The sequence below is a fragment of the Pirellulales bacterium genome, from assembly GCA_019636335.1.
Classification (GTDB): Bacteria; Planctomycetota; Planctomycetia; order Pirellulales; family JAEUIK01; genus JAHBXR01.
Map to the genome: position 1 here is coordinate 1 of JAHBXR010000025.1, position 57671 is coordinate 57671.

The 57671-nt window shown below is 64.3% G+C and carries 50 protein-coding genes (1 of these 50 running past the window's edge); 22 read left to right on the top strand and 28 right to left on the bottom strand.

Annotated elements, in window-relative coordinates:
• Nucleotides 1-203: 203 nt before the first annotated feature.
• From KF708_20355 to KF708_20370, 4 genes are all read left to right on the top strand, one after another.
• Nucleotides 204-2210 (top strand): YgiQ family radical SAM protein, encoded by a 2007-nt coding sequence (locus KF708_20355; GenBank protein ID MBX3415047.1) that lies wholly within the window; start codon nt 204-206, stop codon nt 2208-2210.
• Between the two features lie 138 nt (nt 2211-2348).
• A complete protein-coding gene (locus KF708_20360) occupies nt 2349-3308 on the top strand; it encodes a class I SAM-dependent methyltransferase (GenBank protein MBX3415048.1) in 960 nt (319 codons plus the stop codon).
• 9 nt (nt 3309-3317) lie between these two features.
• Entirely contained in the window at nt 3318-4145 is an 828-nt protein-coding gene (locus KF708_20365; GenBank protein MBX3415049.1) for a hypothetical protein, read from the top strand.
• A 253-nt stretch (nt 4146-4398) separates the two neighbouring features.
• The gene (locus KF708_20370; protein ID MBX3415050.1) at nt 4399-5166 is read left to right on the top strand and encodes an alpha/beta hydrolase; all 768 of its coding nucleotides are present in this window, start codon (nt 4399-4401) and stop codon (nt 5164-5166) included.
• A gap of 72 nt (nt 5167-5238) precedes the next feature.
• On the opposite strand, the gene KF708_20375 is transcribed toward KF708_20370, so the two are convergent.
• The 3 genes from KF708_20375 to KF708_20385 are packed head-to-tail and all read right to left on the bottom strand — an operon-like array spanning nt 5239 to nt 9853.
• Complete coding sequence (locus KF708_20375) at nt 5239-6030, bottom strand: phosphoribosylformylglycinamidine synthase subunit PurQ (GenBank protein MBX3415051.1); 792 nt, start codon at nt 6028-6030, stop codon at nt 5239-5241.
• A 54-nt stretch (nt 6031-6084) separates the two neighbouring features.
• On the bottom strand, nt 6085-9024 hold the full coding sequence (gene purL, locus KF708_20380; protein MBX3415052.1) for a phosphoribosylformylglycinamidine synthase subunit PurL: 2940 nt from the start codon (nt 9022-9024) through the stop codon (nt 6085-6087).
• Nucleotides 9008-9853 carry a prephenate dehydrogenase/arogenate dehydrogenase family protein gene (locus tag KF708_20385; protein MBX3415053.1) on the bottom strand — a complete coding sequence of 282 codons (846 nt, stop codon included), beginning with the start codon at nt 9851-9853 and terminating at the stop codon, nt 9008-9010. Before KF708_20385 ends, purL begins: the two co-directional genes overlap by 17 nt.
• 240 nt (nt 9854-10093) lie before the next feature.
• On the opposite strand from KF708_20385, the gene KF708_20390 reads away from it, so the two are divergent.
• The gene (locus tag KF708_20390) at nt 10094-11134 is read left to right on the top strand and encodes a type II secretion system F family protein (GenBank protein ID MBX3415054.1); all 1041 of its coding nucleotides are present in this window, start codon (nt 10094-10096) and stop codon (nt 11132-11134) included.
• A 93-nt stretch (nt 11135-11227) separates the two neighbouring features.
• On the opposite strand, the gene KF708_20395 is transcribed toward KF708_20390, so the two are convergent.
• The 5 genes from KF708_20395 to bshB1 form a co-directional block, all read right to left on the bottom strand.
• Complete coding sequence (locus tag KF708_20395; protein MBX3415055.1) at nt 11228-11491, bottom strand: MoaD/ThiS family protein; 264 nt, start codon at nt 11489-11491, stop codon at nt 11228-11230.
• A 107-nt stretch (nt 11492-11598) separates the two neighbouring features.
• On the bottom strand, nt 11599-12501 hold the full coding sequence (gene xerC / locus KF708_20400; GenBank protein ID MBX3415056.1) for a tyrosine recombinase XerC: 903 nt from the start codon (nt 12499-12501) through the stop codon (nt 11599-11601).
• A 30-nt stretch (nt 12502-12531) separates the two neighbouring features.
• Nucleotides 12532-12786, bottom strand: coding sequence for a hypothetical protein (locus KF708_20405; protein ID MBX3415057.1), 255 nt, complete (start codon nt 12784-12786; stop codon nt 12532-12534).
• Nucleotides 12787-12881: 95 nt separating this feature from the next.
• Nucleotides 12882-13850: a hypothetical protein gene (locus KF708_20410; GenBank protein ID MBX3415058.1), complete on the bottom strand. Its 969-nt coding sequence runs from the start codon at nt 13848-13850 to the stop codon at nt 12882-12884.
• Nucleotides 13851-14141: 291 nt separating this feature from the next.
• Complete coding sequence (bshB1, locus tag KF708_20415; protein ID MBX3415059.1) at nt 14142-14891, bottom strand: bacillithiol biosynthesis deacetylase BshB1; 750 nt, start codon at nt 14889-14891, stop codon at nt 14142-14144.
• A gap of 148 nt (nt 14892-15039) precedes the next feature.
• Here bshB1 and KF708_20420 point away from each other — a divergent pair, with 148 nt between their 5' ends.
• From KF708_20420 to holB, 7 genes are all read left to right on the top strand, one after another.
• Nucleotides 15040-15273: a hypothetical protein gene (locus KF708_20420; protein MBX3415060.1), complete on the top strand. Its 234-nt coding sequence runs from the start codon at nt 15040-15042 to the stop codon at nt 15271-15273.
• Between the two features lie 154 nt (nt 15274-15427).
• On the top strand, nt 15428-16954 hold the full coding sequence (locus KF708_20425) for a carboxypeptidase M32 (protein ID MBX3415061.1): 1527 nt from the start codon (nt 15428-15430) through the stop codon (nt 16952-16954).
• 9 nt (nt 16955-16963) lie between these two features.
• Nucleotides 16964-18007 (top strand): hypothetical protein, encoded by a 1044-nt coding sequence (locus KF708_20430; protein ID MBX3415062.1) that lies wholly within the window; start codon nt 16964-16966, stop codon nt 18005-18007.
• Between the two features lie 335 nt (nt 18008-18342).
• On the top strand, nt 18343-20766 hold the full coding sequence (locus KF708_20435) for a TolC family protein (protein MBX3415063.1): 2424 nt from the start codon (nt 18343-18345) through the stop codon (nt 20764-20766).
• Complete coding sequence (locus KF708_20440) at nt 20720-21790, top strand: transcriptional regulator (protein MBX3415064.1); 1071 nt, start codon at nt 20720-20722, stop codon at nt 21788-21790. The genes KF708_20435 and KF708_20440 overlap by 47 nt, the downstream gene beginning before the upstream one ends.
• Nucleotides 21791-22011: 221 nt before the next feature.
• Nucleotides 22012-22887 carry a hypothetical protein gene (locus tag KF708_20445; GenBank protein MBX3415065.1) on the top strand — a complete coding sequence of 292 codons (876 nt, stop codon included), beginning with the start codon at nt 22012-22014 and terminating at the stop codon, nt 22885-22887.
• Nucleotides 22888-22912: 25 nt separating this feature from the next.
• Entirely contained in the window at nt 22913-23962 is a 1050-nt protein-coding gene (holB, locus tag KF708_20450) for a DNA polymerase III subunit delta' (protein MBX3415066.1), read from the top strand.
• 25 nt (nt 23963-23987) lie between these two features.
• Here holB and KF708_20455 read toward each other — a convergent pair whose 3' ends face one another.
• Entirely contained in the window at nt 23988-24416 is a 429-nt protein-coding gene (locus tag KF708_20455; protein MBX3415067.1) for a secondary thiamine-phosphate synthase enzyme YjbQ, read from the bottom strand.
• A gap of 232 nt (nt 24417-24648) precedes the next feature.
• Here KF708_20455 and KF708_20460 point away from each other — a divergent pair, with 232 nt between their 5' ends.
• Nucleotides 24649-25665, top strand: coding sequence for an NAD-dependent epimerase/dehydratase family protein (locus KF708_20460; GenBank protein MBX3415068.1), 1017 nt, complete (start codon nt 24649-24651; stop codon nt 25663-25665).
• A gap of 5 nt (nt 25666-25670) precedes the next feature.
• Here KF708_20460 and KF708_20465 read toward each other — a convergent pair whose 3' ends face one another.
• A complete protein-coding gene (locus KF708_20465; GenBank protein ID MBX3415069.1) occupies nt 25671-27008 on the bottom strand; it encodes a DUF1501 domain-containing protein in 1338 nt (445 codons plus the stop codon).
• A gap of 187 nt (nt 27009-27195) precedes the next feature.
• Between KF708_20465 and KF708_20470 the strand changes: the two genes are divergently transcribed.
• Nucleotides 27196-27777 (top strand): DNA-3-methyladenine glycosylase I, encoded by a 582-nt coding sequence (locus KF708_20470; GenBank protein MBX3415070.1) that lies wholly within the window; start codon nt 27196-27198, stop codon nt 27775-27777.
• A gap of 94 nt (nt 27778-27871) precedes the next feature.
• Here KF708_20470 and KF708_20475 read toward each other — a convergent pair whose 3' ends face one another.
• From KF708_20475 to KF708_20505, 7 genes are all read right to left on the bottom strand, one after another.
• Entirely contained in the window at nt 27872-28792 is a 921-nt protein-coding gene (locus KF708_20475; GenBank protein ID MBX3415071.1) for an NAD(P)-dependent oxidoreductase, read from the bottom strand.
• Between the two features lie 88 nt (nt 28793-28880).
• Nucleotides 28881-29570, bottom strand: coding sequence for a hypothetical protein (locus KF708_20480; GenBank protein ID MBX3415072.1), 690 nt, complete (start codon nt 29568-29570; stop codon nt 28881-28883).
• A 4-nt stretch (nt 29571-29574) separates the two neighbouring features.
• A complete protein-coding gene (gene floA, locus KF708_20485) occupies nt 29575-30627 on the bottom strand; it encodes a flotillin-like protein FloA (protein MBX3415073.1) in 1053 nt (350 codons plus the stop codon).
• A 106-nt stretch (nt 30628-30733) separates the two neighbouring features.
• Complete coding sequence (locus KF708_20490) at nt 30734-31309, bottom strand: hypothetical protein (GenBank protein MBX3415074.1); 576 nt, start codon at nt 31307-31309, stop codon at nt 30734-30736.
• Nucleotides 31310-31348: 39 nt separating this feature from the next.
• The gene (locus tag KF708_20495) at nt 31349-33670 is read right to left on the bottom strand and encodes a hypothetical protein (protein ID MBX3415075.1); all 2322 of its coding nucleotides are present in this window, start codon (nt 33668-33670) and stop codon (nt 31349-31351) included.
• Between the two features lie 209 nt (nt 33671-33879).
• Complete coding sequence (locus KF708_20500; GenBank protein MBX3415076.1) at nt 33880-34914, bottom strand: hypothetical protein; 1035 nt, start codon at nt 34912-34914, stop codon at nt 33880-33882.
• 295 nt (nt 34915-35209) lie between these two features.
• On the bottom strand, nt 35210-36604 hold the full coding sequence (locus tag KF708_20505) for a c-type cytochrome (protein MBX3415077.1): 1395 nt from the start codon (nt 36602-36604) through the stop codon (nt 35210-35212).
• A 364-nt stretch (nt 36605-36968) separates the two neighbouring features.
• Here KF708_20505 and KF708_20510 point away from each other — a divergent pair, with 364 nt between their 5' ends.
• From KF708_20510 to KF708_20525, 4 genes are all read left to right on the top strand, one after another.
• Entirely contained in the window at nt 36969-37367 is a 399-nt protein-coding gene (locus KF708_20510) for a VOC family protein (protein MBX3415078.1), read from the top strand.
• Nucleotides 37368-37731: 364 nt separating this feature from the next.
• Nucleotides 37732-37926, top strand: coding sequence for a hypothetical protein (locus KF708_20515; protein MBX3415079.1), 195 nt, complete (start codon nt 37732-37734; stop codon nt 37924-37926).
• 36 nt (nt 37927-37962) lie between these two features.
• Nucleotides 37963-38556 (top strand): hypothetical protein, encoded by a 594-nt coding sequence (locus KF708_20520; GenBank protein MBX3415080.1) that lies wholly within the window; start codon nt 37963-37965, stop codon nt 38554-38556.
• Nucleotides 38557-38647: 91 nt separating this feature from the next.
• On the top strand, nt 38648-39682 hold the full coding sequence (locus KF708_20525) for an NADP-dependent oxidoreductase (protein ID MBX3415081.1): 1035 nt from the start codon (nt 38648-38650) through the stop codon (nt 39680-39682).
• A gap of 355 nt (nt 39683-40037) precedes the next feature.
• Here KF708_20525 and KF708_20530 read toward each other — a convergent pair whose 3' ends face one another.
• Nucleotides 40038-40235 (bottom strand): cold shock domain-containing protein, encoded by a 198-nt coding sequence (locus KF708_20530; GenBank protein ID MBX3415082.1) that lies wholly within the window; start codon nt 40233-40235, stop codon nt 40038-40040.
• Between the two features lie 589 nt (nt 40236-40824).
• On the opposite strand from KF708_20530, the gene KF708_20535 reads away from it, so the two are divergent.
• Together KF708_20535 and KF708_20540 are read left to right on the top strand one after the other, a co-directional pair.
• Nucleotides 40825-41667, top strand: a complete 843-nt coding sequence (locus tag KF708_20535; protein ID MBX3415083.1) for a tetratricopeptide repeat protein — start codon at nt 40825-40827, stop codon at nt 41665-41667.
• Nucleotides 41668-41687: 20 nt separating this feature from the next.
• A complete protein-coding gene (locus tag KF708_20540) occupies nt 41688-42680 on the top strand; it encodes an RluA family pseudouridine synthase (GenBank protein ID MBX3415084.1) in 993 nt (330 codons plus the stop codon).
• Between the two features lie 170 nt (nt 42681-42850).
• Here KF708_20540 and KF708_20545 read toward each other — a convergent pair whose 3' ends face one another.
• The 10 genes from KF708_20545 to KF708_20590 all read right to left on the bottom strand — a co-directional run bounded on the left by KF708_20545 (nt 42851) and on the right by KF708_20590 (nt 55928).
• Nucleotides 42851-44002 (bottom strand): SGNH/GDSL hydrolase family protein, encoded by a 1152-nt coding sequence (locus KF708_20545; GenBank protein MBX3415085.1) that lies wholly within the window; start codon nt 44000-44002, stop codon nt 42851-42853.
• A gap of 620 nt (nt 44003-44622) precedes the next feature.
• The gene (locus KF708_20550; protein ID MBX3415086.1) at nt 44623-46074 is read right to left on the bottom strand and encodes an SGNH/GDSL hydrolase family protein; all 1452 of its coding nucleotides are present in this window, start codon (nt 46072-46074) and stop codon (nt 44623-44625) included.
• A 297-nt stretch (nt 46075-46371) separates the two neighbouring features.
• Nucleotides 46372-47142: a thioesterase gene (locus KF708_20555; GenBank protein ID MBX3415087.1), complete on the bottom strand. Its 771-nt coding sequence runs from the start codon at nt 47140-47142 to the stop codon at nt 46372-46374.
• 97 nt (nt 47143-47239) lie between these two features.
• Nucleotides 47240-48814, bottom strand: coding sequence for a hypothetical protein (locus tag KF708_20560; protein MBX3415088.1), 1575 nt, complete (start codon nt 48812-48814; stop codon nt 47240-47242).
• Nucleotides 48815-48871: 57 nt separating this feature from the next.
• Nucleotides 48872-49978 (bottom strand): glycosyltransferase family 2 protein, encoded by a 1107-nt coding sequence (locus KF708_20565; GenBank protein MBX3415089.1) that lies wholly within the window; start codon nt 49976-49978, stop codon nt 48872-48874.
• A 36-nt stretch (nt 49979-50014) separates the two neighbouring features.
• Nucleotides 50015-51016 (bottom strand): NAD-dependent epimerase/dehydratase family protein, encoded by a 1002-nt coding sequence (locus tag KF708_20570; protein ID MBX3415090.1) that lies wholly within the window; start codon nt 51014-51016, stop codon nt 50015-50017.
• Nucleotides 51013-52236: a DegT/DnrJ/EryC1/StrS family aminotransferase gene (locus KF708_20575; GenBank protein ID MBX3415091.1), complete on the bottom strand. Its 1224-nt coding sequence runs from the start codon at nt 52234-52236 to the stop codon at nt 51013-51015. The genes KF708_20570 and KF708_20575 overlap by 4 nt, the downstream gene beginning before the upstream one ends.
• On the bottom strand, nt 52226-53479 hold the full coding sequence (locus KF708_20580) for a glycosyltransferase family 9 protein (GenBank protein MBX3415092.1): 1254 nt from the start codon (nt 53477-53479) through the stop codon (nt 52226-52228). The genes KF708_20575 and KF708_20580 overlap by 11 nt, the downstream gene beginning before the upstream one ends.
• Nucleotides 53476-54975 carry a bifunctional heptose 7-phosphate kinase/heptose 1-phosphate adenyltransferase gene (locus KF708_20585; GenBank protein MBX3415093.1) on the bottom strand — a complete coding sequence of 500 codons (1500 nt, stop codon included), beginning with the start codon at nt 54973-54975 and terminating at the stop codon, nt 53476-53478. The genes KF708_20580 and KF708_20585 overlap by 4 nt, the downstream gene beginning before the upstream one ends.
• Nucleotides 54976-55181: 206 nt before the next feature.
• Nucleotides 55182-55928 (bottom strand): hypothetical protein, encoded by a 747-nt coding sequence (locus KF708_20590; protein ID MBX3415094.1) that lies wholly within the window; start codon nt 55926-55928, stop codon nt 55182-55184.
• A 450-nt stretch (nt 55929-56378) separates the two neighbouring features.
• Between KF708_20590 and KF708_20595 the strand changes: the two genes are divergently transcribed.
• Both KF708_20595 and KF708_20600 read left to right on the top strand, forming a co-directional pair.
• Complete coding sequence (locus KF708_20595; GenBank protein ID MBX3415095.1) at nt 56379-57164, top strand: inositol monophosphatase; 786 nt, start codon at nt 56379-56381, stop codon at nt 57162-57164.
• 251 nt (nt 57165-57415) lie between these two features.
• Nucleotides 57416-57671, top strand: the start of a protein-coding gene (locus KF708_20600; protein ID MBX3415096.1) for a hypothetical protein. 3077 nt of this gene lie beyond the right edge of the window; 256 of the gene's 3333 nt are visible here — the first part of the coding sequence; the start codon lies at nt 57416-57418; its stop codon lies off the right edge, out of view.

Here is a 57671-nt window from a genome sequence, read left to right on the forward strand (position 1 = left end):
GGGAGAAGGCGAATTCTAGTCCGTCGATGCCCTATGTCGTCCCGCAAAGTGCCCTCTGGACGATTCGACCCCTGCAAACAGCCCGCAATCGCCCGCCTGAGGCCCGTGGGCCTCAGGCGGTATGGCGAGTAGAATACGATGGTCCCGCCTAACTTGCGCCGGGTAAACGTCCCCAGGCCGAGTGCTTTTCCTGTCGAGCGATTATGTCTAGCTCCTCCTCACTCCTGCCGATCCTGGGTCAGCCCGCGGCTGCGCCCGTCGTGCCGGTGGCGACGCCGCCGTTGCCGATGTCGCGCGCCGAGATGGAGGCTCGCGGCTGGGACGAAGTCGACATCGTGTTCGTCAGCGGCGACGCTTACGTCGATCACCCCAGCTTCGCGATGGCCCTGTTGGGCCGGCTGCTCGAAAGCGAGGGCTTCCGCGTCGCCATCCTGAGCCAGCCCGACTGGCACTCGTGCGAGCCGTGGCGCGAGTTCGGCCGTCCGCGACTGTTCTATGCGATCAGCGCGGGCAACATGGACTCGATGATCAATCACTACACGGCCAACCGCAAGGTGCGCAACGACGACGCCTATAGCCCGGGCGGACAAATCGGTCGCCGGCCTGATCGCGCCACGCTGGCCTACTGCCAGCGGGCTCGCGAGGCATACAAGGGGGTGCCGGTCATCGCCGGCGGCGTCGAGGCCAGCCTGCGACGTCTGGCGCACTACGACTATTGGAGCGACAAGGTCCGCCGCGCGATCATCATGGACGCCAAGGCCGACCTGGTGATCTTCGGCATGGGAGAACGCGCGATCATCGAAGTCGCGCGGCGTCTGGCCGCGGGCGAAACGGTGCGCGACCTGCGCGATCTCCGCGGCGCGGTCTATCGCCTGGGGGCCAGCGAGCCCGAGCCGGGCGAAGAAACCTTGCGTCTGCCGAGCTTCGAGGAAGTCTCGACCGACAAGCGCGCCTTCGCGCTGGCCACGCGTTTGATTCACAACGAGACGAACCCGCACAACGCGCGTCGCGTGGCCCAGGCGCACGGTCGGGAATGGGTGGTGGCCAATCCGCCGGCGATTCCGCTCGCGCAGGCCGAGATGGATCGCGTGTATGGCTTGCCCTTCACGCGCAAGCCGCATCCGGCGTACGGCGGGGCGAAAATACCGGCGTACGACGTGGTGAAGCACTCCGTGCAGATCATGCGTGGCTGCTTCGGCGGCTGTACGTTCTGCTCGATCACGGCGCACGAAGGTCGCATCATTCAGAGCCGCTCGAAGGAATCGATCCTCAGCGAGGTGCGCCGCATGGGCGAAGATCCCTCCTTTACCGGAGTGGTGAGCGATCTGGGGGGCCCGACGGCGAACATGTATGAGATGCGCTGCTCGCGCCCCGAGGTCGAAGCCGTCTGCCGGCGGTTGAGCTGCGTTCACCCGACCATCTGCAAGCTGCTGGGGACCGATCATGGACCGCTTATCGAGTTGATGCGCGAGGCACGTCAGCAGCCGGGCGTGCGCAAGGTATTTATCGCCTCGGGCATTCGCATGGATCTCGCCCGGCGCGATCCGGTCTACATGCGCGAGCTGGTCCGCCATCACGTGGGGGGCAAGTTGAAGGTCGCGCCCGAGCACGTCGATCCGCAGGTGCTCGACGCCATGAAGAAGCCGGCGAACGACGACTTCCTGGAGTTCGACCGCGAGTTTCAACGGGCGTCGAAGGAGGCAGGCAAGCAGCAATACCTGGTGCCCTACTTCATCGCCAGCCACCCGGCGAGCACGCTGGATTCGATGATCGAGCTGGCGTTGTTTCTCAAGCGGCAAGGGTATCAGCCGGACCAGGTGCAAGATTTTATCCCCAGCCCGATGGATATCGCGGCGGCCATGTACTACACGGGACTCGATCCCTTCACGATGAAGCCGGTCTACGTGGCGCAGCACTTGAGCGATCGCAAGTTACAACGAGCCTTGTTGCAATTCTTCAAGCCCGAGAATTATTTCGAGGTGCGCAAGGCGTTGGAGATGGCCGGCCGGCGCGATCTGATCGGTGACGGCTGCGATTCGCTGATTCCGTCGCGTCCGCCGAAGGAAGCCCTGCGTCGGCGGCGTACCGAAGCGACGCAGACCTTGACCAAGGAAAAACCCTCGAAGCGCGAGTCGCGCAAACAGAGCAGTGGAGGCTATCGTCCGCATCGCACCACGCAGACGCGCCGCACGCGAAAGGGTCAGCAGTAACGGCAAGAGGCACAGGCTGCCGGGTGCTGCCAGCCAGTGCAGAGCAGGCTCACAAGTTTGGCCGATCTGGGTGCCACTGGCTACGCCAGTGCTCTCTGAAGGGTTCTCTCGCCGCGAACTGAATAGTCCTTTCACTTTATGTTCGATTCCTCCCAGTACGAGCTGCTCGACTTCGGCGACGGTCGCAAGCTGGAACGATTCGGCGGCTACGTGATCGATCGCCCCTCGCCCGCCGCCGAGCGAACGTTACGCCATGCGGAGACTCGCGTCTGGCCGAGCGCTGACGCCAGATTCGAGCGTACGACGCGCGACGAAGGAGAATGGCACGTCGCGCGCGAAGCGGACTCTCCCTGGATCGTCGAACACGGCGACTGGCGATTGGAACTCAAACGCACCGAGTTCGGCCACGTGGGCGTCTTTCCCGAGCAGGCCGAGAACTGGGACTGGCTCGCGCGACAAGTGCGCAGCGCCGGGCGCCCGCTCAAGGTGTTGAATTTGTTTGCCTACACCGGCGCCAGCACGCTGGCGGCGGCCGCGGCCGGCGCGTCGGTCGTCCACGTCGATGCGGCGCGGAATACCGTCGCCTGGGCCAGCCGCAACGCGCGGCAGAGCGGGCTGGCCGAGGCGCCGATCCGCTGGATCGTCGAAGACGCGGCCCGTTTCGTACGCCGCGAGGTTCGCCGAGGCAACCACTACGACGCGGTGATTCTCGATCCCCCCAGTTACGGCCACGGTCCCAAGGGGGAACCCTGGAAGCTGGGCGAGCACTTGCTGCCCCTCTTGCGCGAGTGCGCGGTTCTGCTCGGCCTGCAACCGGCGTCCGCCTCGACGCGGCAACCCGCTCGCATACAGGCGGGCGCCGAACTTGCCGCGCAAGTCGCGGACGCCAGGGCGCAGGCAGAGGGAACTTCTCCGGCGTTTGTGTTGCTTACCTGCCACTCTCCCGGCTTCGGCCCGGCCGAACTGGGGGCCTGCCTGTCCGAGGCCTTTTTCGGCAGTTGTGGTCCCCGCGTCGAGGCCAAGCGGTTGAAGCTTCGCGCCGGCGATGGGCGGACGCTCGACGCCGGTGTCGTGGCTCGCTGGACGGCGTTGGCTTAGAATCGACGCATGACCGCGACCACGATCACCAGCACGCAGAACCCCAGAGTCAAGCAGGCCGCCGCCTTGCGCGACGCGCGCGATCGCGCCCAGCAGCAGCGTTTTCTCATCGACGGAGCGCGCGAGATCAGACGCGCGTTGCTCGGTGGACTACACATTGTCGAATACTTCGTCTGTCGCGAGAATCTCCGCACGCAAGAGGCTCAGCAGGCGCTCGACGAGCTCACCACGACGAGCGCCGCGAGGTTCGACGTCTCGCCCGGCGTGCTCGAAAAAATCGCCTTCGGCCAGCGGAACGAAGGCCTCGTCGCCGTCGCGCGCCCCCCCGAGCAATCGCTCGATGAGTTGGAGCTAGCCGCCAGTGGCGTGGTGGCCGTGCTCGTGGGGCTCGAGAAGCCCGGCAACGTGGGAGCCATCGTGCGCAGCGCCGATGCGGCCGGCGTGGCCGCGGTCATCGTGGCCGATCCGGTGAGCGATCTCTTCAACCCCAACACGATTCGGGCCAGCCTGGGGACGATCTTCACAGTTCCGTGCCGCACGGCCACCAGCGAACGCGCGCTCGCCTGGCTGCGGCAGCGCGGGGTCGATTCGATCGTGGCGGCGCGCCCCGACGCCGCGCGCGATTATGCCGAGGTCGATCTCTCGGGCAGGACCGCCCTCGTGCTGGGCAGCGAGGCCGCCGGACTCTCCGACGTCTGGCGTGCCCCCGAGATTACCGCGCTGCGTTTGCCGATGCTGGGGGCAGCCGACAGTCTGAACGTCTCGGCCACGGCCGCCGTGCTGTTTTACGAGGCGCTCCGCCAGCGCCGCCTCGCACGCGGGGCGACTGGGGATTGAGCCCAACTTCGATCAAGCATATGAGGCAAGAGTTTGGACGCTGGGTGGTACTGGCTTTGCTAGTGCTTACTAAGAAAGCTTCTATCACGCTGCGAAAGGTTCAACTTGAGCGAAGCTTCGCTCTTTGATTCGATCAAGAATTCAATCGTCACGAGCCAGGTACGTACAAATACTGCTCCACTCGCCCAGCATTGGCAAAGCCAATGCCACCCCGAGTCGCTCTATAATTAAGGGAAACGCGATGCCTTCCACGATGCGTATATCCGTGTTGTTCCTCGTACTGACCGCGAGTTGTCTGGTGCTGCCCAGTCTGGCAAAAGATCAATCCTTCGACTCCGACGGCGTGAAGATCCGCTATACCGACGAGGGCTCGGGCCCGCCGGTCGTGCTGATTCATGGCTATACCGCCTCGGGCGACATGAACTGGCGCATCCCGGGCATTATCGCTCCGCTCGCCAGGCAGTATCGCGTCATCACCATCGACAACCGCGGACACGGGCTGAGCGACAAGCCAACATCGCCCGGCGAATATGGCGCCGTCATGGCCGAGGACATTGTGCGCCTGCTCGACCATCTCGAGATCGACAGCGCGCATCTCGTCGGCTATTCGATGGGGGGCATGATTACCTTGAAGGTGCTCGCCACCCACCCCGAGCGCGTGCGCAGCGGGCTTATCGGCGGCATGGGCTGGATCGAGTTGGCGGAAAGTTCCCGCGAAGATTCGACCGCGGGCGAAGAGCTGAAACCGTTACAGGCCTGCGCTCAGGGATTTCCCACGCTCGGCATCACGCGCGAGCAACTGACCGCCATCCAGCAACCGATCGAGGTCGTGATCGGCAGCAACGACGGGCTGCTCGAACGCCGCGTCGATCCCCTGCTCGAAGTGCGCCCCGACGTGCCGGTCGTCGAAATCGAGGGGGCCAATCATGTCACGTGCGTGTTTCGTAAGGAATTTCGGCAAGCTATCATCGACTTCCTGGCCGAGCAGTCGGCGGATGACGCGCAGCAGACGCCCCAATGAACACCAACGTTCAACGAGCCACTGCTGGGCAAACCAGCAGTGCCACCCAGAATTCGTGCAGCGTGTCGAGACTTAGCTGAAGTACCGCACCGCGTTACGGAACACGGCAAAACCGTCGCCGTGCTCGACCGGCTCGCGGCGGGTCCATTGCGGATGTTGCGTGAAGTCGATGTGACGCTCGGGATGGGGCATCAAGCCGCAGACGCGCCCCGAGCGATCACACAAGCCGGCGATGTTCGCCATGGCGCCGTTCGGGTTGGCGGGAAACGGCAGCGGCTCGGTCGACGGTGGGGCATTTCCCGCGCCCGTCGTGTAGCGCAACGCGACCTGTCCCGCGGCGGTCATCTCGTCGAGCAAGGACTGCGAGCGGACGACGAACTTGCCTTCGGCGTGCGCGATCGGCAGATACATCGTGTCGATGCCCTGGAAGAAGATGCACTTCGAGTCGCGGCAGTCGAGGTGTACCCAGCGGTCTTCAAAGCGGCCGCCGTCGTTCAAAGTGAGCGTGGCGGCGGGCTCGCCGTCGCGAACCGTGTCGAGCAGATCGCCCGACTTGAGCAGGATCTGAAACCCATTGCAGATGCCGAGGATCAGCTTGCCGTCGGCCTTCATGCGGCCCAGCGCGTCGGCCAGGTGATGGCGGATCTGATTGCCCAGGATACGTCCGGCGGCGATGTCGTCGCCGTAGCTGAAGCCGCCGGGCAGGCAGAGGATCTGAAAATCGTCGACCAGCCGCGGACGTTCGAGCAGTCGATTGATGTGGATCGACTCGGGCAGGCCCCCCGCGCGTTCGAAGGCGAAGGCGGTCTCCCTGTCGCAGTTCGTGCCAGGCGCTCGCAGGATCAACACGCGGGGTCGTGCCATGTCGCCATCAGTTCGTGCTAAGGATTCCGAATCAAGAAAAACGCGACGACAAACCTACCAGCGAAGCGGCGCCTGCCAGGCCTCTTTCAGCGCGGCGATATCTTCATCGATAACGAGCTTGCCTCCGGTACTGGCGAGTCCGCACACCTGCACGCGCCCCGTCTCGGTCACCTGACCGATCTTGGCCAGCGGTACTTGGCCGAGGGCGCCTTCAAACGCCGCGGCCTGTTCGGGGGCCACCTCGCACAAGAAGCGCGAGTTCGATTCGCTGAACAGCAGCGTGGCATCGGCCAGTTCGCTGGGGGGCATGTCGTGGAGGACGCGGTCCAGCTCGATTTCCGCCCCCAGGCCGCCGGCAAAGGCCATTTCGGCCAGCGCTACGGCCAAACCACCTTCGCTCAGATCGTGGCACGCGCGGACGAGTCGCTCACGAATCGCGCCATGCAAGGCGCGGAACGTGGCCAGCGCCCGCTCGGGAATCACCTTCGGGACGAGCCCCCCCGCTCCGCCCTCGACCAGGTTCAGATGCGAGCCCCCCATCTCGGCACGCGTCGTGCCGACGAGGTAGAGGTAGTTGCCCCCGCGTTTCAAGTCCATCGTCACGGCGCGGCTGACGTCGTCGATCTGGCCGATGGCGCTAATCAAGAGTGACGGCGGAATGGCGATCGATTGCCGCTGGCCCGAGGTGTCGGTGTATTTGAACTCGTTGTTCAGGCTGTCCTTGCCGCTGATGAAGGGGGTGCCAAAGGCGACGGCCAGATCCTGGCAGGCCAGCGCCGCGCGAACGAGCGAGCCCAGCGTCTCCGCTCGCTCGCAGTCCCCCCAGCAGAAGTTGTCGAGAATGGCGATCCGCGCCGGGTCGGCGCCGACGGCGATGCAATTGCGAATCGCCTCGTCGATGGCGCTGGCGGCCATGTCGTAGGTGTCGAAGTCGCCGTACTGCGGGTTCATGCCGCAGGCCACCACCACGCCGCGCCGCGAGCCCAGCACCGGCCGCACGACGGCGGCGTCGCCGGGCCCGTCGTTCGACACGCCGACCAGCGGCTTCACGACGCTCCCTCCCTGCACTTCGTGATCGTACTGGCGAATGATCCACTCTTTGCTCGCCACGTTGAGCGAGCCCAGGATCTTCGTCAGTGTGGGGGTCCAATCGCCGCGGCCGGCCTCGGGCAGTTTGAACGCCTCGATCGGAGCGGGTTGGTAGACCGCCTCGCGCACGACCGGGGGTTGACCGTCGTGGAGAAACTCCATCGAGAGATCGCCTACCTCATGGTCGTGGTAGATGAGCTTCAGGCGGCCCGTGGGCAGGAACTCGCCAATGGCGGTCGCCTCGACCCCTTCCGACCGGCAGAGCGCCGCGAGAGCTTCCCATTTCTCCGGCGGCACGGCCACCACCATCCGTTCCTGCGCTTCGGAGATCCAGATCTCGGTGTACGATAGGCCGTCGTACTTGAGCGGCACGCGATCCAACCAGACCTGGGCGCCGATCTTGGCCCCCATCTCGCCGACGGCGCTCGAAAAGCCACCGGCGCCGCAATCGGTGATCGCCGTGTAGAGCTCGCGATCGCGGGCGGCGAGGATCACGTCGAGCACTTTCTTTTCGGTGATGGCGTTGCCGATTTGCACGGCCCCCCCCGAAACGCTCTCGCTTTCCGAGGTCAACTCGGCCGAGCTGAACGTCGCGCCATGAATGCCGTCTCGGCCCGTGCGACCGCCGACGGCCACGATCAGATCGCCCGGCCGCGCGGCCCCTCGAGCTTTGTCCTTGGGCAACAAGCCCACATTGCCGCAATAAACGAGCGGATTGCCGAGATAGCGCGGATCGAAATAGACCGCGCCGTTCACCGTGGGAATGCCCATGCGGTTGCCGTAGTCGCGCACGCCAGAGACCACCCCGCGCATCACGCGTCGCGGATGGAGCACGCCGGGGGGAATCTCCTCGGCCGGGGTATCGGGGGGCGCGAAGCAAAAGACGTCCGTATTGCAGATGGGCTTGGCGCCCAAACCCGTTCCCAGCGGATCGCGAATCACTCCACCCAGCCCCGTGTTGGCGCCGCCGTAAGGCTCGAGCGCCGAGGGGTGATTGTGCGTCTCGACCTTGAACACCACATGGTGGTGGTCGTCGAACGTCACGACGCCGGCGTTGTCCTCGAAGACGCTGACGCACCAGTCGTCGGCGCCGAGCGTGCGGCGGATCGACTGCGTGGCGGCGAAGATCGTCTCCTTGAGCATGTTCTGGAAGTGACGCGAGCCCGACTCGTCGCGGTAGTGAATGCGTCCTTTGAGGGTCTTGTGGCTACAGTGCTCGCTCCAGGTTTGTGCGACGGTTTCGAGCTCGATGTCGGTCGGTTCGCGGCCCAGCCCGCGGAAATGCGTTTGGATCGTCTGCATCTCGGCGAGCGACAGATAAAGCTGTCCCTCGCGACTGAGACGCACGAGCGCCGCCTCGTCGAGGGTCGAAAGGGGCACGGTCTGCAGCTTGAACGAGTAGGGGGCTCCCACGGCCAACCGGTCGAATGTCAACGGCCCGACAATCACCTCTTCGATGGCGTCGTTGGCCAGGACCTTCGTGCGCAACAGGCGCAATTGTTCGTCGCTGAGCTGATCGAACCAATATTTCCGCAGCGTGCGGACGGCGCGCACTCGCAACCCCATGTCGGCGATGGCCGCGATGGTGCTTTCGGCGACGGGATCCATCACGTCCGGCTTGGGCAAGACGTGGACGAGCCGCGCCTCGTTCGACGCCCCCTGATCCGTGATGGCGGCATCGCCGACGGCGCCGACCGCCGGACGCTCGACGACCGTATCGGCCAGCAATTCGCGGGCGATACGGTCGGCGTCCTCGCGGCCAAGTTCGCCTTCGAGCAGAAAGCCCCGCGCGGATCGCAGACGCAGGTCTTGCGAGAGCCCCAACTCGGCGGCTTCGAGCCGGACTTGTCGGGCGGCCAGATCGGGCTGGCCTTCGGCCGGATGAATATCAACTTCCCAGAGCATCGCGCTTCCGTTTCGCCTGGTTGAGGGCCTGTTTCAGTTGTTCGCGGTCGCGCGCCTCCAAGGCGGCGCGAAAGGCCGCGAGCGAGCGATCGAACGCGTCGAGCGCCGCGAGGACCGGCTCGCGGTTGTCGAGCAGAATCTGCGTCCACAGTTCCACATCGCCCGCCGCGATTCGTGTCGTATCGCGGAGACCGCCGGCCGAGATGGCAAAGTTTTCTTCCGGCACGGCCGCCGCCAAGGCCGCCGCCACCACGTGCGGCAGATGGCTGGTCGTGGCCACCGCGCTATCGTGCGCCTGGGGCGACATCTCGACGACACGGGCCCCGAGACTCGTCCAAAACTGCGAGATCGCCTCGCGGTCTTGCGGCCGGGTGTGGCGATCGGGAGTCACGACCACGACCCGCTGGACGAACAGATCGGCGTCGGCCTCGCCCGGACCAGACTTCTCGCCCCCCGCCAAGGGATGGCTCCCCACGAAGCGGACGTCGCGCCCCAGGTCGCCCCCGAGTTGCCCCACGATCGAGGCCTTCGTGCTGCCGGCGTCGGTCACCAGGGCGCCGCTGGGGCAATGCTCGGCCGTCTGACGAACGTGCTCGGCGATCTGCTCGACCGGCGTGCAGACGATCACCAGTTCGGCGTCGGCCACTCCGGTGGCCAGGCTGGTGGTCGTGGCGGTCACCGCCCCGCGCGACTTGGCCACCCGCAGGCTTTCTTCACGCCGGCCGATGCCCACCACCCGGTCTGCCAATCTCCGGTGGCGCAGGGCCAAGCCGATCGATCCACCGATCAGGCCGACACCCACAATGGCCACGGAATTCCAGGTGCTCATAGTTCCCGCACTACGGCCGAAGCCTTGGAAGTGCCCGATTCTAGCAAATCAGTGGTCAGTGGGCAGGGGCTAGTGGGCAGAGGGAATTCCAGGTATCGCCAGCGACGACTGTCTATAATCGGGGCATCGTCGGAGAATCGGGGGCCGCCCCGGTTCGCTCGGCGTTGCGGGCCGCCGGCTACGGAGAAGAGGCCTCCGTTACGTCGCTCGCCATTGGGTCCTCTGCTACGGGCGACCGACATGATCTTCGCTCCTCGCGTTGGTTTGCGTGAGTTGGCTTCTCTTTGCCGCCGTTGGGGCACCGCGCTCGAGGCGGGCATCGACCTGCGGCGTCTGCTGGAGCGCGAGACTTCCAGCCGCTCCGCCTCGGGGCTCGAACGTCGCCTGGCGGTGATTCACGATGGCATCTCGCGCGGCGATACGCTCGTCGACTCGCTCGCCCGCACCGGCAACTACTTCCCGACACTCTTCCACGAGATGGTCGAGGTCGGGGAAGAAACGGGGCGCCTCTCCGAAGTCTTCCGCCAACTGGCCGAGCATTACGAGCATCAGCTCACCCTGCGACGAAACTTTCTGGCCGCGCTCGCCTGGCCGGCCATTCAACTCACCGCCGCCGTGGGCATCGTCGGACTGTTGATCTTCATCATGGGCGTAATTGCGCCGGCGGGAGGTCAGCCGATCGACATCCTGGGGTTTGGCCTCGTCGGCACGTCGGGATTGATGATCTACCTGCTCATCGTGGGGTCGATCGCCGTGGTGGTAGCGATTCTGGTGCAGGCACTGCGGCGAGGTCTGGCCTGGACCGCGCCGGTGCAACGGCTGCTCGTGCGCCTGCCCGTCCTGGGGCCCAGCCTGCGGACGTTGGCATTGTCGCGACTGGCGTGGTCGTTGCACGTGACGCTCGATGCCGGCATGGCCCTGACGCGTGCCTTGCCCCTCTCGCTCCGCAGCACGCACATGCTCGAGTACGCCAACGCCAGCGACGACGTCGTCCGGGCCGTGAAATCGGGGCGCGAAATCAGCGAGGCGCTCTCGCGTTCGGCTCCCTACCCGCGCGACTTTCTCGATCATCTCGAGATCGGCGAACGGAGCGGCCGCCTGCCCGAGTCGATGGCGCTGCTCTCGCGGCAGTACCAGGAACAGGCGCAGCGCGCCCTCGGCACGCTGACCGTACTGGCTGGTTTTGCCGTCTGGGCGCTCGTGGCGATGCTGATCATCGCCATCATCTTCAAGCTGGCGTTCTTCTACATCGGCACGATCAACGACGCGTTGAAGATGTAGGCAGTGTCGAAGAACTACCTTCGCTGACGCTTCGGGTTACGATCCGCGAACATCGAATCTTTAGAATGCGTCCGTGAGGAATTTAAAATGCCCTCATCCGCCGCCGATAGCGGGCAGGAAGTGTACTTCGCTCGTGGGCTTGATCGGCGCGAGCAGGCCTCGGCTCGAGATGGCGCCATCGATCGAGACTTGAATGCCCGGCGAAAGCCCTTCGCCGGCGGTCAGCCGTGCGGCGATGCCGGGAAACTGCTCGTCGAGCGCGCGGATGGCTTGGCGCAACGATTTCGCCTCGACTTCGAGATGGGCTACGCCCCCGGTCAGATCACGCATCTGGTGAGGAATGAAGACGATGGCCATCGTTCAGGCTGCCGCGGGGGGAATGCACGACACCAAGCGCCATGCCCGGCGTCAGGCTCATTCTAGCCGAAGTCGACCCCGCTGGGTGCGAAGCCGGAGTGAAGGCACTACTTCGCGCGGGGATGGGCACGTTCGTACGCCGCGCGCAGGGCTGTCGTGCTGACGTGCGTGTAGATCTGCGTGGTGGAAAGGCTTTTATGCCCCAGCAGTTCTTGCACGCTGCGGATATCCGCGCCGCGATCGAGCAGATGCGTGGCGAAGCTGTGCCGTAGCGTGTGGGGTGTGGTGCGGCGGTCGAGCCCGGTTTCGCGGAGATATTTTTCGAGCAAGCGGCCCACGCTGCGCGTCGTGAGCCGGCGGCCGAACTTATTCACAAACACCGGTGCGCTCGCGCCCGACGCCTCGCGCACGTGCAGCGTGCGCACGCGGAGCCAGCGTTTGATCGCCTTGGCGGCGTACGAACCCAACAGGGCCAGCCGCTCTTTGCGCCCCTTGCCGCGGACCTTGATCACGCCCGAGTCGAGATCGACGTCGCCGTCATTGAGCCCCACGACCTCGCTGACGCGGAGTCCGGCCGAGTAGAGCGTTTCGAGCAGGGCCCGATCACGCAGTCCGAGCGGACCGCGGTCGGCCGGCGCGTCGAGCAAACGGCCGACTTCCTCGGTCGAAAGAAAGTGGGGCAGCGTGCGCGCTTGCCGCGGATTGCGCAGCGGCTTGGCCAGGTTCGACTTGGCCCAACCTTCGCGCTGGCCGAAGCGGAAAAAGCTCCGCAACGAGGCCAGGCGCCGAGCGATGGTCGTGCGGGCATAGCCCGCCTCGTGCAGCGCGGCGACGTACCCGCGGAGGTCGAGCGTTTGGATCTCTTCGGGCGGGGGGCAATCTCCGCCGTTGAGGTCGGCCAGGTAGCCGGCCAGCGCTTCGAGATCCTCGCGATAGCTCTTCTCGGTCAGCGGCGACGCGTTGCGTTCGACCCGCAGGTAATCGAGAAAGCGGGCGATGGCCGTCCGCATCGAGTGCGCGTCTTCAACCGGCACGAGTGCTTAGCCCAGTTCGTCGGTATCGGTGGCCAACGGCATTTTGAAGCGTGGCCGCGAGGAGGTCAGGGGTACGGCGGCGGCCTCCTGGCGAATCTTCTGGCTGAGCACGGCGGCGTCGTACCAGGTGAAGCTCAACTCCGGGTTCGAGGCGAAGCGGCCCAGCGTTCGCAGGGTCTCGGCACGACTCGAGTCGTCATAGAGAAACACGTAGCGCTCTTGGCCCTTGACTAGCGCGAGCACGTTGATGTCCTGACTCACGAGACTGCTTCCTCCCTGCCTCAAGTACGAGCCGAATGCCTGGCAGTGACATTCGACGGTCGAGCGCTGCTCCGTGCTCGGCCTCGACAGTGAACTTATCGGCGCGCTGGCCAGCGCCACACCACTCGCGTTTCTCCTGCCCCACCACGCGCACTTAACATCTCCGAGATGTGCAGATGGCAGCAGAAACGAATGAAGTCATCGCTGCGCTGGAGATAGCCTTGCCAGCCGCCGAAGCGCGCGTCGTCCTCGAAAAAGTAATAACTGGCCAGTGCTTCGGTGAATTCGCCGTCCTGACCGTTGTAGATCGCCGTGTGGACCAGCACCGGCTCGCCACTCGGCTCGCAAAGCGGGCGCACGGGCGAAGGTGGTGGTGGGATGAATCCCAGTGGGTTGGGCCAACCTTCCGGAAGGGTTGCAACGTCTGGCGCGACTGTAGCATCCATGGCGCCTGGCGCGTGCGGTTCGTGATGCACCACCTCTTGCCCTTCGTTGAGCAAGGTCTTTTCATCCGTATCCCCGCCGGGTAGACGATTCGGCGCAGGCTGCCGCAGCGCGGCGTCCGACTCGGGCCAGACCTCGAGTGGCGAATAAGGCGTTTGCGTCGCTAGCTGCGCGCGAGCCAGCGCCATCTCTGCCTCGAATACCAGCGGCGCCGGGATCTGTTCCTCCTCCGGAGTACCCCAAGGCAGACCGTAGCCCGGCGGGATCGCGTGGAAGCACGGGTTCGCCGCGTACCACTCCACTTGCAGACCGCATCGCGGCGGATAGTAGGGCGAGAAGTCGGTCACCGCGCCGACCACCACGGCGTCCACGCCCAACAACTGCGCCAGCTTGCGCGCATCGTCGGGACTGGCAAGCGACAGCTTGTGTTGCACCATCTTGCGCTCGACCACTCCGACCGGCAGCACTTCGAAGCCCGGAATGCTCTGCAGCGCATTGAAGTAGGCCAGGGCGAACTGCCGGCCGTCGACCGTCGGTTCGGCGCTCAGATTGAAGAAGGGCGCGACCGCGACCTTCGAGAGTTGCGGAAACGGATTATGAATCACCGGTTCGTGCGCGATCTCGGGCAGGAATTGACAGCCCGACGACGTCGCCATCCCGCCTAGCGCTAGCGCGAGGAGCAGACAGCGCAACAGTGATGGAGCCCAAGGACGTGGCATGCGCGACGCACGGCGGATCCAGGAAGCCCCCCTGGAACGACCGACGCAAACGGGCGACGAACGTCGCGCGCCAGCGCACGATATTCGGCGATGGCCGGTCTATCGGCGTTCGTGCGTGGCGCTCTGTAGCCGATTTGTCATTTCGCGCGATTGCCAGCAGCGCCGGCGGACCGCGTCGTCATCGCCGTGCTGTCAGACGAAGTCGCGGAAGCTGGCCAGTCCGAGCGGCTCACGACTCGCGAACGGCTCGCCATATTTCACGCCGATCAGTCCGCCGAAGTAGGCGGCCTCGTCGCGCAGGCGATCGACGATCGTGGCCGCGCCCGGGGGCCGTCCGGCCAGGAACTGGCTGTGATAGCACTCGATCGAGGCGCGCTTCTCCTCCCAATAGTCCGAGATATCGAGCACGAACGCCGGAGGCACCGAAAGCCGCAGATGCACACAGAAATAATGAAAGACCCGTTGCGGGTGGAAAGGCTCCCCCGGCAGGTCCGATTTCGACAGCTTGGCCCAGAACCGGGCCGCCTCGATCAGATCGGTGGCGGCCACATGGTCGGGATGGGCGTCGACCCAGTAGGGCGCAAACAGCCACCGCGGCTTTACCTGGCGTATGACGCCAGCAAGCTGGCGCCGGGCCTCCAGCGTGTGCTCGAGGCTGCGGTTCGGCAGCCCGAGATTCCGCCGCCAATCGATGCCCAAGATCCTCGTGGCCGCCTCGGTCTCGCGAGCGCGGATCTCCAGGCTCCCCTGGGGCGTGGGTTCTCCCGAGGTGAGATCGAGAATGCCCACTCGCTGGCCGTCGGCCTTGAAGCGGAGCATGGCTCCCGCCATACCGAGCTCGGCGTCGTCCGGATGGGGCGAAATGACGAGTACGTCGAGCAAGATGATTTCCTTGGCAAAAAGATGGCCCCCCCCGACAATCCAGGAAGTATGACGGACCATCGTGACGGCATTCGCTTGGCAATTCAACTGCTCTGGACGCTAGCGGCACCTTCTGGCAGACTGCCGCCGCCGTGAACCATCGACGGCGACGTTCGAACGTCGAACGCTCGCAGGGATGCATGCTCGCGACCATTCTCAGCACTACCCGATGCGCCGATTTGCCGACTATCTCCGCCGCGCCGTGACGCTGCCCGTGTGTCTGTCGATCCTCGGGGGCGCGCCTTGTCTGCCGGGTTGCAGCAGCGCTCCGCGCGTCGAGAGTTCCGAGCGCGACCCCCTAGGCGATTGGACGAAACGGGCACGCCCCGAATCCAAGCACGATCACGCCGTCGGCATCAGCGACAAGGCGCGCGAAACCGAGCGCCGTCTCGGCTTTCGCTAAACGTCCAGCTCGGGACTTCTTGGCCCGCACGATCGGGGCTGCTTGTTGACCGTCTGCGTAGGCGGTACCCTCGCGGTTTGGTTGTCCGTTCGTTTCTGCGCGATGCCCTGGACGGCTCGCAGACGGTCGGCCGCTCCTGCCGCGATGCGAACTCATGACGACTGCCACCGATCGAGATGCCTACGACGACCTCTGCCAGCACGTGCGCGAAGCGGCGCTGCTGAAATCCACCCTCGATCTGCTCGAATGGGACGAACGCACGATGCTGCCACCGGCCGGCGGCGAGTATCGCGCCGAGCAGATCACCTATCTCTCGGGCATGATTCACGACCGCTGGACCGATCCCCGGCTCGGCGAGTGGCTCGCGGCACTGAAAGCCAGCCCCCTGGCGGCCGATCCCACGAGCGAGACCGGCGCCACGATCAAGGAGCTCACCCGCACGTACGACCGCAAGGTGAAGCTCCCCAAGCCGCTCGTCGAGGAGTTGGCCCGCACGGCCGTCTTGGGGCAGCAGGCCTGGATCGTGGCCCGGCAGGGGGACGACTTCGCCAAGTTCGCCCCGCTGCTGACCAAGATGATCGACCTGAAGCGGCAGGAAGCGGCGGCGCTGGGCTACCAGGAAAGCTCGTACGATCCGTTGCTCGACGAGTACGAGCCGGGCGCTCGCACGCTGGAAGTAACTGCCGTACTGGCCGCCCTGCGCGAGGACCTGGTCCCCCTGGTGGCGGAGATCGGCGCCAGCTCTCGACGGCCGAACGAGGAGCTCATCACCCGGCTCTACCCGCGCCGCGCGCAGGAGGGGTTCGGCACGGCCGCCGCGGCCAGGATCGGTTTCGAGTTCGACAGTGGCCGACTCGACGTCACGGCGCATCCTTTCTGCACGACGACGGGGCCGCGCGATTGCCGGATCACGACCCGCTACGACGAGCACCATTTTCCCGGCGCCTTCTTTGGCATCCTGCACGAGGCCGGCCACGGCATCTACGAACAAGGGCTGCCCAGCGAAAACTACGGCCTCCCGCTGGGCGAAGCGATCTCGCTCGGCATTCACGAATCGCAGTCGCGCCTGTGGGAGAATCAGGTCGGTCGCAGCCGCGCGTTCTGGAATTATTTCTACCCCCAGGCACAGCAGGCCTTCCCCGAGGCATTGGGCCAGGTCGCGCTCGACGATTTCTACTTCGCCATCAACGACGTGCGGCCCTCGCTCATTCGTGTCGAGGCGGACGAGGCAACGTACAATCTACACATTCTGATCCGCTTCGAGCTGGAACAGGCGCTCATCGCGGGCGAACTGGTCGTGGCCGATCTGCCCGGCGCCTGGAACGAGAAGTACCAGCAGTACCTGGGCATCACACCCCCGAACGATGCCGACGGCGTGCTACAGGACATCCATTGGAGCGCGGGCTTGATCGGCTATTTCCCCACCTATTCGCTGGGCAACCTCTACGCGGCCCAGTTCGCCGAGCAGGCCGATACCGACTTGGGGGGACTGGCGGCGCTGTTCGAACGTGGCGACTTCTTGCCGCTACGCGATTGGCTCCGCGAGAAGATTCACCGCCACGGGCGGCGCTACAGCGCCACGCAACTCGTCGAGCGAGTGACGGGCAAGCCTCTCTCGCATCGCCCGTTGATAGCACATTTGCGTGGCAAGTTTGGCCCCCTCTACGGCCTGAAATCGTGAGGTGAACGCATGGCCGAAGAATCCCACGACACGCCGGCCGATGAGCCCTTACCCGCGGATCCTCGCGGCGCAGAGCCGTCGACCGGCGATCCCGGCTATAGCAGCGTACAGCGGTATTTGCTCTTCGGCCTGTCGTTGCCCGAGCGGGCCTTGCGAACTGGCGCGGGACTGGCCGCCGGAGCGCTCCGCGAGTCGACCGCGCTGCTCGTGCCGCAGGCCTTTCAGAATTCGAAGACCTACACCGTCTTCGTTCGGCAGATGCTCGACTACCTGGCCGAGGATGTCGGCGGCGTGAAACGGAGCGCGTCGTCCGAGACGCAAGCGGAGGTCGAGAACTTCGTGGCCCGCAAGGCGGTGGGCAACTTTCTCGAAATGGCCTCGCTGGCCACGCTGCACGTCTCGCCGATCACGTTTCTGGCCATCGTTAGCGACGTGGCCTACGGCTCGCAGACTTATCTGCGCGAGCTCAGCCGCGAGCTGAAAGAGCAAGGGATCATCGACGAGCGGTCGACGATCGATCACGTCGACGATCTGCTGGCGGCGGTCGCCAAGACCTCTTCGATGGCGGCCACCACGTTCGATACGCCTCCGATGTCGGTCGAAGGGCTGCGGCAATCGATCGACGAAACCCGGCAGTCGATCCAGTCGGTCGACCCCACGAAGGTGATTCCCCAGGCCGAGTTGGAGCGGCTCTGGCGCGACATGCAGGATCTGGCTCGTCGCGAGGGAGTCTCGGTGCTCGATGTCTCCGGCACGATGGCGCTGTACTCGCTCGACCGGATGTCGCGTCTGGGGCGCGGCGCGCTCTCTTCCGTGCGGGTCGCCGGCTCCTTGTTCGATCGCCATGTCGTGGACCACTACGAGCAGGCCGCCGCCGAGATTCGCCGGCGTGGTCTCTACGGCACGCTGGCCGAAACGAGCGCCCCCTATATCGAGGCGGTCTGGCACAACTTCTCTTCCGATCGATCGACGATCACCGCGGACCTTGCCACGGGCAAGCTCGTCGGTCAGGCCTGGGGCGCTGTGCGCCGCTGGCTGGGTGGCAGCGACTGACGCGCGGTCACTCCTTTTTTGCATAGCCCCCGACCACGCCAAGCTTGCTAGCTACGGAAGGCTAGCAACGATTCTTTATGCCGACACCGGGCAATTCTTCTGCTCACCGTCTCGAGCCGCTCATTTTTCTGCGGCATCTGAGAGGTCTCACCCTGCGAATTCCTCGCAAAACCGGCCAGAAGTTAGTTTGGGTCAAATGGTCAGTGATTGCCGGTTGTAGGAATTTTCCCAAGTTTGCCGGTTGCGCTGCCGATATGAAGCTTGCCGATTCCTCCGGCTGGAGGATTTGGCCCGATCGCCGTTCGACCGGACCCCCCATAGAGGAATGCGAATCCATGAGCCGGCAAGTTCAACCCATCTGGGCAGCCGCGGTCACGTGCCTTTTGGCACTGGTGACCGGATGTGCCCCGAGCCAGCCGTTCTACTTCTTTGAGGACGGCGATCTCTCGCATTACAAGGGAGTGGCGACGGAGATTGAATTCCCCGACGTCGAGGTGTGCAGCCTCGCCGAAGTCGACGGCGCGTTGCCGCCGCTGACCCTCATCAATTCCGAGGCCCGGGAAATCTGGGACCTCACCCTGCAGGACGCGGTGAACTACGCCCTGCAGAATAGCCGCGTGATGCGGTCGCTGGGTGGCCAGGTTCAGCCTGTGCCGAACTCGGTCCTCCGTAGCCCGCAGGTCACGCCCACGGTCTACGACCCGGCGATCGTCGAAACGAACCCGCTCACGGGTGTCGAGGGTGCCTTGTCGGCCTTCGATACGCAGTTGTCGTCGAGCGTTTCGTGGGACCGTAACGAGCGTCCCGTGAACTTGAACACGCAGAACCAGATCTTCGATCAGATCTTCGTGCCGGTGTTCGAACAAGACTTGGGAACGTTCCAGGCACAGTTGCAGAAGACGGCGGCCACCGGTGGTACGTTCGCCGTCCGGCACAACACGGTCTATGACTGGAACAACAATCCGACCCGTGCGGCCCCCAGCGACTGGAACGTCAACCTCGAAGCCCTGTTCAGCCAGCCGTTGTTGCAAGGGGGTGGCGTGACGTTCAACCGCATCGCCGGCCCGCGAGCACAACCGGGCTTCTTCTTCGGCAACGGTGTGGTCATCGGCCGCATCCGTGAAGATATCGCCTTGGCCGACTTCGAGATCGGCGTCCGCAACCTGGTCGCCGACGTCGAAACCGCCTACTGGGAACTGTACTTCGCCTACCGCAACCTCGACTCGGTTGTCGCCGGTCGCGATAGTGCCCTGCAAACGTGGCGACGAATCAAGGCCCTCTTCGACACCAGCTCGCGTGGTGGTGAGGCGGAGAAGGAAGCCCAGGCCCGCGAACAGTACTTCCTGTTCCGCACGCAGGTCGAACAGGCGTTGAACAACCTCTACGCCACCGAAAACCGCTTGCGATACATCATCGGTCTGGCCGCGACCGACGGACGCCTGATCCGTCCGGCCGACGAGCCCACGACGGCGGGAGTACACTTCGACTGGTACGAAGTTCACGCCGAATCGCTGGCTCGCCAGGTCGAGCTGCGCCGCCAGAAGTGGACCATCAAGCAACGCGAGATGGAGCTCATCGCGTCACGCAACTTCCTGCTGCCCCGCTTGGACGCCATCGGCCGCTATCGTTGGGTGGGCCTGGGAGACAAGCTCATCGATTCCAACGGGTCGTCATTCAACAACTTCGTCGATACGAACGCCTGGGAAATCCTCACCGATGGCGACTTCCAGGAATGGCAGCTCGGCTTGCAGTTCAGCATGCCGATCGGCTTCCGCCGGGAATTGGCCGGTGTCCGCAATGCCCAGTTGAACCTGGCTCGCGAACGGGCGATTTTGCAGGATCAAGAACTCGAGCTGTCGCACCAGTTGTCCGATGCGATTCGTAACCTCGACCGCGGCTACACGCTGAGCGAAACGAACTTCAACCGTCGTATCGCCGCTCAGCACCAGGTGAACGCCGTGGAAGCGGCCTACGAGACCGACACCGTCACGCTCGACGTGCTGCTCGACGCCCAGCGGCGACTGGCCGACGCCGAGAGCGCCTACTACCGTTCGCTGGTCGATTTCAACCTGGCGATCATGTCGGTGCATCTCCGCAAGGGCTCGCTGCTGGAATACAACGGCGTGATGCTGGCCGAAGGCCCCTGGCCCGGCAAGGCCTACTTCGATGCCCGCAAGCGTGCTCGCGAACGTGACGCTGCCCTATACATGAACTACGGCTTCACGCATCCCCGGGTGCTGAGCCGCGGCCCGCTGGCCCAGAACCTGGGTGGTGCGGTTGGAACTCCGGGACAGAACTTCCCGACGCCGGCCAAGGGTGCCGAAGAAGTGCCGGTGCCGATGTCCGAGCAGAATTTCGGCACGCCGAGCATCGAGACGACTCCTCCGGCTACCAGCGGCCCGCAGGCTCGGCTCCGCCCGATGCCGCAGGCGGGCGCGGCGGTCGCCCCCAGCGTCGGCACCACCTCGCCGTTCAACTGGGGCTCGCTCGGCATCGGCGGCTCGTCGGCCCCGGGCACGGCCGTGGCCCCGGTTGCCGCGACAATGCCTCAGGCGTCGGGTAATATGGTGCAACCTGCGGGGGGAACGTTCGGCGCCAGCCCACGAGGGCAGGTGGCCCACGCCAACTACCAGCAGCAGTGGCAACCTGTCTCCGGTGACCAGCCGATGGCTGGGGCAGCACCGTATGAAACGCGCCCGGCTAAAGCGGTTGTTGGAAGTTCTTATCCAACTACAGGGTGGACTCCCACAAACCACTAATTCGCTGGCGCGAACCTTGGGCGTCAGCCGGCGCACGATCTTTCGCGATCTCGAATTGCTGCGCGATGCCGGGGTGCCGCTCGTCTTCGACGACGAGCACCTCCGCTACGATCTCACGACCGCGGGCATCTTGCCTCCGACGAGTTTTAACACGTCGGAGGCACTTTCGTTGATCCTGCTCTGCCAGGAGCTGGGGGACACGCCGGGGGTCCCCTTTTGCGGGCCGGCCCGCTCGGCCGCGCTGAAGGTCGAAAGCACGCTGCCGCAACGCCTGCGCGACCACCTCCGCGAAGTGACGCGCGCGGTCAGCATCAAGCTCGCTCCCGCGAACCCGCTGGCCGGACATCACACGACGTACGAGATGCTGCTGGCAGCGATAGGCCAGCGCCGTGCGGTGCGGCTGCGGTACAACAGCTTCGCCGAGCAAGAGGTCATCGCCACCAAGGTAAAGTCGCACCGGCTCGTTTTCAGCCGCCGTAGTTGGTACCTGATTGGCCGCTCGTCGCTGCACCGCGCGACGCGCACCTTCAACCTGGGGCGGATTCTCGACGTCGAAGTTCTCGACGAGCGCTATGCGATTCCCAGCCGCTTCAACCTCGAACGCTATCTCGGCAACGCCTGGCACCTCATTCCCGAGCCAGGGCCCGATCACGAGATCCACGTGCGGTTTCGCCCTCTGGTGGCAGGCAACGTGGCCGAAGTGCTGTGGCACAAGACGCAGCGGGTCGAATGGCACGCCGATGGCTCGCTCGACTACTTTGCCACCGTCTCGGGGCTGGGCGAGATCTCGTGGTGGATCCTGGGGTATGGCGATCAGGCCGAGGTACTCGCCCCCGCCCCCCTGCGCCGGCGCGTGGCCGACGCCGCGGAACGGATGGCGGTGCAATATCGAGTCGTCGCCAACGGCAAACATGGGGCCGCCGCCGAGCCCACCACGCATCGCGAGAAGCTGCCTGCTCCCCGTCGAACGGGCAAACGCCAGCTTGCGCGACGGGCACGACCGTCGGCGGCGGGCAAGGTCTGAACCACGGCCCGACGGCAGCCCCGAGCTTGCCCGCTGCCGCCATGCCCTTGCCCCGCGGGGCGTGCGCCGCCAGACTTGCTCGTTCGAGTACCGTGGCAGCTTTCCCACCTTCGATCCCGATGAGAGCTTGTTCCGTGTTACACACCCTGCCGCCTCTTCGTTTGAAGTTCCCCGTACTCGTCGCGCTCGCGCTTTCGGTCTGTGTGGCTCTGTGCCCTCGAGTGGCTTCTGCCCAGGCTGCGTCCCCCATCGCGACGGAGGCGTTCCCCGCCGAGCTGGTCGAGTTCGTCCCCTACGAGAAGAACCCCATCTTCACCGGCGAGGGGCCCGGCCACTGGGACGCGAAGATTCGCGAGCGCGGCTGGATCCTGCGCGACGGCGATCTCTGGCATTTGTGGTTCACCGGCTACGACGGCACGCGCGAAGGAATCAAGCTGCTGGGGCATGCCACGTCGTCCGATGGATTGAACTGGAAGCGCGACGCGCACAATCCCGTTTACTCGGAGCATTGGGTCGAAGACATGATGGTCGTGCCGCGCGACGGCACGTTCTACATGTTTGCCGAGGGGGTGGGAGATCGCGCGCAACTACTGACCTCGCCCGACGGCGTCGACTGGACGCGCGTCGGCCCGCTCGACGTGCGCTATACCGACGGCCGGCCTCTCACGCCGGGCCCCTTCGGTACGCCGACCGCCTTGGTCGAAGGAGACACCTGGTACCTGTTCTATGAACGGGGCGATCAGGCCGTGTGGCTGGCCTCGAGCCAGGACTTGAAGATCTGGACGAACGTGCAGGACGAGCCCGTGCTGCGTCCTGGACCGGGCGCGTACGACGACAATATGATCGCCTTGAATCAGGTCATCAAATACAAGGGGCGTTACTACGCCTCGTACCACGGCAGCGGCGATGAAGCGGCGCCGCGAACCTGGAATTCGTGCCTGGCAGTATCCGATGACTTGCGCCATTGGGAAAAGTATGCTGGCAATCCCGTGCTCGAAGACAATCAATCGAGTAACCTGCTGATCGAAGCTGGCAACGGTTTTCGCCTCTACTCGATGCACGATGCGGTGCGCGTTTACCTGCCCAAGTCCGAATAGTCCTTGAACCGCGAGTTTTGGCGCCGTGAGTTGGCAGAACATCCTGGGACATGACGACGTCGTCGAGCAGTTTCGGCACGCGCTCGCACAAGGCCGGCTCGCGAGCACGTTTCTGTTCGTCGGACCGTCGGGCGTCGGCAAGCGGCGCTTCGCCGAGGCGTTGGCCAAGACGCTCCTCTGCCAACAGCACTTGCCCGAGCAGATGAACCCCTGCGGAACGTGCGAAAGCTGCCGGCTATTCGACGCCGGGAATCACCCCGATTTTCAAGTCGTGGAGAAGCCCGAGGAGAAGAGCACGATTCCGGTCGAGCTGTTCATCGGTCGCGACGATCGCCGGATGCGCGAGGGGCTCTGTCATCACCTCTCGCTGAAGCCGTTTCTGGGTGGCCGCAAACTGGCCGTGATCGACGACGCCGATTATCTCAATGCCGAGGGCGCGAACAGTCTGCTTAAAACGCTCGAGGAACCCCCCCCGCGCTCGGTGCTGATTCTGATCGGCACGAGCGCCGACCGGCAGTTGCCCACCATCCGCTCGCGGGCACAAACGGTGCGCTTTCGCCCCTTGTCCGACGAACACCTGGCCGAGTTGCTGCGCCGCGAGGGATTGGTCACCGACGAGACCGAGGCCGAACGCCTGCTTGGCGTCGCCGAGGGGAGTCTCACGCGCGCCACGGCCTGGTCCGACCCTGACTTCTGGCAGTTTCGCGGCAAGTTGCTGACACACCTGGCCGAGCCCAGTCAGGGGAGCGTGCGCTTCGCCCAGGCTCTGAACACCTTCGTCGACGAGGCGGGCACGCAGGCCTCGGCGCGCCGTGACCGCGCGCGGCAGGCGCTGGCCCAGGCGGCCGAGTTCTATCGCCAATTGATGCGCGGCCTGGTCGGCGCGCCCTTGGCCGAAGACCGCGAGGTACGTGGCATCGTCGACCGGGCGCTAACGCAATGGTCGGGAGACGAGACGACGGCGGCGCAATGTCTCGACCGCTGCCTGAAGGCGATGGAACAGGTCGACCGCAACGCCAACCAGGCCACGGTGCTCGAAGCCTGGCTCGACGATCTCGCGCGACTGGGCGCGTGAATGAACCTAGGGGGGGTAGCACCCTCTACTCGCTCAGCTCCCCCTGCACCGTAATGATCAATCGCCGCCCCCCGGCGCGGTTGCGGTGTTCGCAGAGATAGATGCCCTGCCACGTGCCCAGTGCCAAATGCCCGTCGCGGATCGGCACGCTCACCGAGCTGCCCAAGAGTGCCGCTTTGACATGCGCCGGCATGTCATCGGGCCCCTCGCACGTGTGCGTGTAAGGAAAGTCTTCTGGGGCGATGGCGTTGAAGCTGCTTTCCAGATCGACCGGGACGTCGGGATCGGCGTTTTCGTTGATCGTCAGCGAGGCCGACGTGTGCTGAATGAAGACGTGCAAGAGCCCCACGCGAATCCGCGAGAGGGCCGTCGCCCCACGCTCGATCTCGGGCGTGATGAGATGGAAGCCGCGCCGCCGGGGATGAAGCTGCACCGTGTATTGGAACCAGGCCATTTTAGTGGTCAGGGGTCAGGGGTCCGTACATTCAAGGGCGCATTCTTCTTTGGACGCAGCATAACAGGCGAAGCACGTTCAGGCAGTAACAGTCACCGCGCGCTTGCGCTAGCGATAGGGCGCAAGGCGATTGCCCTTGTCGTCTCGGCCTTCTATCCTCAAGTTTTTCACCGGTCTGGCCGTCGGCCCACGACGTGCCAGGGACTGAATTCGGCGACCTCTGGAGCGTGGCGTGGCGACGAAGACTGCCCTGGTAACCGGAGCCAGTGGGTTTATCGGCCCCCATCTCGTGCGCGTGCTGCAACGCGAAGGCCGCCACGTGCGCTGCCTGGTGCGGAAGACATCGCAGACGGCGTCACTGGTGGAACTCGGCGCCGAGCTCGTCACCGGCGACGTCACCGAGGCCCCCTCGCTGGCGGCCGCCGTCGAGGGAGTCGACGAGATCTATCACCTGGCAGGGGTGACGAAATCCTTCCGACCCGAGGGATTTCAAGCGGTGAACGAAACGGGCACGCGCAACCTGGCCGTAGCCGCCGCCGAGCAACCACAGCCCCCGGTGCTCGTGCATGTCTCGAGCCTGGCCGCGGCCGGCGCGGCGCCCGTCGGGCGCGATCGCACGGAAACCGATCCCGCCTCGCCCGTTTCGACCTATGGTCGCAGCAAGCGGGCCGGCGAGATTATTGCCGAATCGTACGCCGAGCGCGTCCCCACGACGATCGTCCGCCCGCCGATCGTCTTCGGCGAAGGGGATCGCGATATGCTGCAGATGTTCGTGCCGATCCGCTGGACGGGCGTCCACTTCGTGCCGAGCCTGGCCAAGCGTTACGTCTCGCTCGTCTACGCGGGCGATCTGGCCGAAGGACTCCTGCTGGCCGCCGAACGGGGCAAGCGTCTCGCGACGCAGCCCCAAATCGCGGGCCAAGGCTACTACTTCATCGCCTTCGACGATCAGCCTTCGTATGCCGAACTGGGACGCCTGTGCGGCATCGCCCTGGGACGTCGCTGGACGTTCGCCGCGCCCACGCCGGAGATTTTCAGTTGGGGCCTCGCTGGCGTGAACGAGCTGGCCGCGCGGGTGCGGCGCCGGCCGGGCATCGTCAACTTCGACAAGATCCGCGAGGCCTCGGCCGGCTCCTGGATCTGCTCGGTGGCCAAGGCCCGCGAAGAATTGGGCTTCCGTCCCAGCGCCACACTCGCCGAGCGTTTGGAGCAAACGGTGCGCTGGTGGCGGGCGCAGCGCTGGCTTTAACGGCGCTAGACCAGCTCGCGCAGCGGCTCGCGATGATCGAGCAGGTAGGTGGGCCGGCCGCTATGATCGTTGATCGTGGTCGTGGCCACGTCGATGCCGAGATTGTGGTACAGCGTGGCGAAGACTTCCTGGAAATGGACAGGCCGTTCCTTCGGCACCTCGGCCAGGCGCGTCGTTTCGCCAATCACCTGCCCCGTGCGCATGCCGCCTCCGGCGAGCAGTCCGCAGGCGACCTGGGGCCAGTGATCGCGACCGGCGCTGGGATTGATACGCGGCGTGCGACCGAACTCCCCCCAGACGACCACCGACACATCGTCCAACATGCCGCGTTGTTCGAGATCTTCGATCAAAGCGCTTACACCTTGATCCAGTAGCGGCATCTCCTCGCGCCCCTGGCGAAAATTCGCGCCGTGCCAGTCCCAGCGACTGAAGGCGAGCGTCACGCAGCGCACGCCCGCCGAGACGAGCCGCCGCGCGACGAGAAAGTTGTCGAGCAGCCGCGGACCGCCGTCGTCTTTGTTCTCGGGATATCCGCGACCGTAGCAATCGCGGAGCTTTTCGTCCTCGCGACTCAAATCGAGCGCTTCGACCAGCTTGCTCGACGTCAGCACGTCGAACGCGCGGCGGTTGAAGGCATCCATGCCGTCCATCATGCCGCTGGCGTCGCTTTCGCGGCGGAACCGATCGAGCGCCGCAAGCACGGTCTGACGATCACCCAAGCGGTCGAGCGTCACGCCGGACAGCGTCATATTGGCCAGGCCTTCGCTGTCGGGCTTGAAGGGGGCGTGTGCCTTGCCGAGAAAGCCCGGCTCGCCGGCGTTCGCCCAGGGCATGTGTCCCATGCGCGGCGCAAGCCCCACGAACGGCGGCACCGCGCGATCGACGGGGCCTTGCAGCTTCGACACCACCGAACCCAGCGCAGGCCAGCCCCCTTGCGGCTGCGGCCCACCCTCGTTGTGGCCGCTATTGCACATGTATGACGAATGGGAACCGTCAGCCCCCACCAGCGTGCGAATCACCGCCAGCTTGTCGGCCATCTGCGCCAGCCGCGGAAAATGCTCGCAGAACTCGATGCCGGGTACGTTCGTGGCGATCGGGTTGAACTCGCCGCGGATCTCGGCCGGCGCCTCCGGCTTGAGATCGAACATGTCCTGATGCGGCGGACCTCCCGGTAGGAAGATCATGATTACCGCTTTGTGCGAAGACCGCGTGCCGGCGCGTGCCTCGGCCTCGTAGAGTTGCGGCAACGAAAGCCCACCCAGCGCCAGGCCGCCAATCTTGAGGAAGTTGCGGCGCGAAACGCCATCGCAGAAACGATAGCGCGGACCGTGGATCGTGAGCATGAACATCCTCCCATGGCGTGCTTCGATCGCAGCCATAACTCCAAGCGAGATCCTATCGACCCGCGCTGATGGGATCAACGCGAAGATGAACTTTCCGCAGGATTTGCCAGCCCGTTGACGCCGGTCGTAGCGGCTGCGAAGTTGGCACACGCGTCTGAAGAAGCAGCCCCCGTCGAGAACATGGCCCATGGCGAAGAAGGAACTGATCCGTTGCCCCTGGCCCGTCGCCGACGACCCGCTCTACGTGGCCTATCACGACCGCGAGTGGGGCGTACCGGTGCGGCGCGACCAGAAGATCTTCGAGTTCCTCGTGCTCGAGGCGTTCCAGGCGGGACTCTCGTGGCGGACGATCTTGAATCGCCGCGAGGGGTTTCGGCAGGCGTTCGCCGGCTTCGACTACGAACAGGTCGCTACGTTCACCAAGCGCGACGAGGCCCGGCTGATGCAAGACACGGGTATCATTCGCAACCGGGCGAAGATCGAATCGGCCGTCACGAACGCACAGCGTTTCATCGAAGTCCGTGAGGAGTTTGGCACCTTCTCGAAGTACATGTGGAGTTGGGTCGGCGGTCAACCGATCGTGAACCAAATTCGCACCAAGGCCGACTATAAAGCCACCAGCCCCGAGGGGGACGCCTGGGCCAAAGATCTGAAGAAGCGGGGCTTCAAGTTCCTCGGCCCCACGGTGATCTACGCCCACATGCAGGCCACCGGCATGGTCAACGACCACACGGTCGATTGCTTCCGCTATCGGGAGTTGCAGAAGTAGGTCAGGTACTCCGTACCTGACAATGCTCGACGATGCCGAACGAACTGGCTGTCAGGTACGGAGTACCTGACAATACCTCCCTGACCACTAGCCACTAACCCCTCTTCCGCCAATCGATTCCCGACAGCTTCGCCAGTGCCAGTTCTAGCGCGTGCGTACCGTCGCGTTGATGGCCTTGCGCGGCGAGGGCGACGTAGAGCTGATACGACAGGGCCAGGCCCGGCATGGAGATGCCCATCCGCTTCGACTCGGCCAGGGCGATGCCCATGTCCTTGATGAAGTGCTCGACGAAGAAGCCGGGATCGAAGTTGTTGTCGATGATCCGGGGGCCCAGGTTATTCAGCGACCAACTCCCCGCGGCGCCGGGACCGACCGACTCGAGCATCGTCTTCAGGTCGAGCCCCGCCTTGTAGCCGTAGAGCAAGGCCTCGCAGACGCCGATCATGTTCGTGGCGATGAGGATCTGGTTGGCCATCTTCGTGTGCTGCCCGGCGCCGGGGCCGCCCTGGTGGATGATGGTCTTGCCCATCGCCTCCCAGCAGGGGCGCAAGGCTTCGACGACCGCCTGGTCTCCGCCGATCATGATCGAGAGCCGCGCTTCACGGGCGCCGACATCTCCGCCCGAGACCGGCGCGTCGACGCTGGACACGCCGCGCTCCTTCGCTCGCTGGGCGATCTCCTCGGCCAGCGACGGCTCGCTCGTCGTCATGTCGACCAGGATGTTTCCCTGCTTCGAGCCGGCCAGCGCGCCCTCTTCGCCCAGGATCACGTGGCGCACATCGTGTGGAAAGCCGACGATCGAGAAGATCACGTCCGATTGCTCCGCCACCCCGCGGGGTGAATCGGCCCACTGGGCGCCGGCCTCGAGCAGCTTCCGGGCTTTCTCTTTCGTGCGGTTGTAGACCGTGGCCGAAAAGCCCTTGGCAATCAGATGGCCGCACATGCTCGAACCCATCACGCCGGTGCCGATCCAGCCGATGCGGGTCTCGCCGGGAACAATCTTCCTAACGCTCATCGCGATGTTTTCCTGCTGCTGACAACGAGGGGATGCCGATGCGGCGACGGTGAAATAGCTGCCACCGCCAAGGTCGCCGTCCAAGAATCTACCAGCGCTCCTCCGGTCGGCGGAGCACCTCTTGCAAGATGAAGGCCTGTCGCAAACCGGCCGGCGAGCGGAGCAACTCGGCAAGACCGTCGAGTGCGGTGGGGGACGTTTCGGTAGCTGCCGCCTCCGATGTCCCCCCCGCGGCGGGAGCGCTCGTGGATCCGAGCTGCCCGACCTGATGGTCGAAGACCGAGCTGAGGTGCGCCTGCATCAACTCGTCGGCATCGTCGACCTTGGCCAGATGCGCTGCGCGTTCTTCGTAGGCGGTGGTACTGAGATGCTGTTCGACGTGTTGTGCGACCGGCTCGCGACCGATCCGTTCTTCGTCGGTGAGGACGACGGGGCGTTGCGCCACGGGCTTGGGTCGGGGACGCGATCGGGGGGGCTGCCTGGGCTCGGGGCGCACGATCTCGACCTCGCGCGGCTGGCCTCCTCGGCGGCGTTCCGCGGCGCGGCGGAGAAATTCTTCGACCTCGTCGGTCAGTTTCTTCTGCTCGTGGGCCCCCTGTCCTTGCTGTGGCGGCGCCACGCGGCGCGGGGCCGGGCGCTGGGGCGCTCCGGCCGGGGGCTTGTTGCCACGGCGTGCTGCGATAATCGTCCGTATGACATAGGCCAGCGGAATAAGGATTGCCGCCGCGGCGACGATGAAGTCCCCCACATCAGCGGCTATCAATACGCCTTGCGCCATGCGTCTAGCTCCGCCTCGCGGGGTTCGAGCCGGTCATGGCGATGGTGTGACGCATTTCCGTGTCGGCCTGCACGTTGCGCAGCTTGTAATAATCGAGAATGCCCAAGGTACCGCCGCGGAAGGCTTCGGCGATGGCCTTGGGGACCTGAGCTTCGGCCTCGACCACCTTGGCCCGGCTCTCTTCGATCTGCGCGATCATCTCCTGCTCGCGCGAGGCGGCCATGGCCCGCGTGCCTTCGGCCTTGGCGCGGGCCACGCGCGTGTCGGCTTCGGCCTGATCGGCCTGCAAACGCGCGCCTATATTGTCTCCCACGTCGATGTCGGCGATGTCGATCGAGACGATCTCGAACGCCGTCTGCGAATCGAGACGCCGGGCGAGCACGGCCTTGGAGATCATGTCGGGGTTTTCCAAGACCTTTGTATGCGTATCGGCCGAGCCGATGGCGCTGACAATGCCCTCGCCCACGCGAGCTACGATGGTCTCTTCCTTGGCCCCGCCGATGAGCTGTTGCAGATTGGCACGCACCGTGACGCGCGCCTTGACCTTGAGTTGAATGCCGTTCTTGGCCACGGCGTCGAGCGTGGGGCGATCGGAATTCTGGGACGGGCAGTCGATCACCTTGGGATAGACGCTGGTCTGCACGGCCTCGAGCACGTTGCGTCCGGCCAGATCGATCGCCGTGGCCAGCTTGAAGGGGAGATCGATCGTCTTGGCCTTTTTGGCGGCGATGATCGCCCGGATCACGAGCGGCACGTTGCCGCCGGCCAGGTAGTGGGCCTCGAGCGCCTTGCTCGTGATGCCCGTCTCTTCGCCCAGTCCCGCCTGCACGGCCATGATCTTGGTGCGCACGATGACCGCGGGGCTCACCTTGCGGAAGGTCATGCCCAGCAGATCGAAGATGCCGATACCGGCGCCGGTCGTCACCGACTGGATATACAGCCGGAAGTAGCGCACGAAGATGGCGAACAAAACCAACGAGAAGATCAGCACCCCGAAAAGGACCACGATCACCACGATCGAGCCGAAATTCTCGGGCAGTTGGGCAAGAAGTCGCATGACTTGTTCCTGATGTGGGGCGAGCCAGCGCGGCGCGGAGAGTCCTTGGGCGATCCACCCGAGGCACCGCGCCGCAAGCCCGATTTACCGGAGCCGGCGCGCGCTGTCAAGAAAGTGGCTTGTCCCAGGGCTCGATTCCGAGCGATTCGATGGGGCGCGAAAGCTGGTCGTCGAAGGGCTCGGACGAGGGGGTTTCCTCGATCGCGCGAACCACGACTCGATGCCCCTCGACGGCCACCACGCGGAGCAGTTGCCCGGGCTCGATAGGCATACTCTCGCTGACGGCATCCACGGTCCGCCCGCCGATCACCGCCGCTCCGCTGAGCAGCATCTTCGACTTGGCTCGTCCGGTCTTGCCGACCAGCGCGCGAAGCTCGCGGCGATCGTCATCGTCGGGCAGCACCTCTTCGGCCGAGGGAGGACGCAGCAGCAGGCGGCGCCCCATGGGGGTCTCGGGCCAGACCTTGACCGCCGCGGCCAACACCGCCGGCACAAGCACCACGGTCACGCCCAGGAACAGGAACCCACGCAAGGGGCCCGACATGTAGGCCAGCGTAATCGCCGCGAGGATCGTGCAAACCGCCAGAAAACCGAGCACGCCCCCCGTGGGGAGGAAGAACTCGAGCGCGACGAGCGCCAGGCCCACGATCAGCAGAATGGATGCCCACGCCAGATAGTCCATCGTCTACACGCCATTCCGTTGCGAATGCCAAGGGCCGGCCTAGCGTTGGACCGACTTCACCACGACGCGGTTTGCGCGGGCTTCGACCACGACAACCTCGGTGCCGGCGGCGATCAGCTCGCCGTCGGCAATCACGTCCACCACCAGATCGTCGAAGCGTGCCTTGCCCGAGGGAGTCAGTTGCGTGACGGTGCGTCCTTCGTGCCCGAGCAGTGTACTATAGTCGGCCAGGGCCTCGCGACGGGAGATGGTTTCGAGTTCTTCATGCGAAGGGGGCTCGAGCATCACGCGTTGCAGGCCCGGGGTATGCGGCAACAGGCGTCGCAGGAAACTGGCCGCCACGACGAATCCGGCTACGGAAACGGTGACCATCACCAGCGAGCCGCGCAGGTCGCGAAATTGCTGGCTATCGTGCGGCACCAGAAACGACTGGCTCGCCAGAACCAGCGAGGCGAGCACGAGCAATCCGCCGCCAAAGCCAAAGATGCCAAAGCCGGGAAAGACGAACACCTCGAGCAGAATGCACATGATGCCGACGGCAAACAGCACGATCTCGAGCCAGGCCACGGTCCCGCCGAGATAGTTGCCCCAGAAGAACAGCGCGAAGGCGAGTAAACCGACAAACGCCCCCGCGCCGATGCCCGGCGTCTTGAATTCGATATAAAACGCCACGAAACCGATGAACAACAGCAACGAAGGGACGCCAGGCGTGCGAATAATCTGCACGAACACATCGGTCCAGCCCGGCTCGACCAGCCGAGGAACACGTTCGAGCCCATAGAGGTCGGAGATCTCGCCAGGGTCGGCGACGATGTGCCGCGCCAGTCCCAACTCGCCGGCGCGATGGGCATCGAGCTCGAGCGTGGCGCCCGGCTGCGTGATCTCGCGTCCTTGCTCCCAGTCGACGGCATTCTGCAAGCGTCCCGCCTCGTCGGCGGTCATGTAATCGAGCAGACCGTCGCGCGCGCGGCGGAACTCGTAGACCACGATTTCCGGATCGACGAGCGCGGCGGCCACTCCGGCCGAGCGCCCCTTGCGCATCGCCAGATCTCCGGCCGAGACGCCATACGCCTTGGCATCCGCCTCGTCGAGCGGCACGTTCTGCCAGCCACCACCCAAGCGGGCCTCATCGGCCAGCACGATCTGGTCGCAACCCAGCGCGATGAAGGCCGCGTCGGCTTCCGCCTCGTTGGTTACCAGCGCCACGGTGCGCACCTCGCGCGGGTCGAGATCGGCCAGGAAATTCGCCAGCGCCAGGCTATCAGCGGGAGCTCCCCCCGGGCTGTCGATGCCCACGACGATGAAGTTCACCTTTTGCCGGGCAAGCTGTTCCTGGATCATCCGCCTGGCCTGCTCGGCACTGGCCGCGGTGATCGGTCCCGTGACGTTGACGCGGATCGCGCGCCACTCTTCCCCCAGCGAGGGATCTTCTTCCGTGGCTTCGGGGGGGAGTGACAGGGCCCGGGCCAGCGCGCGGCGATCGTCGGCCAGATATTTCACAAAGCCGAGCTCGCGACCTTCGCGTCCCGTGAACGAGGCGAGCTGCCCTGCCGGTTTCAGCACGCGTTGGCTGATAACGGTCACGCGCTGCTGCAACTCCTCGAGCTCGCTCGCAAGAATGAAATCGCGCCCGGTGTCGGTTTCGACCTCGAGTACCTCGACCGCCGGATTGAGCATGCCGAGCACGATCGCCACGGGCACCGTGCGGCGGCTCTTGGCAATCTCGCTGTAGCCCCCCAACAGCACCGGGCTGATGACCTGCTCTCCTTCGCTGGCGTCCCCCAGACGGGCGTCTGGGTGCATGACGATTTCATCGCAGGCGACCACAGGCAGCACGGTGTGCCCCGAGATCGACTCGGGCAGGTAGGCCACCGTCGTCGCGCCGGTGAGCTGCGGACCGGCGAGGAAGCGTGCCAGATCGAGCGCCTTGCCGAAATCGTTGCGGCCGGGCTGGAATTCGAAGATCAGAATCGGCCATTGTCCCCGCCGCTTGGCTTCGTCGACAAAACGCCGCGCCACGGACTGAATGCGGCGCTCCACCGCGCCATTCAAGGGCGCTGGCACGCGGAGCAGCGTGCCGATGAACTCCCGGCGCAGGGCATCGGGCCTGGCCGGCTCCGACACGTTCGGCTCAGTGGCTTCCGCCGGGGCTTCCGCGGCGCGCGCAGCGTCGACCGCATCTTCTGCCGTGGAAGCGCCCCCCAGTTCCTCGGCTTCGGCAACGGGCGTCTCGGGCGAGGCCTCCTGTGCCTGGAGCAAGACGGGCAACACGGAGAGCCCAGCGGCGCAGAGCAACGCCCCCAGGAGAGAGAACGGCCGTAGGTAGACGATCGCGCGAGCCATCCGTTCGTGCGACCGCATTTACCGGGCGATCGCCCTTCGATGTGCAAAGCCAGGACCCGGCCGTCCCGAGCGACAGCCGACCGCCTAAGCACATTATGCCGGCGCCAGGCAAGCCCTGCACGGGGTTCGCGGGTTTTCCGGCAAGAAGAGGAGTGCCGCACGAGGGTTACGCGACGAGAATCCTCGCCGACGCACACGGTGCGGCTGTTCGAGCTGCCGGGGTTCTCTTAGCGAGGAGTACCAGCCGGCTGGGGTTGTTGCGCCGTGCGAGGGGCGGGTTGGCCCGTAGGGGCACCCGGCGCCGGCTGACCGGCGACCGGGGGCTGTGCGGCAGGGGGGTGTTCGTCGATGCGCGTCCAACCCAGGGGGGTGCTCGTGTCCTTGATGATCTCCCCCTTGATCTTTTCGAACCAACTATTGGTAGACACATTGGCAAACTGGTGCGTCGTGCGGCTCTTGCCATCGGGCAGCTCGAGCATCAGCGCGAAGGGAACCCATTGAGCATCGAGCATTACCTCGGCGCGGCGAAAGTTCGCCGCATCGCGCTGGAACTTTGGAAACGCCTCGAGGCAGATTTTTTCTTGATGGGCCTCCGGGGGGGCGATTTGGCGGATCCAGTAACGGGCCTTCATCTTGTTGGCGTCGGCGCCGAACAAGAAGGGGAGCGGACCGTCGGCGATGGCCTTGCCTTTCAACTCGTTGGGTAATTGCCGCACCACGAGCTTGCGATTGCCATGGTCGAACTCGTAGATCGCATTGCCGTCGCAGACCCAATGCTCGGAGACTCCGACCGGCTTACCCTGATCGTTGAGCTCCTCAACGTAGTACTTGCCTTTGTCCGGCGCCGTGTACTTGAGCTGGCCAGCACCGCGCGTGTTTTTGCCAAACACGGGATTCGATTCCCAACGGTAGATGGTGCATTGCATCGATTCGATCTTCCCGCTTGTGTTTTGCCAAGTGAGGAGGATGCGGTCGAGTGCCTGCTGCTCTTCGCGAGAGAGTTGAAAAGGGGCCTGTGGCTCTGGCTGGCTGAATCCTTGCGGTTGGCCCGGCTGGGCTGGCGGTTGTTGCGGACCACCCGGCGCCGCCTGATTCATCTGGCGCGTGGGCTGTTGCTGCGTCAGACGCGGATCGGTTTTGAGCTGCGGGGCCTGCGGCCGTCCCCCCGGCTGCGGACCTTGCCCTTGCGCCGAGGCATCGCGGCACGAACAAACCGACATCCCCAAGAGTGCCGCCGCCATCAAACCGAGTCGTCCTGACATCGATTGCTTCTCCGTAGCGCGTGAGAGATGCCGCGACCAGCCGGAGAACTCCAGCAGGGAAAATCGAGGCGTAGGGATGCAGCGCAGCCACACGCCCAACGGTCGGGCAAATCGGGCGGGGATTCTAGCAACAAGCCGCGACCACCCCTAGGCCGATCTCCACGCACAGCACGTCTTGCTGCCCATGAATCGCAGCATCCACAGGTTTCGCAGATTACGCAGCCTGGTGCCTTTTCCCGCGAAATAGAAGACCCCCTCTCCCCGCGCTGGGGAGAGGGGGGTGGGAAATCATCGCTTACCCAGCCTTGGTGGCGCCGGCCGGGAGGCGGTCGGTTTCGACCTGGGGGAATTCGCCCGAGCAAGCCTTCATGAACTCGACCAGATCCTTCTTGTCCTGATCGGTCAGGTCGAGCTTCTTGATGCGCTGGTTGAGGTACGGGTTCGGCTCGCCCCCCTTGGCGTAGAACTCGACCACTTCCTCCAGAGTCTGCACGCTGCCATCGTGCATGTAGGGGGCGGTGTGCTCGACGTTGCGGATGGTGGGCGTCTTGAACGCCCCCTTGTCCTTCTCGTCCTTGGTGATTTCATACCGGCCCAGATCGGGGGGCTCGGCCGCCATGCCGACGCCGATGTTGTAGTACTGCTCGTCGGTCAGATTCGGGCCGACGTGGCAAGCGCTGCAGTTGGTCTTGTCGCTGAAATAGAGGGCCATGCCACGCTTGGCGCTCTCCGACATGGGATGCGCTTCGGCATCGGCGACGGCTTTTTCGTACGCGGCGTAGGTCTCGGGATCGTCTTCCTTCAGTTCTTCGGGATCGATGCCTTCGAACGCCTTCAGCTTCTCTTCGTAGTCGAACGGCGAGGGGCCGGTCACGATCGCCCGTTCGAAGCTCGCGATGGCCTCGGCGATCGCCTCGATCGAGACGCCGCCGAAGATCTGCTCGAACTGCAGCTTGTAGCCCGGGATTTCGCCCACGGTCGTGCAGCAGACTTCGTGCGTGTTGGACATTTCGATCGGGTTGGCGATCGGTCCCTTGGCCTGCTCTTCGAGCGTGGCGGCGCGGCCGTCCCAGAACTGCGCGTCGCTCAGGATGCGGTTGTAGGAGACGGGTGAGTTACGACCTCCCTGCTGTCCATCCACGCCGATACCGAACTGCGTATGCTTGGCGTAGCCTTCGTCGGGGTGATGGCAGTCGGCGCAGCTAATCGTGGCGTTGGACGACAGTCGCTTGTCGAAGTAAAGCTGACGGCCGAGCTCGATCTTGGCCCGCGTGAGGGGATTGTCGTGCAGCCCCTTCACCTGCGCGATCCCCTTATCGAGCCCCACGGGCAATTCGATCTCGAGGATCTCGCTGTTCTTCGGGTCGTTGAGCCAGGCGGCGATTTGCTCGTCGGTCAAAGGACCGTCCCCCGGAATGCCGGTCGTCAGATCGGGGGAGCCGAGCAGCACCTTTTGCTTCGGCGCGGGGGCCGTGGCGGCCCCCGCGGGCGACGTCGAATGGTCGGTGACTTCATCGGCCGGCGTGGCGGGCACGCTGGTGGCGTCGCTGGCGGCCTCGGTCGTGTGGCTCGGCGCGGCATCGCCGTTCGACGCAGGCGTAGTCGACGACGGCTTGCAGCCCAACAGTGAACACGAAAGCGTTAGCGTCAGGAACAGGGCGTGCCTGACGTTTGGAGTTTGCAGGGTCATCGTTGTGCCTCGCACGATTGCTAGGGAGAGTGGTGTGGTGGTCGGGAGTGCGCGGCGCCAGGTGCTCTTGGTCGCCGGCCCGGTCGCGGACGCCACGATTCGTCCCCACTCGCCGCGTTGCACGGCGAAACGAACCGAGAGGTAGCGTCGCTCGTCTGCCCGGTTGGACCGTGCAGGGGCGTCTCCCGCGCCTTCTGTTTAACATGCGCCGCAGGCAGATTGAAGAGCGCCGGCAAATATCGGCTCCGATTCGGCGTATCCCGCGTGGAGTGTTCCAGATTCCGTTGCTTTCGCCGCGCCGGGGCCGAGCGTATATTGCGGCAAGTCAAACCCTGCCTGTGCCGACTACGCAAGGACCGAGCCAATGCCCGCGCCGCTGCCGATTCAATCGGTGAACCACATTGCCCGATTGACGCGGCACCTCGAAGAGAGCCGCGCGTTCTACCGCGACGTGTTGGGCTTTCGCGAGATTCCGCGGCCGAATTTCAATTTCGGGGGGGCCTGGCTCTACAATTATGGCTTGCAGATCCACCTGATCGTGTCGGACGACGCCCCCCGCAGCGAGGGCGAAATCTCGACTCGCGATGCCCACGTCGCGCTGCATGTCGACGACGTGAAACGGGCCGAAGCCTTGCTGCAAGAACACGGCATTGCGTACCGCTCGAACTACGTCGCCGACCGCGACGTGACGCAACTCTTCTTCCGCGACCCGGACGGATACCACATCGAGGTAGCGACCTATCCACCCGTGCGGGAAGCGTGAGAAAGTCTGCGCTTGAGACGACCCTCGCCAGTCGTACGTTCGCGCCGTGGATCCGGCAGCTATTGTCCTCGGGCTATTCGCTTCGATTGGTCTACCTCTGGTTGCCGAGTCCGGACTTGGCGGTCCAGAGAGTTGCAGAACGATTTGCTCAAGGTGGTCACAGCGTGCCGGAAGCTACCATTCGTCGATGATACCGCGCTGGCGCACGAAATTTCTTCCAACTCTACCAACCGCTGGCGGACTACTGGCATATCTACGATAATAGCTCCGCACGGCCACGCATGATCGCGGTCGGCGCAGGTATTCATGCAACGCGAGTTGCAGACCAGCCGGCCTGGGAAGCGTTCCAAGCTGTAGGCGCAGCGTGAATCAACCGTCGATCGATCTTGATGCCATCGAGCGCGAAGCAACGCTCGTGGAAAGGGCGATCCAGCAGGCGGTCGCCGAGGAAATTCGCCGTCACAAACTACTGGGTCAACCCATTGTGATCGGTGTGGAAAATCAGATCCGAATTGTCCCTGCCGCCGAGATCGAACTGCCGAACGTGCCGCAAGACTGAGTCCATGTCTGCTGCCACCCCTTAGATCGGCTTCCGATGTCAAGCTCGTTTCAAGCTATGCGACAGTCGGATCAAAGTCCGAAACGTCGCATTCGTGACCTCGCTGTCTGGGTGGCTGCCTCGTTTGTGCCGGTCGTGTTGCTTTCGTTGGCCACGGTCACGATCACGGCAGCCGGTTTGTGGCTGATGCTTCCACGACTCGTGAACACACTTTCCGGTGCGCTAGCGATGTTCTACGCGGTGGTGTTTTTCGCCAGCGCCATCGCTGCGTCAAAGAGCCGTTCTATCGCCGTTACGGGAAAGAGCTTTGTCGGGGCGTTGATGTGGACGGTCCCGCCAGCGTTGGTATACCTGGCGTGCGGCGTTCTCTACGTCGGTATGTTCTTAGTCGGCCTAGTGGTGATGCCCTTCGTGATCTTTGCCGGTATGTTCTATGCGCCGTTGGCGGCATGTGCCGGCGTGGATTATTGGCAAACTGCTCTCGCCAACATGGGGCATCACCTCTCGCGTCGCGCGATCGAACGCTCGCTCGTCGCATTGCAGTGGGTCGCGCTGCTGGCTACGTGGCCGCTGTTTCTATCGTTCCTCGATCTGCTCGCCTCCTTCGGAATCAAGTCGGGATGGGATTGATGCCATTCACGACCAGCCTTCGCTTCGCCGCCAACTGATCACGACACATCGCCACATCATCCAATCACCTTGCGTTACAGAAATGAATTCTATGTCTAATGCAAACATCAATCGCCAGTGGCGTCTCAAGACTCGGCCGAAAGGCATGGTCTCGGAGGCGAACTTCGAATATCGCGAAGAGCCGATTCCCACGCCGCGCAACGGCCAGATCCTGGTGCGGAATCTCTATCTTTCATTCGACCCGGCGATGCGAGCCTGGTTGTGGGATCGCCCCTCCTACATTCCCCCCGTCGGCATCGGCGAGGTCATGCGGGCCTCGGCCGTGGCGCAGGTCATCGAATCGAAGAAGCCGGGCTTCGAGGCGGGCGATTTCGTCGTCGGCGCCTTCGGCTGGCAGGACTACGCCGCCACGACCGGCGGCGGGCCGGTGCCCGTCACCAAGATTCCCCCCGGCGTGCCGCTTACCTGGCCCCTGGGGGTGCTCGGCATGACGGGCCTCACCGCCTACTTCGGGCTGCTCGACATCACGGATCCCAAGGCTGGCGAAACGGTCGTCGTCTCCGGGGCGGCGGGAGCCGTCGGCTCCGTCGTGGCACAGATCGCGCGGATCAAGGGCTGCCGCGTGATCGGCATCGCCGGTGGATCCGACAAGTGCCGCTGGCTCGTTGAACGTGCTCGGGTCGATGCGGCGATCGACTACAAGAGCGAGGACGTTGCCGGGCGGTTGAAGGAGCTATGCCCCAAGGGGATTAACGTCTACTTCGACAACGTGGGTGGCGAGACGCTCGAGGCGGTGCTGAACAACCTGGCGCTGCATGCGCGGATTTCGCTCTGCGGGGGCATCTCGCAGTACAACGCCGAGGGGCGCGTGCCCGGTCCGGCGAATTACCTGAGTCTGCTCGTGCAGCGAGCGCGGATGGAAGGTTTTATTGTGTTCGACTATCTGCCGCGTTTCGGCGAGGCCATTGCTGAATTGGCAGGCTGGGTGATGGCCGACGAGATCCGCATCGAAGAAGACATTCAGGAAGGTTTTGAGAACATCCCGAAAACATTGCTCCGCCTGTTCGAGGGAAAGAATCTCGGCAAGCAGCTCCTGAAGCTGGCCGACCCGCCGACCAAACGCTAGGCCCGTGGCCCTGCGGAAAAACCGCGAAGGGCCAATACTCCTCCCATCCCTTCGCGCTCTTCGCGCCTTGGCGGTAAGCAAAAGCCGATGATTGCTTACCGCCAAGGCGCGAAGGAATAAGCCGAGAGGACATCTCTCACGGCTGCCGTGGTGCGGTTCCCGTTGCTCGTTTCCTGTCGCGGTCAGAAAAACAAAAACCCCGCAGCACCGCGTTGTGCTGCGGGGTTTTGTTTTTGGCCGAAGTTCTCGCGGTGCGTCGAGTTCGCGACTCGTCGCGGCGGCTGGCTCGCTAACGCTTCGCCCCGTGGGCAAGCGTTAGCCGGTTAGTTGTTTCTGGCTGCTGATTTCAGCCGGACTAGATGGGGGTGACCGACTCAGCGCGGGGACCCTTCGGACCGCGGCCTTCGGTGTACGTTACCTTCTGGCCCTCGCGGAGCGTCTCGAAGGTGCCGCCTTGCACCGAAGAATGGTGGAAGAACAACTCACCGTTGTCTCCCTTGATGAACCCGAATCCCTTGTCCGCAATCAGCTTCTTGATCGTGCCTTCAGCCATCGTCGCAAAAACTCCCTAAACAAATCGAAAGAACGTCGAGTGGACGCCATACCCCGCCCCACCAACCCCTGATGCGGGCACAGGCAGAATCGTCCAGGTAGAAAAAGAGGTGAGTAAGTCAGCCGCGACTAAAGAACCGTCCGCGGCAGCTCGCTGTAGCGCGATCTGAGAGGAGAGTCTCAAGCAGGCAGGGGCTTGACTTTCTTCGACCCCAACAAAGTAAGTATAGCAAATCCGTCATCGATAGCTAGGCGAATTACTGGTCGACGCGTGGTCTCGTCGCGACCAGCACCACCGTTCCCGTCGTTCGCCGGTAAACTCCCCCCCACCCAGCCCCTAAACCCGCGAGATTTCCCGCAAGTCCTACCGCTTGACCGGTTTCGAGCTTGTGCCCTATACTCCCGAACGTTACACCACATGCCGGATTCGGCAGTCCGCGGCGCGAGCCAGTGCTGCTCGTCGGCGGCTGCATCCGACGTCGTGTGGCGTCGCCCGTCGCTTTTACTTTGGCGGGCCGCTGGTCCGTTTCGATCGTCGGCAGGAGGCTGCCGATCGCCCTTTTCTTCTGCCCGATCCAAGCAGGGAACGCATGAAGACCGAACGCCGTCACGAATTGCAGACCAATCAACTTGCCGACTGGATGGGGAATTCAGTCGAGACGGCAAAGCCCTACACCAAGCTCATCGCCGGCGTCGTCGTGGCGGCGGTGGTCATCTTCGGCTCGATCTATTACCTCTCGCGGCAGACCGAGAAGCGTCAGGCCGAGGGTTGGGAAAAATACTTCGCGGCCATGACGCGCCCCACGCCCGACCAGATGCAGGCCGTGGCCGATGCGTACCGCGGCACGGCCGTCGGTAGCTGGGCGCGCCTCGATCTGGCCGACATTCAAGCCGAGCGCGGCACCGAGGCCTTGTTTCAGGATCGCAACGAAGCCAACCAGGAGTTGCGTTCGGCGATGGAAAACTACCGGCTCGTCGCCGACGAACCGGCCGCCGGCGACATTCCCCGCCAGCGCGCCCTGCTGGGTCTGGCCCGAGCCAGCGAATCGCTGAATCAGTTGGACATCGCCCGCGACGCGTACAACCGCCTGCTCAAAGACTACCCGAACTCCGCCTACTCGGATGAGGCGACTCAACGTTTGGCCGATCTCGATCGCCCCGCCACGAAGGCGTTCTACGATTGGTTCGCGTTGCAAGATCCGAAGCCCCCGCAGGAAGATCTCAACCCGATCTTCGATGGCATTCAAGGCCTCGGCGGACAGGGCTCGAGCGAAATGTCGCTCGAGAGCCTGAACCTGGATTTCGATCCCACCACGCCCGCAGGGGACGCGGTTCCCGCGGAAGGCGCAGGCGAACCCCCCGCCGACGAAACTTCGGAAGAGGCGAGCCAGGAATCGGCTCCCGCCGAGGAAACACCTGTCTCGCAGCCGTAACGCGATCTCATGATACGCGGATGTCGCACGACGAACTTAGTGGCGAACCGGTCGAGCTGATCGTGACCGAGGAATTCGCCGGCTGCCGTCTCGACTGGTATCTGGCCCGTCAGTTTCCGGCCTACAGCCGTGTTTTTCTCCGCCGCGTGATCAATGCCGCCGCCGTGCGCGTGGACGGCAAGCGCGAAAAGGCCTCGCACGCGCTCAAGGCCGGCCAGGTCGTCTCGTTGTCGCTGCCCGAGCTTCCTCGCCAAGGCCCGCGTCCCGAGAACATCCCGCTCGACATCCTCTATGAGGACGAGCACCTGGCGGCGATCAACAAGCCCCCCGGCATGGTCGTGCATCCGGCCAAGGGGCACTGGTCGGGCACGCTCACCGCGGCGCTCGCCTACCACTTCAACTCGTTGAGCCAGGTGGGGGGCGCGACTCGACCTGGCATCGTGCATCGGCTTGACCGCGACACGAGCGGCGTGATCCTGGTTGCCAAGAACGATCCCGCGCATATCCATCTCGCGCGGCAGTTCGAGGACCGCACCGTCGAGAAAGAATACGCGGCTATCGTGGCCGGCGTGCCCGACCGCGACCGCGATCGCATCGACGCGCCGATCGATGTGCATCCCACGCAGCGCGAGAAGATGGCCATCCGCCCCACGAGCGGCACGGCCCGGCCGGCGCAAAGCTTCTACGAGGTCGTCGAACGTTTCCGCGGCTTCGCCACCGTGCGCGTGCTGCCCAAGACGGGCCGCACGCACCAGATCCGCGTCCATCTGGCGAGCATCGGCTGCGCGGTCTTGTGCGACAAGCAGTACGGCGGTCGCAGCCGCATCACGCGGGGCGAAATCACCGGTCGCGCGGAGGAGGCCGAGACGGTCGTCCTCGAACGCCAGGCCCTGCACGCCCGGCGGATCGAATTCACGCACCCCATTCTGGGCACGCGCATGACGGTCGAGGCGCCGCTGGCGCCCGATCTGCAACAGGTGATCGAGCTGTTGAAGCAATCTCACACCGCCTAGCAGGCTGGGGAAGTCTTCCTCGGCCTGTGCGGATCGCAGGATGCGCTCACAACTTTGCGACGTCCGTCGTGATGTTGCGAACCTGGCGAGGGAAGAAGAGTGCCATGCGGGCATTCTTCCCCAGGCTGCTAGTGGATAATGGCCATGCCGGCGCTCCCCGCACGCCCCTTTTACGGCGGCACCAACTCGGGGAACTCGCGCCGCAGCCAGGCCGCGATCGCTCGGGCGGCGATGCCATGCGCGGCGGAGTTCGGGTGAGAATCGTTGGCGTGCAGACGCAACGACCAGGGCTGATGTCCTTCGAAGGCCGCTCGCAAATCAAGCACCGGAATGCCATGCCGGTGCAGCATTTCGGCAATTTGCTCGTGGACCTTCGCGTAAGGATAGCTGCCTACCCGCCCTTCAAGCCGCGGATAGAGCACGAAGACGACGCGCGTGTTAGGGAGTGTGGCGAAGCCCTTAACGGACTCCTCGAATTGTCGCAATCCCTCAGGATTGTAGGCTGGATCGTAACTCTTGAGTTGCCAATTCCAGGATTCAGCCTGAAAGCAAACGGCATGGTATATCATAGCAATTCGACTGTGATCCATCCAATTACGCGGCGGATCAGGAAACATTCTTCGACCGGTAACCTGCTCCGGTTCGGGACCAGCCATGTGAATGTCGTTAGGCAACCACTGCACGATCGTGAGCGGACACTGATAAACCTCCAGGGCCGCTTTGACGCATGCCAGTTCCTCGTCCGTATGAAGTCCTGGCCGCGAGACGTTTAGCACCTCGCAGTTTTTCCCCAAGATAGTTTCCAGTTGTCCGAACAGTCCGCGATCACGCGGCACCCCCCAACTGAGTCCAAAGGAGTCGCCGACACCGAGGATGCGGTGCTTTCCGTTTGGAGCCCTGTGGTCGTACTCTTGATGTAACACTCCCCCACGAAAGCGAGGGTAGGCTAGCGACCAGGGGGTTTCCGAAAGCTTGTCCAAGCTACACGTCTGGTCGGAGTCCGTTAGCGGCGCTGCTAGACGAATTAATTTCCACTCATCCGATGGCCCCGTAATGGCCGGCGTGGGTGTGCATGCTTCTTCCAGGTTCTCGGACAGGCAAAGGGTCCATAGCGCCGGGTAGCTGTCCGGATGAGTGTTAATGAGGACTCGTTCAATGACAATAGATCGTAAGACAGTGAGCCGTAGGAATACTTCGGTGAGCACCACGCCCACGAAAACGCCCGTGACGATAGCGCACAGCCGAAAGGCAATGCGTTTCCTGGAATTGCTGCGCAACGTCGGAGGAGGCACTGATAGATCGTTCGCTCCAAGTTGAATCATGTCTGCTCCCGCGAAATTGCGAATGCCGCACGTTTGCCGCGCGACCACCACTGAATCCATCTTCAGCCCGCCGTTCAACCGCGTCAAGTTTTAGAGGGCGCGGAGCAAGAAGCGAGTGCGCCGGCGACTGGTGTTTTGTCAAACCCAAGAATAGGGGTTGGCAAAGCACGGCCGCCGAACACGCCCGTGATTGGCGGCAGGTAAAGGCCCCCGGTGTTCTGTCGATGGGTTCAATTCCAAGTTGAGTGGTGACCGATCGCCAGGCTCGCCACGCTCCGAGATCGTATACGACGAGCAAATGGCACTCTAGGCAACGCAGGTAATGTGCATGCACGCCCCCACGCCGGGTTCTTGTCCGTGTCCGGCGCCGCCGAGTCGATGGTGAGCTTGTGTAATATGCCATGTAACATGTGACATATTTGGAGTGATTACACGATGAGCGGTCACGTTCTTTCAATGAGATCATGGACGAATGGGAGTCGGGCAATTCGTTCGCCGATCGAATTGCGAACATCATCGACTGCTCGAGACAATCCACTCGCGAGCATCGTGAAGGGGAGAGTGGAGCGACGGTTCCCGCGCCCGAGGGGACGAAACGGCAGAGCATCTGTCCGGCCGCGCTACATGTGATCGGCGTCCGACGCGACCATGTCCTGGGGCGAACGCTCGAGCGCCTCGAGCACGAGCGGGAGCAGCGCCCGGGCGATAGCCCGGTTGGCCGGTTCGTTGAGGTGGCAGAAGTCGGTGTAGGCGGTCTTGCCCGACCATTCGCTGCCGTCGAACACACCGGCCAGCGTGACGATGCGCGGCAGGTTGGTGGCCAGGCTGGGGGAGGGGCGTTGGCTGCTACTGGCGGAGAGGCCGTCGATGTAGCGATCGGCCGCGCGGAACGCGGTGCATAAGACCACCTCTTGCTGGATGATCTGCTGCTCGAAGGGGGAGGGGGCCGCTTTCGAGAAGACGGTCGGCTGCCACACGTCGACCACTTGCGTGCCGAATTGCGCCCCCAGCGAGGTGGCGATGGCGGAGTTGGTCTTCATCCACTCGGCCGTGCCGACCATCAACTCTTCGATCACCAGGGCCAGCAGACGGTCGTTGCTCGATTCGCCAGGGTCGAGGGGTCGCAGGACCAGTGAGCTGTCGAGCTTCGAGATGAGGTCTGGATCGCTCGCCCGGCGCGAGACCAGCCGTTGCATGCTTTGCTGGGCTCGCTGGCCGACGGTTTGGGCCGGTTCGCTGCTGGGCACCAGCACGCGGTAGATCGGCAGGTTACGCAGCAAGGCCTCGGCGGCCGGGCGCGGCGTGTTGCGATTCAACAGGTTGAATTCGCGCTCGCGGTTCATCTCGTGCATCGTCAGGCCGGGCTCGCCGTTGACGATCGAAGAGAACACGTCGTTCACCCCATGGAAAAACAACGCCACGGTCGGCACGTTCTGCTGGCGGCAGCATTGCTCGAACGCGGCCAGTTCCTGGGTCGAGACATAGCCGATCTGCCCCAGGTTCAGCACCTCGGCCTCGAGCCCCGACTCGCTCAAGAACTGGGCCAGATACGAGGGAATGGTGTGCTCGTCGCGCGAGCCCGTCCCCCACATCACCGAACCGCCAAAGAGAAACACGCGCGGGACACTGGCGTCGGCCTGCCCGGCAGGCAGCGTGCGGCGGAGGCCGTCCTCGCCGACGTTGATGAAGCTGCCGCGCGACTCGCGCATCCGCCAGTAGGCGTACGGCTCCCAGCGCATCATCTCGCCGCGCACGCGGCCACCGTTGAGTCGGGCCGATTCCTCGGCAAAACGTTTGGCGAGCTCGACGTCTTCGGTGTCGAGCGATGCCATGGCCGTCGAGACGAAGGCCGGGTTCTTGTCTCGCGCCCCTAAGAGGAGCCAGGCGAAGAGGTTCAGGGCCGCGAACCAGAGCAGGGCAATGCCCACGATCTGCCACGAAAGGGCCGCCGCGCGGACCACCTTGCGTAGCTTGTGGAGCACCCCGGCGGGCGCTTTTTCTGACTGGGGGGGAAGGGACGCGCCCGTGGGGCCGGGAGCGTCCAGCTCGCACACGCTCATCGTGGATGCCATCTCAACTGTTGCCAACTCTGTAGCAAGCCTACCCGGGTTTTCCTCTAGTAGATTCACCCTGTTTCTCGATTATTGATGAATCTTCTATAAAGTCCACTGTCGTATCACATTACGTCTGAAAACCCGTTCTTTTGGGTGGAATGGCTGGCAGGGGGGAAAACGCCATAAAACAACTTACGACGCGGGATGGATCGGCGCCGGAAGGGGGAGAGAGGAACCGGCACGCCCCCGTCGGGGACGCGCGGCGGGCTACCTGGGTGGTCGTGATCGCACGTGCGGTGCGGGACGATGGGGGCGTCAGGAGCGCGCGGGGCCGAGAAAGGCGAACAGCCGCTCGGCAATCCAGCCGGGCTGAGACTGCAAAAACCCGTGTCCTTCTCGCACCAGCTCGACCTGGCAGTCGGCGCAGTAGCGCGACCACTCGAAGCTGTGTTCTGGCCGGCAGACGACATCCTCGAGGCCAGCCAGGATCAGCGTGGGCACGCCAGAGAGGGGACGCTCGATGCGAAAATTCTCGAAGGCGATCAGATCCGAGCGAATCGCTCCCTTGAAGTGGTCGAACATCTCCGGCTCGGTGGCCCAATCGCTCGGCAGCCCGCCGATGAAGATCAACGTCTCGAGCAGGTGGGCGTCTTCCATTCGGGCCAGCGACTCGTAGTCATTCAACCGATGCGGGGGCCGCGTGGCGCTGAGCACCAGGGCCGGCGGCGCGAGCCCCCTTTCCACCAGACGCGAGGCCATCTCGAAGGCGACACATCCCCCCAGGCTATGGCCGAAGAGGATCGCCCCGTCGAGGATCTCCCCGGGAAGGTGTGCCAGGCAGAACTCGGCGATGGCGGGGATATCGGTCAGGGGCGGCCCTGCGGCCCAACCATGCGCCGGCAGATCGACCCCCCACACGCTCCACTCGTCGGGCAGCGCGTCGGTCAACTCGCGAAAGGCCAGCGACTGGCCGCCGGCATGCGGAAAGCAGACCAGTTTGCGGCGAGCGGCGGCGGCCTCGCCGAGCGCGCGCAGACCGAGGCGATTGTCGGCCAGGCGCAGGTATTGGGCTCGCGACTGATTCATGTTTTTTGTTGTGTAGTGCAGGTGCTTTGGCGAGGTCATGCCGGGCGCCCGGCGATATTTGTTTCGTTAATCCGTGTTTATACTTTGTTAATGGTTGTTAATCGATCAGGTGGAACCAGTTGTAAGGGCTGCGGAAGACGTCTACGCTCAGATAGATCTCTCCCAGCACGAGCCCGGCGGCGAGCAGCGTCAAGATAAAGTAGGGCGCGCTCGAGCTCCAGCGGCGCACGAAGTATTGGATGCCCTGCAGATACAGGACCCCGAACGAGGGCAAGGTACCGATGATCAATCGCCCCGAGGTGAAGTAGGGATGCTCGGCCGAGGGATAGTGGGACGGCCCGAAATGGAACGGGAGCGAGAGCGCCGCCAACAACAGGACGGCCGCTGCTACGAAGCAGACGTTCATGAGGTTGGCGAGCCGCTCGGCAAGTTCGAGCCTGGTGCGTTCGCGCCAATTGAAGACGAGGGCCACCACGAGCAGCACAGCGGTTGACCAGAGAAAAAACTGATCCAACGGGGGCCACGCCAGGCGATCGCCCCCCCAGATCAATTCGCCACGCCAATAGGTGACCGCCAACTCGCTGAGAAACGTGCCCGCGCCGCGGGGCGTGAAAATCGGATGATCGAGCCAGTCGTGTATGGGCTTCACGTGCCAGCCCAGGACCTCGAGTTTTTCGCGGCTGGCGAACCAGTCTCCCACGTAGCGACGATTGCGCGCCAGCCACCAGACGACTGGCGCCACGGCGGCAAACCAGGCCAGCGCCAAACGCGACAAGTCGAGGCCGTTGGTCGCCGTGGAGCGGAAGTTCCGCAGGCGGACGAGCGTGACCAGGAACAGCGGCACGTAGAATACGCAGTTCGTCGCCTTGATGAGCACGCCGACCGAGGCGGACAACCCCGCCGCCAGGTACCACACCCACGATCGTTCGGCCAGGGCGACGCGCAGGCAAATCGCCAGCACCGCCGCGCCGACGACGGGAGATAGGACATCGGCATTGATGCCATAGAAGACATCCTGGGGGAACACGGCGAGCAAGAGGGGCGTCCCGATGCGCAGGAACATGTTGCTCGCATACGCTCGCCGCACGTACCACCAGCTAGCAAGAATCGCGAGTCCGTAGAGGGGTGGGGCGAGAAATCTCAGCCAATAGAGCAGGGATGCGCCACGCATGCCCAGGTATCCTCCGAGGCGGAACCAGCCCCCGGCCAGCAAGTAATAGCTGGGCCACGAGTGAGACTCGGTATTCACCAACTCGGTCATCTGCGAGATGCGGTGGTGAACCTGGGGGAGGGCGATTTGCCGCGGGATCTGTGATTCGGGTACAGGCGTCTGCCCCGGCTGGCGGCGAGCGAAGAACTCGGGCGAGTTGTACAGGACGTACATCGCCGCGGAATCGGAATCGAACAGGCTGTCCTTGGCATTGGGCCAACGCCCCTCGGAGTATTTCAGCACGGCGTCGAAGTGTTGCGGTTCGTCGACGTTGTTCCAGAAGGGAAAGGCCGCCGCATAGAGCCACACGCGGAGCGCCGCCAGCAAGGCCATCGCTACGATCAGTCTTTTTTCCTGCGGACGCAGCCACGCGCCGATCGGATCGGCCGCGCGCTCGCGATCGGCGCGCAGCGCGGCCGCGGCTGTCGCGGTGCCGGAGGATGGTCGAGCGGCGTCACTCATACTTCAAACGAACGGGAAACGATCGGATCGGGGCGCGAACCGCGCGACTCGCCGGGATCAGGGCTCTGATTCTTCGGTCGAGGGCTGAGTGGAGAACGAAGACGCTCCCCCCGCGCGCTCGTCGGGATGGGGGACGTCACCACCAGCATCGAGATGCGGCACATTCTCTGGTGTCAGTACCCGATCGATGATGAACGTGGGCCGGCGCCGCGCCGCTTCGAGCGTGCGCACCAGATATTCGCCAAAGATGCCGGTCATGATCAGTTGCACGCCCGACACGACCAGCAGCACCACCATCAACGAGGCCCAGCCCGGCTCGGCCACCGGCACGCCCACCACCGCATAAGCGAAGAGGACGAGTACCGCGTAGCAGACGCCGACGAAGGCCAGCGAAATGCCGAGCATTGACGCGGCGCGGATCGGCACGTGCGAGAAGGCCACGAACGAATCGATCATGTATTTGATGCGCATGCCGAACGTCCACGACGAGCGGCCGTGATGCGCGGCTCGGGCCTGGCGCTCGTATTCGATGATCGCCGGCTGGAAGCCGGTCCACACCAGCGTGGCCACGCCGCCGCTCGGCTCGTGCGTGTCGCGCAGCGCCTCCATCACCTGGCGATCGAGCAGGCAGTAGTCGCTCCCCTGCTCGGGCATGTTGGGAATCGCGTACCGGCGGAACAGCTTCCAATACAGGCGCGACGTCAGCTTCGTCAGCCACGGATCGTGCCGTTCCGTGCGCGAGGCCAGCACCAGCCGGTAGCCGGCGCGCCAGCGGGCCAGCATCTGATCGATGATTTCCGGCGGATCCTGCAGATCGGCCGAGACAGCCACCATCGCGTCCCCGGTGGCCAGGCTCAATCCCGCCGTGCAGGCGGCGCTCGCGCCGAAGTTGCGCGTCAGCTTGACGACGCGCACACGATCGTCGCGGCGGAGTAGATCTTGCAGCACCTCGAACGAGCGATCGCGCGAACCATCGTCCACGAAGACGAACTCGAAGTGTTCCGGATTTCTGTCTGCCACCGCCTGTAAACGGTTCAACAGCTCGTGCAGGCTGTTGGCGTTGTGGTACACCGGCACGACGACCGACACGGCGGCGCGCGACGATCCCGCCGGGATGGGGCTCCCCACGGGGCGAACTACGGGATCGGCATATCCGTCGTGCATATGGTTCCGTTCGACGCTGGGATAGCGTGGAGACCGCTACCAGTAGTGTTCTCGATGCGCGCGATAGAAGTCGGCCGTCGCCTCGAGCCCCGCCTGGAGCGGTGTGTGCGGTTCCCAACCAAGCAGGGTGCGAATCTTCGTGATGTCGGAGTAGAAGTCTCCCGGCTCTTGCGTCTTGCGCTCGGGCGAGAAGGGGGCGAAATGCCAACGTCCGCTGCCGGCCGCCTGCACGACAAGCTCGGCCAACTCGATAAAGCTGGTGGGACGATCGACCCCGACGTTGAAGATCTGCCCCAGGGCGGCGTCGTGCGTGGCGCAGGCCAGCATCGCCTCGACGCAGTCGTCGACGTAGAGAAAATCTCGCAAGATGCGGCCATCGCCAAACACCGGAATCGATTCGCCATCGAGCGCCAAACGGACGAACCAGTTCACCACACTGTACCGCGAGTGCAACATCTGCGAACGCGGGCCGTAGGTGTTCGTAATCCGCAACAAGACCGACCGGACGCCGAAGGCCAGGTGATAGGCTTCGACGATCTTCTCCGCGGCCAGGTTCGTGATCTCGTAAATACCCAGCGGTTGGGTCGCGGCCGTCTCTGCCACCGGCAGCGCGGCTGGCTTGCCATATTGCCCCCGCGTGCCGCTGTAGATCACCCGCACGCCGGGATTGTGGTGCCGGCAGGCCTCCATCACGACGGCCGTCCCCTTGACGTTGATATCAATGTCGGGAAAGGGGTCGCTCAGGCTGAGGATGTGATCGACCTGCCCCGCCAGGTGGAAGACGAAGTCCTGCCCCCGCACGAGGTAGTTCATCACGTTCCTGTCGCGTATATCGCTGTAGTTAATCGTGACGCGATCGCGAATCGGCTCGATGTTGAACAGGTTGCCGCCGTAGCCGGGAATCATCGCATCGACGAGCGTGACCTCGGCGCCACGCTCGACGAGCGTACGGGCCAGGTTGCTGCCGAGAAAGCCCATGCCACCGGTGATGAGCGCTCGAGCGCCGCGAAAATCGGTCGGTGTGAACGTCCTGCTCATGACCGCACCTCGACCGTGCAGTCGCGTACGGCGTCGCAGATCGTGGCGACTTCTGCGGACGAGAGTCCCCAATACAGGGGTAACGAAAGGACTTCGTGCGCCGCGCGTTCCGTTTCCGGCAGGCTGCCCGCTGCGTAGCCCAGGTGGGCGAACGCCGGCTGCAAGTGCGCTGGCGTTCGATAGTGTATCAGTGTCTCGACTCCGGCGGCGGCCAGGCGTTCGGCGAGCAGATCGCGCGCATCGTGCCGCACGACATAAAGATGATAGACGTGCTTCGCGCCCGCACGTTCGTGAGGCCGCACGACGCCGATCAGACGCTCGTGATAATCGCGCGCGAGTGCTCGGCGCTGCTCGGTCAGGGAGACGAGATGCGGCAGCTTGACGCGCAGCAGCGCGGCCTGCAGTTCGTCGAGGCGGCTGTTGATGCCCGGCTCGACGAAGCAATCGCGCCGGCTTTGCCCGTACATGCGCAGGCGACGCACGCGTGCGGCCAGGGCGGCATCGTTCGTGACGACCGCTCCCGCATCGCCGCACGCCCCCAGGTTCTTTGTCGGGTAGAAGCTGAACGCCGCGGCGTTCCCCCATGTGCCGACCATTCGTTCGGCGTCGGTGGCGCCGATCGCCTGCGCGCCGTCTTCGATCAAGAGCAGGCCATGCCGCCGGGCGATGCCCTCGAGCGCCGTCAGATCGGCCGGATGCCCATAGAGATGGACCGGCACGATCGCCCGCGTGTGCGGGCCGACCGCGGCCTCGGCGGCGCGGGGGCACATCGTGAGCGTTTCCGGCTCGACGTCGACCAGCACGGGCTTCGCTCCGGCCCGCTCGATCGCCGTCACCGTGGCAACGGCGGTATGCGCGACCGTGATGACCTCGTCTCCCGGGACAACCCCCGCGCCGCGCAAGGCGAGCTCGAGCGCGTCGGTGCCGTTGGCGACGCCGACGGCGTGGGTCGCGCCCAGCCAGCGGGCGAGTTCGGCTTCGAAGGCCTCGACCTCCGGACCCAAGACGTACCACCCACTGGCCAACACGCGCTCGGCGGCGGCGCGCAGCTCGGCCGCCAGATCGTGGGCGATCGGTTTCAGGTCTTGGAAGGGAATCATGCCGAACTCGACAGGATGCATCTTTTCGTGGCACGCCAGCGAGCGTAGGTGACATAGCGTCACCTGGCCCGGCTCGTGCCATTGTACTCGTCGATCGTCGAAGCGACTGCTAGGCGACATCGCTGCGCGCGTTGCCTGTCAGCGTGGAACACGCACGGCGAATCGTCTCCAACACCCGCTCGACCGTGATCTGGGGCATGCACACATTCTCGCGACAAGCCGAGCGACGATGGTTAAACGCATTAATACACGGACTACAGGCCAGCCCTGCCCACAAGGAATGATTGTGCGGCGACAGGGGCGCGTAAAGCTGTGGTGTCTCCGGACCGAAGATCGACACAATCGGAATATCCGTTAAAGCCGCCATGTGCGCCGGTCCACAATCGCTCGTCACCAACAGGTCGGCTCGATCGAACAACGTTAACAGTTGACGCAACGTGGCCGTCTCGCCGGCCAGCGAGACCGCACGCTCGGGCGAGATCTCCGCGGCCAGTCGCCGCGAGCCCTCGCGTTCGGTGGAAAGTCCCGTCAGCAGGATCGTGATCTCGGGATACTCGGCCAGCAGGCGTTGGCCCAACTCGCGAAAGCTCGCCGCCGGCCAGCGGCGCAACGGCAGCAAATCGATCAGGTTGCAGTTCAAGATGACGAGTGGCCCCTCGAGCGTCCGCTGTGCGGAGCGTTGCAGCAGGGCGTCGACCGCGGCTCGATCTTCCGCCGTGGGCCGGAAGCGAGGCAATCGATAGCCATCGAGCTTCACGCGTTGCTTCAAGAGGGGCGTTTCCTCGGGCGAGGCATCGAGCGCCGCCAAAAGCATGAGAAACTGCTCACTCGCATGGGCGTAGTAATTCACCGCCACGCGATGGGTATACAAATCGCCCCGGTATAACCCTTCGTTCGTGTAGCGATGCAAGCCCACGCGCCGCGACGCGCCGGTCAAAAAGCTCAAGATGGCGCTGATCCGCGCGAGACCCTCCCAATCGATCACCGTGTCGATCCCCTCGCGGCGGCAGCGTCGCATGGCCCGGGCCACGTCGACGACAAAGTGCCACAGGCTGCCGTCGCGGATCGTCATCTGATTTTCGCGCGGGATCGCCTCCAGCAGATCGTGAATCTCGCGATTACCTGCCAGCATCAGGGCGTACAAATTCTGCTTGCCAAATCGCTCGCGGGCCACTTCCAGCGCGGGCATGGCCAGAATGATCGCGCCCATTTCCGACAACTTGATAAACAGCACCTTGCGCGGTTCGCCCGTGGCGGCACGTTCGAGCCCCACGAGCGTGCGAATGCGGCGCCACAGAGTCAGCAGCCAGCAGAGGGGCACACCGACATAGAGATCCATCGCCCGGCTGGCGTTCTCGTTCATGGCCGCTCGCTCGCCGCTGCCGTGGGTCGCGACTCTTGGATCTGCGCAATCAACTGCGTGGTCGAGTAGGTCGGATCGAACGGCACCAGGACCACGCGTCCGCCGTACGCTTCGATCTCGCGTCCGACGACCTGTTCCTTCGTGTAGCTGGCCGATTTAACGAGCACGTCGGGTTTCACGTCGCGCACTAGCCGCGTCACGTCCCGCTCGTCGAAGAGCACCACATAGTCGACGAATTCGAGCGCGGCCAGCATTTCGGCCCGACCTGCTTCGTTCACGATCGGTCGCTGCGGTCCCTTGAGCAGCTTCACGCTCGCGTCGCTGTTTAATCCGACGACGAGGCAGTCTCCCTCTTGTCGCGCGGCTCGCAGCGAGGCAATGTGCCCCGGATGCAGCAGATCGAAACAGCCATTGGTCATCGCGATTTGTTGTCCGGCCGCGCGGCGTCGCGCCAATTCGGCTTGCAACCGGTCGAGCGCGATCACCTTCGCGCGTCGCCCCTCGAGCGGCGCTCGCAATTCGTCGATCAATTCGCGCCGCTCGAGCGGCACGACTCCCAGACGCTCGACCTCGAGTCCCCCGCCGATATTCGCCAGCTCGATCGCCTCGGGAAACTCGGCGCCCGAGGCCAGGCTGAAACCGATCAGCGAGAGCACCATGTCGCCGGCGCCAGTGATGTCGTAGACCTGGCGCGGACGCACGGGAAACAATCCCCGAGCCCCCGAGCGATCGGCCCAGGCCATGCCGTCGCGGTCGAGCGTCACCACGACGGAATCGAGACCGAATTCGAGCAGGCGTTCGGCCGCCGCCAGACCTTCGGCCGGCGTTTCGATCGTGGTACCCAGCGCCAAGCCTGCCTCCAGTCGATTGGGCGTAATGCAAGCGCAGCCCGCGTAGCGGCGATAATCTCCGCCGCGGAGGGGATCGGCGACCACGCGCACCCCCGCCGCGTGTGCCGCGGCGATCGTGCGGCGCAAGACCTCTTCGCTGCAGACGCCCTTCTTGTAGTCGCTCACGAGGACCAGATCGGCGCGCGCGAGCTCGCGTTCGACGAGCGTCACGATGGCGTTTTCGAGTTCCGCATTGATTGGCCCGGCCTCTTCATAATCGACGCGGATCATCTGCTGCGCGTGGCGGCTCTGCGCGCGACCAAGGAAGCGCTCCTTGACCGTGGTGCGGCGACCTGGCGCCACCGGCAGATGATCGTTCGCGACACCGAGTCCCTCGAGCAGGGCTCGCACGCGCGGCGACTGACCGTCGTCGCTCAACAGGCTCGCCAGCGCGACCTCTGCCTCGAGGGCCGCCAGCATGGCGACCACGCTACCGGCTCCGCCCAGACGATGCTCTTCGGCATCGACGCGCAGCAACGGAATCGGCGCCTCGGGACTGATGCGATCGACGTCCCCCCACAAGTAACGATCGAGAATCAGGTCGCCGACGACCAGAATGCGCGGGCGCTGCGCCCCTTCAAGCATGGAAATGAGACGGTCGGACATGGCAACTCGCGCGTCTCGGCGCCGGGGCGCACGAGCGCACCTTTACGAACCCCACGATTGGCGAGAAAAAGCGCGGCGGGAACCGCCGGACCAGACAGGCATACCCTGGTTCCAGTATACCAGACGAAGCCCCGGTCCAATCCCCTGCCAGGCAGGTCGGCGGGTGCCGGAACTGCCGGTTTCGACGGTAGATAGAGCCGGCCGGCTCAGACGGTGAGGGGGAGCTTCTCGGACAGGAATTCGTCGTGCTGCTCGACGATGGCGGCCTCGTCCGGCGCCGCGCGGTAAAGAATGCCACGCAACCGTGCCCGCAGGATGACCCCTTTCTCCAGGTGCTGGGGGAACAGTTCCCAGCCACACTGCACGCCCAGCGGGCCGCCATCCGACGGCGTGACCGAGCCCCGCCAGAAGTCGCTGGGATGGATCATCTCGACGTAGGTCGCTGGCGAAGCAGGCAACGCAAACTCGAGACAAGCCGTATCGGCTTCACCTTCTCGCAGCAATGCCACCGGCGTTTCGCTGGCCAGACGATCGAACCGTGGCTCTGCGAGCGATGCCAGGCGACGCACTTGGCGACTCGGCACGCTGCTGTGCGTCATCAGACTGGGCCAGCTATCGAGCAGGCTCGTCTGGACCGACACGATCAGATCGAACGTCAGGCGTTCCTCGTCGAGTGGTCCGATCTGTCGCCAGTAGATCTGCACGCGGGCAGGACGCTGCTCGGTCTGCTCGTAGGTGGCCACAAGATCGCCGCCGCGCACGAAAACATCAGCCAGCGGCGGATTTTCCTCGCCCAATTCGACCCCCAGCAGGTGCAGCACCCCACGCGACGGGTCGCTGGCAACCACCTGCACGCCATGCTGCGGAGAACGGAAGTCGACCTGGACGCGCATCGTGCCCCACTCGAGGTGCGCCATGCGATCGTCGAATTTCCAGGGAGATTCAGGCTTCATCGCTGTGCGGAAAAAATCGGGCGTTGATTGGTCATCCGTCGCCAGACGCGCCAACAAAATCGACTGCCAGCAATAAAAAAACCCCGCCGAACGCACAAGGCGAAGCGGCGGGGCCGGAACAGAGAAGAGGCCGAAACGCGCCTAAGAATATAACCTCGAATGATGCCTTCGTACGTTTGCGTTCGACGTTCTTCGTCGGCAGCGACCACTCGCGAGCCAACTGCGATTGATCCTAGCAAAACGAAAACGCTTGTCCAGCAATTATTCAAAAAAACTTTAGGTAGCTCATCGAATGCCTGATGGTGCCCACGGGGAGTCTTCCTTTCGATCACCGTTGGACCCGCCTGGGACGTGTTACGGCGGGTTCCCACGGGTAAGGCCCAAGCCGTATAATATGCCCTCATTCATGCCGATTTCCCCCCGCTTCTTTCCCCAGCCCCGATCAACGGAATGGCCGATTTTCTAAGGATTTGCGAAGAGGCAGCCCGCGCTGGGGGCACCATCTTGCTCGATTGGGCCGACCGTTTCGCGATCCGCGAAAAAGGGCCCGCCGACGTTGTCACCGAGGCCGATCTCGCCGCGCAGGAAGCCATTCGCTCGATCGTGCTGGGCAAGTTTCCCCACCACGAATTCCTGGGCGAAGAAGACTCGCATCACGCCCCCACGTCGGGCAACTACCGCTGGATCGTCGACCCGCTCGACGGGACCATGAACTACGTGCATCGCGTCCCCAGCTATTGCACGTCGGTGGCGTTGGCGCTCGGGCACGAGTTGGTCGTCGGGGCCGTTTACGATCCGGTTTCGCAGGAGTGCTATCTGGCGGAACGAGGCTGCGGCGCCTTCCTCAACGGCCAGAAGATTCAGGTCAGCGACGTGACGACCCCCGGCAAGGCCCTCGTCGCGGCTAGCTTTCCGCCGCAGGTCCGTCGAGATTCTCCGGAACTCAATACGTTCGTCCAGGTTCTGCTGCACACGCAGGGCATCCGCCGCACCGGCTCGGCCGCGTTGAATCTGTGCTACCTCGCCTGTGGCCGGTTCGACGCCTTTTGGGCGACCGAGACCCATGCCTGGGATATCGCGGCCGGCATGCTGCTGGTGCGCGAGGCCGGCGGCATCATGACCGAGCTCGACGGCGGCTCGATCAACCTCGATCGCCCCCGCTTCCTGGCGGCCGCGACGCAGCCCCTGCACGAAGACATGCGCCGCATTCTGTCGGGCAGCTACGTCCCTTCCTAAGCGCTGCGAACCTGTACGGCGCTTAAGATTGCTCCCTCGCGGTACGACAAAAGAACCATTCAACTCTCGGTTCCCCGTCTGCGTACGAAAAGCTTCATTCCTTGGGCCGGCCGGACTAAGATGGATGCGCGGGCGGAGAAGGCTCTCATCTTGTCTCATCTGGCTTGAATCCCTGGACGACACGAGGTTGTCCAACCTTGGGAAACCGTACCGCGAACCGTCCGCGTTACCCTCGCACAGGACGCTACCTCTTGCGCGCTTGTCGCCTGTTGACGATCGTCGCTGCGGCGCTGCTGCTGTCGTGCTGGCCTGGCCTGGCCGCGGCGCAGAACGCCGAGACGCCCCCCGCGCGCTCCGCCCCCGCGACATCGGGCGGTTCGCCCGACGCCGCGAAACCAGTGGTCGAGGCAGAACCCTCGGTCTTCTGGCTGCCGGATAAATCGGGCGAGCTGCAGCCGGTGATCAACTTCCCGCTCGAAGAGTTCGAGACCCTCCGCAATGTCGAGC

What these genes read in the sequence shown, in the direction of transcription:
- KF708_20420 (MBX3415060.1), top strand. Translation starts at nt 15,040, where the DNA reads ATGCGCCGATTTGCCGACTATCTCCGCCGCGCCGTGACGCTGCCCGTG.
- KF708_20585 (MBX3415093.1), bottom strand. Translation starts at nt 54,975, where the DNA reads ATGTCCGACCGTCTCATTTCCATGCTTGAAGGGGCGCAGCGCCCGCGC.
- KF708_20435 (MBX3415063.1), top strand. Translation starts at nt 18,343, where the DNA reads ATGAGCCGGCAAGTTCAACCCATCTGGGCAGCCGCGGTCACGTGCCTT.
- KF708_20370 (MBX3415050.1), top strand. Translation starts at nt 4,399, where the DNA reads ATGCGTATATCCGTGTTGTTCCTCGTACTGACCGCGAGTTGTCTGGTG.
- KF708_20355 (MBX3415047.1), top strand. Translation starts at nt 204, where the DNA reads ATGTCTAGCTCCTCCTCACTCCTGCCGATCCTGGGTCAGCCCGCGGCT.
- KF708_20495 (MBX3415075.1), bottom strand. Translation starts at nt 33,670, where the DNA reads ATGCGGTCGCACGAACGGATGGCTCGCGCGATCGTCTACCTACGGCCG.
- KF708_20465 (MBX3415069.1), bottom strand. Translation starts at nt 27,008, where the DNA reads ATGCTCACGATCCACGGTCCGCGCTATCGTTTCTGCGATGGCGTTTCG.
- KF708_20565 (MBX3415089.1), bottom strand. Translation starts at nt 49,978, where the DNA reads ATGCACGACGGATATGCCGATCCCGTAGTTCGCCCCGTGGGGAGCCCC.
- KF708_20510 (MBX3415078.1), top strand. Translation starts at nt 36,969, where the DNA reads ATGCCCGCGCCGCTGCCGATTCAATCGGTGAACCACATTGCCCGATTG.
- floA (MBX3415073.1), bottom strand. Translation starts at nt 30,627, where the DNA reads ATGCGACTTCTTGCCCAACTGCCCGAGAATTTCGGCTCGATCGTGGTG.
- KF708_20545 (MBX3415085.1), bottom strand. Translation starts at nt 44,002, where the DNA reads ATGATTCAACTTGGAGCGAACGATCTATCAGTGCCTCCTCCGACGTTG.
- KF708_20550 (MBX3415086.1), bottom strand. Translation starts at nt 46,074, where the DNA reads ATGGCATCCACGATGAGCGTGTGCGAGCTGGACGCTCCCGGCCCCACG.
- KF708_20525 (MBX3415081.1), top strand. Translation starts at nt 38,648, where the DNA reads ATGTCTAATGCAAACATCAATCGCCAGTGGCGTCTCAAGACTCGGCCG.
- KF708_20590 (MBX3415094.1), bottom strand. Translation starts at nt 55,928, where the DNA reads ATGAAGCCTGAATCTCCCTGGAAATTCGACGATCGCATGGCGCACCTC.
- xerC (MBX3415056.1), bottom strand. Translation starts at nt 12,501, where the DNA reads ATGCGGACGGCCATCGCCCGCTTTCTCGATTACCTGCGGGTCGAACGC.
- KF708_20530 (MBX3415082.1), bottom strand. Translation starts at nt 40,235, where the DNA reads ATGGCTGAAGGCACGATCAAGAAGCTGATTGCGGACAAGGGATTCGGG.
- KF708_20535 (MBX3415083.1), top strand. Translation starts at nt 40,825, where the DNA reads ATGAAGACCGAACGCCGTCACGAATTGCAGACCAATCAACTTGCCGAC.
- KF708_20560 (MBX3415088.1), bottom strand. Translation starts at nt 48,814, where the DNA reads ATGAGTGACGCCGCTCGACCATCCTCCGGCACCGCGACAGCCGCGGCC.
- KF708_20480 (MBX3415072.1), bottom strand. Translation starts at nt 29,570, where the DNA reads ATGGCGCAAGGCGTATTGATAGCCGCTGATGTGGGGGACTTCATCGTC.
- KF708_20520 (MBX3415080.1), top strand. Translation starts at nt 37,963, where the DNA reads ATGTCAAGCTCGTTTCAAGCTATGCGACAGTCGGATCAAAGTCCGAAA.
- KF708_20475 (MBX3415071.1), bottom strand. Translation starts at nt 28,792, where the DNA reads ATGAGCGTTAGGAAGATTGTTCCCGGCGAGACCCGCATCGGCTGGATC.
- KF708_20360 (MBX3415048.1), top strand. Translation starts at nt 2,349, where the DNA reads ATGTTCGATTCCTCCCAGTACGAGCTGCTCGACTTCGGCGACGGTCGC.
- KF708_20390 (MBX3415054.1), top strand. Translation starts at nt 10,094, where the DNA reads ATGATCTTCGCTCCTCGCGTTGGTTTGCGTGAGTTGGCTTCTCTTTGC.
- KF708_20425 (MBX3415061.1), top strand. Translation starts at nt 15,428, where the DNA reads ATGACGACTGCCACCGATCGAGATGCCTACGACGACCTCTGCCAGCAC.
- KF708_20385 (MBX3415053.1), bottom strand. Translation starts at nt 9,853, where the DNA reads ATGAGCACCTGGAATTCCGTGGCCATTGTGGGTGTCGGCCTGATCGGT.
- KF708_20540 (MBX3415084.1), top strand. Translation starts at nt 41,688, where the DNA reads ATGTCGCACGACGAACTTAGTGGCGAACCGGTCGAGCTGATCGTGACC.
- KF708_20575 (MBX3415091.1), bottom strand. Translation starts at nt 52,236, where the DNA reads ATGTCGCCTAGCAGTCGCTTCGACGATCGACGAGTACAATGGCACGAG.
- KF708_20455 (MBX3415067.1), bottom strand. Translation starts at nt 24,416, where the DNA reads ATGGCCTGGTTCCAATACACGGTGCAGCTTCATCCCCGGCGGCGCGGC.
- KF708_20470 (MBX3415070.1), top strand. Translation starts at nt 27,196, where the DNA reads ATGGCGAAGAAGGAACTGATCCGTTGCCCCTGGCCCGTCGCCGACGAC.
- KF708_20555 (MBX3415087.1), bottom strand. Translation starts at nt 47,142, where the DNA reads ATGAATCAGTCGCGAGCCCAATACCTGCGCCTGGCCGACAATCGCCTC.
- KF708_20490 (MBX3415074.1), bottom strand. Translation starts at nt 31,309, where the DNA reads ATGGACTATCTGGCGTGGGCATCCATTCTGCTGATCGTGGGCCTGGCG.
- purL (MBX3415052.1), bottom strand. Translation starts at nt 9,024, where the DNA reads ATGCTCTGGGAAGTTGATATTCATCCGGCCGAAGGCCAGCCCGATCTG.
- KF708_20395 (MBX3415055.1), bottom strand. Translation starts at nt 11,491, where the DNA reads ATGGCCATCGTCTTCATTCCTCACCAGATGCGTGATCTGACCGGGGGC.
- KF708_20505 (MBX3415077.1), bottom strand. Translation starts at nt 36,604, where the DNA reads ATGACCCTGCAAACTCCAAACGTCAGGCACGCCCTGTTCCTGACGCTA.
- KF708_20580 (MBX3415092.1), bottom strand. Translation starts at nt 53,479, where the DNA reads ATGAACGAGAACGCCAGCCGGGCGATGGATCTCTATGTCGGTGTGCCC.
- KF708_20500 (MBX3415076.1), bottom strand. Translation starts at nt 34,914, where the DNA reads ATGTCAGGACGACTCGGTTTGATGGCGGCGGCACTCTTGGGGATGTCG.
- KF708_20570 (MBX3415090.1), bottom strand. Translation starts at nt 51,016, where the DNA reads ATGAGCAGGACGTTCACACCGACCGATTTTCGCGGCGCTCGAGCGCTC.
- bshB1 (MBX3415059.1), bottom strand. Translation starts at nt 14,891, where the DNA reads ATGGTCCGTCATACTTCCTGGATTGTCGGGGGGGGCCATCTTTTTGCC.
- KF708_20430 (MBX3415062.1), top strand. Translation starts at nt 16,964, where the DNA reads ATGGCCGAAGAATCCCACGACACGCCGGCCGATGAGCCCTTACCCGCG.
- KF708_20595 (MBX3415095.1), top strand. Translation starts at nt 56,379, where the DNA reads ATGGCCGATTTTCTAAGGATTTGCGAAGAGGCAGCCCGCGCTGGGGGC.
- KF708_20375 (MBX3415051.1), bottom strand. Translation starts at nt 6,030, where the DNA reads ATGGCACGACCCCGCGTGTTGATCCTGCGAGCGCCTGGCACGAACTGC.
- KF708_20365 (MBX3415049.1), top strand. Translation starts at nt 3,318, where the DNA reads ATGACCGCGACCACGATCACCAGCACGCAGAACCCCAGAGTCAAGCAG.